The organism is Lysobacter sp. GQ73 (assembly GCF_059758755.1).
On record NZ_JCAXEE010000005.1, the window covers coordinates 286,544 to 337,093 of the forward strand.

General features: G+C 68.8%; 45 protein-coding genes (1 of these 45 running past the window's edge). 23 read left to right on the top strand and 22 right to left on the bottom strand.

Annotated features, from left to right (window positions below; translation table 11 throughout):
• From AC6CH2_RS16425 to AC6CH2_RS16445, 5 genes are all read left to right on the top strand, one after another.
• Nucleotides 1–89, top strand: partial view of a c-type cytochrome gene (locus AC6CH2_RS16425; protein WP_498270145.1) — the 3' portion only. Its footprint begins 796 nt before the window's first position; 89 of the gene's 885 nt are visible here — the last part of the coding sequence; its start codon lies off the left edge, out of view; its stop codon occupies nucleotides 87–89.
• Nucleotides 90–381: 292 nt separating this feature from the next.
• Entirely contained in the window at nucleotides 382–1,041 is a 660-nt protein-coding gene (locus AC6CH2_RS16430; RefSeq protein WP_498270146.1) for a thiol:disulfide interchange protein DsbA/DsbL, read from the top strand.
• A 197-nt stretch (nucleotides 1,042–1,238) separates the two neighbouring features.
• A complete protein-coding gene (locus tag AC6CH2_RS16435; RefSeq protein WP_498270147.1) occupies nucleotides 1,239–2,093 on the top strand; it encodes a thiol:disulfide interchange protein DsbA/DsbL in 855 nt (284 codons plus the stop codon).
• Between the two features lie 24 nt (nucleotides 2,094–2,117).
• A complete protein-coding gene (locus tag AC6CH2_RS16440) occupies nucleotides 2,118–2,882 on the top strand; it encodes an endonuclease/exonuclease/phosphatase family protein (RefSeq protein ID WP_498270148.1) in 765 nt (254 codons plus the stop codon).
• 964 nt (nucleotides 2,883–3,846) lie between these two features.
• Complete coding sequence (locus tag AC6CH2_RS16445) at nucleotides 3,847–4,026, top strand: hypothetical protein (RefSeq protein WP_498270149.1); 180 nt, start codon at nucleotides 3,847–3,849, stop codon at nucleotides 4,024–4,026.
• Nucleotides 4,027–4,293: 267 nt separating this feature from the next.
• On the opposite strand, the gene AC6CH2_RS16450 is transcribed toward AC6CH2_RS16445, so the two are convergent.
• Both AC6CH2_RS16450 and AC6CH2_RS16455 read right to left on the bottom strand, forming a co-directional pair.
• Entirely contained in the window at nucleotides 4,294–7,221 is a 2,928-nt protein-coding gene (locus AC6CH2_RS16450; protein ID WP_498270150.1) for a TonB-dependent receptor, read from the bottom strand.
• A gap of 316 nt (nucleotides 7,222–7,537) precedes the next feature.
• On the bottom strand, nucleotides 7,538–8,335 hold the full coding sequence (locus tag AC6CH2_RS16455; protein WP_498270151.1) for a sulfite exporter TauE/SafE family protein: 798 nt from the start codon (nucleotides 8,333–8,335) through the stop codon (nucleotides 7,538–7,540).
• Between the two features lie 305 nt (nucleotides 8,336–8,640).
• Here AC6CH2_RS16455 and AC6CH2_RS16460 point away from each other — a divergent pair, with 305 nt between their 5' ends.
• From AC6CH2_RS16460 to AC6CH2_RS16475, 4 genes are all read left to right on the top strand, one after another.
• Nucleotides 8,641–10,713 carry a lytic transglycosylase domain-containing protein gene (locus AC6CH2_RS16460; protein WP_498270178.1) on the top strand — a complete coding sequence of 691 codons (2,073 nt, stop codon included), beginning with the start codon at nucleotides 8,641–8,643 and terminating at the stop codon, nucleotides 10,711–10,713.
• A 10-nt stretch (nucleotides 10,714–10,723) separates the two neighbouring features.
• Nucleotides 10,724–11,635 carry a complex I NDUFA9 subunit family protein gene (locus AC6CH2_RS16465; RefSeq protein WP_498270152.1) on the top strand — a complete coding sequence of 304 codons (912 nt, stop codon included), beginning with the start codon at nucleotides 10,724–10,726 and terminating at the stop codon, nucleotides 11,633–11,635.
• 418 nt (nucleotides 11,636–12,053) lie between these two features.
• Nucleotides 12,054–12,431, top strand: a complete 378-nt coding sequence (locus tag AC6CH2_RS16470; RefSeq protein WP_435396229.1) for a PH domain-containing protein — start codon at nucleotides 12,054–12,056, stop codon at nucleotides 12,429–12,431.
• 137 nt (nucleotides 12,432–12,568) lie between these two features.
• Nucleotides 12,569–13,798 (top strand): multifunctional CCA addition/repair protein, encoded by a 1,230-nt coding sequence (locus tag AC6CH2_RS16475; RefSeq protein WP_435396230.1) that lies wholly within the window; start codon nucleotides 12,569–12,571, stop codon nucleotides 13,796–13,798.
• 292 nt (nucleotides 13,799–14,090) lie between these two features.
• On the opposite strand, the gene AC6CH2_RS16480 is transcribed toward AC6CH2_RS16475, so the two are convergent.
• From AC6CH2_RS16480 to AC6CH2_RS16490, 3 genes are all read right to left on the bottom strand, one after another.
• Nucleotides 14,091–16,589: a TonB-dependent receptor plug domain-containing protein gene (locus AC6CH2_RS16480; protein ID WP_498270153.1), complete on the bottom strand. Its 2,499-nt coding sequence runs from the start codon at nucleotides 16,587–16,589 to the stop codon at nucleotides 14,091–14,093.
• Between the two features lie 234 nt (nucleotides 16,590–16,823).
• Nucleotides 16,824–17,258: a VanZ family protein gene (locus AC6CH2_RS16485; RefSeq protein ID WP_498270154.1), complete on the bottom strand. Its 435-nt coding sequence runs from the start codon at nucleotides 17,256–17,258 to the stop codon at nucleotides 16,824–16,826.
• A complete protein-coding gene (locus AC6CH2_RS16490; RefSeq protein ID WP_498270155.1) occupies nucleotides 17,255–18,439 on the bottom strand; it encodes a class I SAM-dependent methyltransferase in 1,185 nt (394 codons plus the stop codon). The genes AC6CH2_RS16485 and AC6CH2_RS16490 overlap by 4 nt, the downstream gene beginning before the upstream one ends.
• Before the next feature lie 90 nt (nucleotides 18,440–18,529).
• Between AC6CH2_RS16490 and AC6CH2_RS16495 the strand changes: the two genes are divergently transcribed.
• Nucleotides 18,530–18,853 carry a hypothetical protein gene (locus tag AC6CH2_RS16495; RefSeq protein WP_498270156.1) on the top strand — a complete coding sequence of 108 codons (324 nt, stop codon included), beginning with the start codon at nucleotides 18,530–18,532 and terminating at the stop codon, nucleotides 18,851–18,853.
• Between the two features lie 19 nt (nucleotides 18,854–18,872).
• Here the strand turns inward: AC6CH2_RS16495 and AC6CH2_RS16500 are convergent, their stop codons facing one another.
• From AC6CH2_RS16500 to tsaD, 3 genes are all read right to left on the bottom strand, one after another.
• Nucleotides 18,873–19,697 carry a DUF6159 family protein gene (locus tag AC6CH2_RS16500; protein WP_498270157.1) on the bottom strand — a complete coding sequence of 275 codons (825 nt, stop codon included), beginning with the start codon at nucleotides 19,695–19,697 and terminating at the stop codon, nucleotides 18,873–18,875.
• Nucleotides 19,698–19,838: 141 nt separating this feature from the next.
• Nucleotides 19,839–20,189 (bottom strand): dihydroneopterin aldolase, encoded by a 351-nt coding sequence (gene folB / locus AC6CH2_RS16505; protein WP_498270158.1) that lies wholly within the window; start codon nucleotides 20,187–20,189, stop codon nucleotides 19,839–19,841.
• A 119-nt stretch (nucleotides 20,190–20,308) separates the two neighbouring features.
• Nucleotides 20,309–21,331 (bottom strand): tRNA (adenosine(37)-N6)-threonylcarbamoyltransferase complex transferase subunit TsaD, encoded by a 1,023-nt coding sequence (gene tsaD / locus AC6CH2_RS16510; protein WP_498270159.1) that lies wholly within the window; start codon nucleotides 21,329–21,331, stop codon nucleotides 20,309–20,311.
• A gap of 138 nt (nucleotides 21,332–21,469) precedes the next feature.
• Between tsaD and rpsU the strand changes: the two genes are divergently transcribed.
• From rpsU to dnaG, 5 genes are all read left to right on the top strand, one after another.
• On the top strand, nucleotides 21,470–21,685 hold the full coding sequence (rpsU, locus tag AC6CH2_RS16515) for a 30S ribosomal protein S21 (protein ID WP_056134345.1): 216 nt from the start codon (nucleotides 21,470–21,472) through the stop codon (nucleotides 21,683–21,685).
• 211 nt (nucleotides 21,686–21,896) lie between these two features.
• A complete protein-coding gene (locus tag AC6CH2_RS16520) occupies nucleotides 21,897–22,343 on the top strand; it encodes a GatB/YqeY domain-containing protein (protein ID WP_498270160.1) in 447 nt (148 codons plus the stop codon).
• Nucleotides 22,344–22,738: 395 nt separating this feature from the next.
• Entirely contained in the window at nucleotides 22,739–22,873 is a 135-nt protein-coding gene (locus tag AC6CH2_RS16525) for an SEC-C metal-binding domain-containing protein (protein WP_498270179.1), read from the top strand.
• A gap of 232 nt (nucleotides 22,874–23,105) precedes the next feature.
• Complete coding sequence (locus AC6CH2_RS16530; RefSeq protein ID WP_498270180.1) at nucleotides 23,106–23,993, top strand: YihY/virulence factor BrkB family protein; 888 nt, start codon at nucleotides 23,106–23,108, stop codon at nucleotides 23,991–23,993.
• Nucleotides 23,994–24,136: 143 nt separating this feature from the next.
• Complete coding sequence (gene dnaG / locus AC6CH2_RS16535; RefSeq protein ID WP_498270161.1) at nucleotides 24,137–25,885, top strand: DNA primase; 1,749 nt, start codon at nucleotides 24,137–24,139, stop codon at nucleotides 25,883–25,885.
• A 215-nt stretch (nucleotides 25,886–26,100) separates the two neighbouring features.
• Here the strand turns inward: dnaG and AC6CH2_RS16540 are convergent, their stop codons facing one another.
• Nucleotides 26,101–27,255, bottom strand: a complete 1,155-nt coding sequence (locus AC6CH2_RS16540; RefSeq protein ID WP_498270162.1) for a dipeptidase — start codon at nucleotides 27,253–27,255, stop codon at nucleotides 26,101–26,103.
• A gap of 210 nt (nucleotides 27,256–27,465) precedes the next feature.
• Between AC6CH2_RS16540 and AC6CH2_RS16545 the strand changes: the two genes are divergently transcribed.
• The 4 genes from AC6CH2_RS16545 (at nucleotide 27,466) to AC6CH2_RS16560 (ending at nucleotide 32,166) form a co-directional block, all read left to right on the top strand.
• Nucleotides 27,466–29,457, top strand: coding sequence for a S9 family peptidase (locus AC6CH2_RS16545; RefSeq protein WP_498270163.1), 1,992 nt, complete (start codon nucleotides 27,466–27,468; stop codon nucleotides 29,455–29,457).
• A 123-nt stretch (nucleotides 29,458–29,580) separates the two neighbouring features.
• Nucleotides 29,581–30,558, top strand: coding sequence for a DNA/RNA non-specific endonuclease (locus AC6CH2_RS16550; RefSeq protein ID WP_498270164.1), 978 nt, complete (start codon nucleotides 29,581–29,583; stop codon nucleotides 30,556–30,558).
• A 15-nt stretch (nucleotides 30,559–30,573) separates the two neighbouring features.
• Nucleotides 30,574–30,948: a hypothetical protein gene (locus tag AC6CH2_RS16555; RefSeq protein ID WP_435397275.1), complete on the top strand. Its 375-nt coding sequence runs from the start codon at nucleotides 30,574–30,576 to the stop codon at nucleotides 30,946–30,948.
• A gap of 219 nt (nucleotides 30,949–31,167) precedes the next feature.
• The gene (locus tag AC6CH2_RS16560; protein ID WP_498270165.1) at nucleotides 31,168–32,166 is read left to right on the top strand and encodes a bile acid:sodium symporter family protein; all 999 of its coding nucleotides are present in this window, start codon (nucleotides 31,168–31,170) and stop codon (nucleotides 32,164–32,166) included.
• Nucleotides 32,167–32,191: 25 nt separating this feature from the next.
• Here the strand turns inward: AC6CH2_RS16560 and AC6CH2_RS16565 are convergent, their stop codons facing one another.
• From AC6CH2_RS16565 to AC6CH2_RS16585, 5 genes are all read right to left on the bottom strand, one after another.
• Complete coding sequence (locus AC6CH2_RS16565; protein ID WP_498270166.1) at nucleotides 32,192–33,508, bottom strand: Xaa-Pro dipeptidase; 1,317 nt, start codon at nucleotides 33,506–33,508, stop codon at nucleotides 32,192–32,194.
• Nucleotides 33,509–33,552: 44 nt separating this feature from the next.
• Nucleotides 33,553–34,485: a heme o synthase gene (cyoE, locus tag AC6CH2_RS16570; RefSeq protein ID WP_498270167.1), complete on the bottom strand. Its 933-nt coding sequence runs from the start codon at nucleotides 34,483–34,485 to the stop codon at nucleotides 33,553–33,555.
• Entirely contained in the window at nucleotides 34,485–35,672 is a 1,188-nt protein-coding gene (locus AC6CH2_RS16575) for a COX15/CtaA family protein (protein ID WP_498270168.1), read from the bottom strand. The genes cyoE and AC6CH2_RS16575 overlap by 1 nt, the downstream gene beginning before the upstream one ends.
• Nucleotides 35,673–35,756: 84 nt before the next feature.
• Nucleotides 35,757–36,326, bottom strand: a complete 570-nt coding sequence (locus tag AC6CH2_RS16580; RefSeq protein ID WP_498270169.1) for a redox-active disulfide-containing membrane protein — start codon at nucleotides 36,324–36,326, stop codon at nucleotides 35,757–35,759.
• Nucleotides 36,323–37,048 carry an SURF1 family protein gene (locus tag AC6CH2_RS16585; RefSeq protein WP_498270170.1) on the bottom strand — a complete coding sequence of 242 codons (726 nt, stop codon included), beginning with the start codon at nucleotides 37,046–37,048 and terminating at the stop codon, nucleotides 36,323–36,325. Before AC6CH2_RS16585 ends, AC6CH2_RS16580 begins: the two co-directional genes overlap by 4 nt.
• Nucleotides 37,049–37,123: 75 nt before the next feature.
• Here AC6CH2_RS16585 and AC6CH2_RS16590 point away from each other — a divergent pair, with 75 nt between their 5' ends.
• Nucleotides 37,124–37,351 carry a twin transmembrane helix small protein gene (locus AC6CH2_RS16590; protein ID WP_435397089.1) on the top strand — a complete coding sequence of 76 codons (228 nt, stop codon included), beginning with the start codon at nucleotides 37,124–37,126 and terminating at the stop codon, nucleotides 37,349–37,351.
• Between the two features lie 206 nt (nucleotides 37,352–37,557).
• On the opposite strand, the gene AC6CH2_RS16595 is transcribed toward AC6CH2_RS16590, so the two are convergent.
• The 5 genes from AC6CH2_RS16595 to coxB form a co-directional block, all read right to left on the bottom strand.
• A complete protein-coding gene (locus AC6CH2_RS16595; protein WP_498270171.1) occupies nucleotides 37,558–38,436 on the bottom strand; it encodes a cytochrome c oxidase subunit 3 in 879 nt (292 codons plus the stop codon).
• A gap of 49 nt (nucleotides 38,437–38,485) precedes the next feature.
• Nucleotides 38,486–39,046 (bottom strand): cytochrome c oxidase assembly protein, encoded by a 561-nt coding sequence (locus AC6CH2_RS16600; RefSeq protein WP_498270181.1) that lies wholly within the window; start codon nucleotides 39,044–39,046, stop codon nucleotides 38,486–38,488.
• A 53-nt stretch (nucleotides 39,047–39,099) separates the two neighbouring features.
• Complete coding sequence (locus AC6CH2_RS16605; RefSeq protein ID WP_435397087.1) at nucleotides 39,100–39,231, bottom strand: hypothetical protein; 132 nt, start codon at nucleotides 39,229–39,231, stop codon at nucleotides 39,100–39,102.
• A gap of 86 nt (nucleotides 39,232–39,317) precedes the next feature.
• A complete protein-coding gene (gene ctaD / locus AC6CH2_RS16610; protein ID WP_435397086.1) occupies nucleotides 39,318–40,943 on the bottom strand; it encodes a cytochrome c oxidase subunit I in 1,626 nt (541 codons plus the stop codon).
• Between the two features lie 26 nt (nucleotides 40,944–40,969).
• On the bottom strand, nucleotides 40,970–41,926 hold the full coding sequence (coxB, locus tag AC6CH2_RS16615) for a cytochrome c oxidase subunit II (protein ID WP_435397085.1): 957 nt from the start codon (nucleotides 41,924–41,926) through the stop codon (nucleotides 40,970–40,972).
• 624 nt (nucleotides 41,927–42,550) lie between these two features.
• Here coxB and putA point away from each other — a divergent pair.
• Both putA and AC6CH2_RS16625 read left to right on the top strand, forming a co-directional pair.
• Nucleotides 42,551–45,727, top strand: coding sequence for a bifunctional proline dehydrogenase/L-glutamate gamma-semialdehyde dehydrogenase PutA (gene putA / locus AC6CH2_RS16620; RefSeq protein WP_498270182.1), 3,177 nt, complete (start codon nucleotides 42,551–42,553; stop codon nucleotides 45,725–45,727).
• Between the two features lie 349 nt (nucleotides 45,728–46,076).
• Nucleotides 46,077–46,538 (top strand): DUF3574 domain-containing protein, encoded by a 462-nt coding sequence (locus AC6CH2_RS16625; RefSeq protein WP_498270172.1) that lies wholly within the window; start codon nucleotides 46,077–46,079, stop codon nucleotides 46,536–46,538.
• A 167-nt stretch (nucleotides 46,539–46,705) separates the two neighbouring features.
• Here the strand turns inward: AC6CH2_RS16625 and AC6CH2_RS16630 are convergent, their stop codons facing one another.
• The 3 genes from AC6CH2_RS16630 to AC6CH2_RS16640 all read right to left on the bottom strand — a co-directional run bounded on the left by AC6CH2_RS16630 (nucleotide 46,706) and on the right by AC6CH2_RS16640 (nucleotide 49,425).
• Complete coding sequence (locus AC6CH2_RS16630; protein ID WP_057919360.1) at nucleotides 46,706–46,960, bottom strand: DUF2164 domain-containing protein; 255 nt, start codon at nucleotides 46,958–46,960, stop codon at nucleotides 46,706–46,708.
• A gap of 125 nt (nucleotides 46,961–47,085) precedes the next feature.
• Nucleotides 47,086–47,802: an MOSC domain-containing protein gene (locus AC6CH2_RS16635; RefSeq protein ID WP_498270173.1), complete on the bottom strand. Its 717-nt coding sequence runs from the start codon at nucleotides 47,800–47,802 to the stop codon at nucleotides 47,086–47,088.
• A gap of 243 nt (nucleotides 47,803–48,045) precedes the next feature.
• Complete coding sequence (locus AC6CH2_RS16640; protein ID WP_435397022.1) at nucleotides 48,046–49,425, bottom strand: OmpP1/FadL family transporter; 1,380 nt, start codon at nucleotides 49,423–49,425, stop codon at nucleotides 48,046–48,048.
• A 267-nt stretch (nucleotides 49,426–49,692) separates the two neighbouring features.
• On the opposite strand from AC6CH2_RS16640, the gene AC6CH2_RS16645 reads away from it, so the two are divergent.
• On the top strand, nucleotides 49,693–50,388 hold the full coding sequence (locus AC6CH2_RS16645; protein WP_498270174.1) for a rhomboid family intramembrane serine protease: 696 nt from the start codon (nucleotides 49,693–49,695) through the stop codon (nucleotides 50,386–50,388).
• Nucleotides 50,389–50,550 lie beyond the last annotated feature (162 nt).

Genomic DNA, 50,550 nt, shown 5'->3' on the forward strand with positions numbered 1-50,550 from the left:
CCGCTCCGGCGCCCGCCCCGGCCGCTCCGGCTCCGGCGGCGACGCCCGCCGCGCCGGCGGCCGCTCCGGCCCAGCCCACCCAAGGCTGAGCCGCGCGCCAGCGCCAACCCGTGAACGCCGGCCTGGCGACAGGCCGGCGTTTTTCGTTGCGGCGGCCGGCGCGCCCGCTCGGCGGGCTGCCGAAGCGGACCGGCGAAGCCCGGCCGCGCAGAAGGTGACCGCCGTCACCGCTTGCCGCGGCCGTGGAACTTCTGTCGCGCAGCGCAGTCCCATCGTTACTCCTGTTGCGACGCCGGCCGCTATTCTTGGTGCCGGCGTTTTTTATGCCCGGCTCCGCCCAGGGCCGACGCCCGCTCATTCCGCCACCGACGAGACTTTCCGATGAATCCACGCCTGGCCTCCCTGTTCCTGCTCGCAGTGCTTCCGTTCGCGGCGTTGGCCGCGCCCAAGACGGCCGCGCCCGCGGGCCCGGCGCCGGAAGCCGGCGTCGACTACGTCGAGATCGAAGGCGGCAAGCCGTTCGCCGCGGTCAAGGGCAAGGTCGAAGTCGTCGAAGTGTTCGGCTACACCTGCCCGCATTGCGCACATTTCGAGCCGCAGGTGGCCGCATGGCGCGCCAGGCAGCCGGCCGACGTCAACTTCGTGCCGCTGGCCGCGCCGTTCGGCGGCTACTGGAATCCGTATGCGCAGGCCTTCTACACCGCGCAATCGATGAAGCTGCTCGGCAAGACCCACGAGCCGATGTTCAAGGCCCTGCACGAGCAGCACCGCCTGCCGATCCAGAACGCCTCGACCGACGAGATCGCCGGCTTCTACGCCCAACACGGCGCCGACCGCGCGGCCTTCGCCGCGGCCATGACCGGCCCGGCCACCGCCAAGGCGATGGAGCGCGCCAAGGCCTTCATCATGGCCGCCGGCGTCGACGGCACGCCGTCGCTGGTGGTCGCGGGCAAGTACCGCGTGACCACCCAGAAGGGCTTCGACGACATGCTGCGCGTCGCCGACCATCTGGTCGCGCGCGAACGCGCCGGCAAGCGCTGACCCGGCGCGGGTGCGGCCGGCCCGGCTCGCTACGGCGCGGCCTTCGCACTCCGACTACGTCCTACACTCCCTCTTCCCTGCCGCGGCCGTTATCCTGAACGTCGCTCCCTGTCGGCATCGCGACCCGCACTGCAGCCCGGCGCCGATGCCCACACTCCTTTGATCGTATTGCGGAGATTTCCCTGATGAATTCGCGTATGGCTACGTTGTCCCGCTATCCGCTGGTGCTGAGCGCCCTGTTCGCGCTCGCCGCCTGCACCAAGACCGAAACCGCGGCCCCGGCCGACACCGCCGCGCCGGCCGCGACCGACGCGGCAACCGCCACCGCCCCGGCCGACGGCGCGCCCGCCGCTCCGGCCGCACCGGAAGCGACGACGATCCAGCCCGCCGCCGTGGCCACGCCGCCGGCCGGCCCGGCCCCGGTGGTCGGCACCGACTACGAGGAAATCCCGGCCGGCCAGCCTTACGAGCCGGTCGCCGGCAAGATCGAAGTCGCCGAGATCTTCAGCTACACCTGCCCGCACTGCGCCCAGTTCGAACCGCAGGTGCTCGATTGGCGCGCCAAGCAGACCGCCGACGTGAAGTTCACCCCGATCGCGGGTCCGTTCGGCGCCAATCCAATCCCGTTCGCGAAGGCGTTCTACACCGCGCAGACCCTGGGCCTGCTCGAGAAGTCGCACGAGGCGATGTTCCGCGCCGTGCACATCGACCAGTCGCTGCCCTACCAGAGCGTCACCGACCAGCAGTTCGGCGAGTTCTACGCCAAGTTCGGCGCCAAGCCGCAGGACTTCATCGGCACCATGAACAGCTTCGCGATCAACGCCAAGCTCAAGCGCGCCGAACAGTTCATGCAGCGCTCGGGCGTCAGCTCCAGCCCCTCGCTGGTGGTCAACGGCAAGTATCTGGTCAAGGGCAAGAGCTTCGAGGACATGCTGCGCATCACCGATCACCTGGTCGCGCGCGAGCGCGCCGCGGCCCAGGGCGCGGCGCCGGCCGGCGCAGCCGCACCGGCGCCGGCCGCGGCCGCTCCGGCTCCGGCGAGCAAGGGCTGATCGGGCCCGCGCCCGACGCTCCGTATGAATACACGCCGGCTGCGCCTGCTCAGCGCGAACATCCAGGCCGGTTCCAGCACGCGTCGCTACAGCGATTACGCGACGCGCAGCTGGTCGCACGTGCTGCCCGCCGGCAACAAGCGCGGCAGCCTCGACACCATCGCCCAGTTGGCAGGCGAGCACGACATCGTCGGCCTCAACGAAAGCGATCCGGGCAGCCTGCGCTCGGGCTTCACCAACCAGACCCACTACCTCGCCCAGCGCGCCGGCTTCGAATACTGGAGCCACCAGCCCAATCGCCGGGTCGCCAACGTCGCCTCCAGCGCCAACGGCCTGTTGAGCAAGCTGGAACCGCGCGAGGTCGTCGATCATCCCCTGCCCGGACGCATCTCCGGCCGCGGCGTGTTGGTCGCCCACTACGGCGACGACGACGACGGCCTGACCGTGGCGGTGGCGCATCTCTCGCTCGGCGCGGCCTCGCGCGCCTCGCAGTTGGCCTTCATCGCCGAACTGCTGCACGACCACCCGCACGCCGTGCTGATGGGCGACTTCAACTGCTCGGCCGACCGCCCCGAGATGCAGGCCCTGTTCCGCAACACCCGCCTGCAGCCCCCGTCGAGCGCCCTGCCGACCTTCCCGAGCTGGCGTCCGCAGCGCGCGATCGACCACATTCTGCTCGGCGACGGCCTCGGCTTCGCCGGCGCCCGCGCCGTGCCCGCCGCGTTGTCGGACCACTTGGCGCTGTCGCTGGAGCTCGACGTTCCGCATAGCGCGTTGCGTTCGGAATAAGCCGGCGCGTTGCCGGCCGGATCGCAACGGCGGCGGCGCCCGCGACGAATCCATCCCACGGGATGCGCTGATCACACCGATGCTTATGTCACCCATCGAGGCGGCGTGCCTTCGCAGGACAGGAGCGGCGCAGGCCGCGACATCGCCGCGACGTTTTGCGGCGCATGGATCAAGAAAGATCAGGACCCAGATCAAGTCCGACCAGCGCAGTGCAACGAAACTATCACCTGTAGCAGCGACGTGAGTCGCGACCGCGGGACACGCAGAGAAGGCAAGGCCGTCGTCGTTCGTCGAAGCGCGATGCGTTCGCCAGGGTAGGAGCGACGCAAGTCGCGACATCGTCGTAACGGTCTTGCGACGCCTCTTTCGCCTAATCGATCAACATCAAGATCAAACCCAAAGCTTCCGCCACTAAAGCGGCGGGTTACTTTCTTTTGTCTAAAGCAACAAAAGAAAGGTAACCAAAGAAGTGGCTTTGTTTTGAATCACAGGCCCGCGCGTTCGATGCATACGCGGTGATCTTTCATACGGGACCTCACTGTCCCGATGAAAAACGGCCCGCATCCCTGCCGGCCGCCCTCCGGGTCTTCTATGGCCTTCGCTAGTGCGATGCGACGCACAGCAACAGCCTAGATCCCCGCAGGGAATCCGCCCTCCCCCTGTAGGAGCGACGTAAGTCGCGACCAAGGGACGCGCCGAGGCAACAACGCCCACGCCATCCATCGAAGCGACATCCTTTTCGCCGGTGGTAGGAGCGCCGCAAGCCGCGACCGCGAATCTGCGGCTGGCGGCGCGGGCGATCGGGGTCACGTGGTCGCGGCTTGCGCCGCTCCTACCCAAGAGCAGACACGACGCGTCTGCCGTTGCCGTTGCCGTTGCCGTTGCCGTTGCCGTTGCCTAGATTTTGATTGCCGCTTTGCCGGCCAAATAAAGACCCGTAGGGCGGCCCGCAGGGATGCGGGCCGTGCGCAAGCAGGCCATGGATGGCCTGTCTGGAGCATCCCTGCGGCGGCTTCGATCGCGCGGGCTTGTGCCCTTGCAAGAAGAAGCACTTTTCTTTGGTGACTTTCTTTTGTTGCTTTGGACAAAAGAAAGTTACCCGCACCCTTTAGGGAGCGGAAGCTTTGCTGTTGATATTGCTTGACCGCCTCATGGCCGGTGACGGCGCGACAGGAGACGGCGCGGTCGGGGCTTGCGCCGCTCCTACCCTGGCGATAGAGACACCGCTTCGACGAATGATGACGGCCGCGTTACTTCTCTGCGTCCCACGGTCGCGGCTCACGCCGCTCCTACAGCGGACTTGCGAACGCTCGCTCAAAAACAAAACGGCCGGTGCAGGCACCGGCCGTTCTTGTTGCAAAGCGAGCGAGCCCCACCCCGCGACCGGCCTGCGCCGGTCGCGGTGCGTCGATCAGAAACGCAGGTCGGCGCGCAGGTAGAAGAAACGGCCGCCCGGGATGTCGTAGGTCGAGGCGTCGTAACCGTTGAGCGAGCACGACAGGCACACCGGCGGGTCCTTGTCGGCGACGTTGTTGACGCCGCCGGTGATCTGCAGGCCCTTCAGCCAGTCGATGTGATAGCCCACCTGCAGGTCGTGGTAGGTGATCGCATCGAGCTTGTTGTCGCCGGAGACCGGATCGTCGCAGTACGGCGAATCCAGCGCCGAGGCCTGGCAGATTTCGGTCATGTCGGAGATGTGGCGGATCGTCCACGACGCGGTCCAGGCGTTGCGCTTCCACGACAGGCTCGCGTTCGAGGTCCACTCCGGGATCGCGCTGTCGTTGACTTCCACGCCCGGACGGCGCGGCTGCACCTGGCCGGCGGCGCCGACGGCGTCGTACTGGGTCACGAAGGTGTTCTGCCAGCTGACCTTGAACTGGCCGAGCGAGGTCTCCGGCAGGGTCCAGAAGAAGTCCATGTCCCAGCCGGAGGTCTTGATCGAGCCCAGGTTGGTCAGCTTGTTCTCGAAGGAGTTGATGCCGCCGACGCTGGAACGGGTGATGCCGTTGCAGTAGGTCGGGTCGAGCGTCTGCACGCACAGGTTGAGCTGGGTCTGGGCGTCGATCGCCTGCACCGCGCCTTCCAGCGAATGGCGGTAGAAGGTCACCTCGAAGTCGAACTTGTCCGACCACGGCACGCCCGAGGCCCAGGCCGGGCTGTAGACGAAGCCCGCGGTGAAGCTGCGCGCGGTTTCCGGCTCGAGGTCCTCGTTGCCGCCGGTCTGCACCGAGATCTGGCTGTTGGCCTGGGTCGCACCGGCCGGCACGCCGAGGGCGGCGCAGTTGGCGCGGTTGCCGGTCGCCGGCGAGCCGGTGATCGAGATCAGGCAGGGATCGCTGAGCTGCAGGTCGGCGCGGCTGGCCGAACCGAACAGTTCGCCGATCGACGGCGCGCGGAAGCCTTCGGCGTAGGTGGTGCGCAGCAGGAATTCATCGGCGACCTGCCAGCGCAGGCCGTACTTCGGGGTGAACTGGCCGCCGAAGGTCGAATAATCCGAATAACGGCCGGCCAGGCTCAGGTCGAGGCTCTTGCCGAAGCTGCCTTCCTTGATCAGCGGCAGGTTGAGTTCGACGTAGGCTTCGTTGACGTCGTATTCGCCCTGGGTCGGCAGCGACTGAGTGCCGTTGTAGTAACCGGCCACGGTGATCGCGTCGGGCGAATAGAAGCCTTCGTACTTGCGGTATTCGTAACCGGCGGCGAACGACAGCGGGCCGGCCCAGGCTTCGAACAGGTCGCCCGACAGGTTGGCGGTGAAGGTCTGCAGCTTCTGTTCGCTGCGGTCGCGCACGATCGGGCTGATCCACTGCAGCATCGCCGGGGTGATCGTGCCGGGGCCGCCGAACAGGTTCAGCGGCACGCAGCCCGGGGTCGCGGCGCACACGGCCGGGTCGCCCACGGCGATGTTGATGTTGCGGATGTTGTAGCTGCCGCGGTTGGTCTGTTCGGCTTCGTTCTTGTTGCTGGCGAAGTTGACGTCCCAGAAGAAGGTGCGGTCGCCGGCGTCGAAGCTGCCTTCCACGCCCGCCGCGATGTACTTGGTGTCGACTTCCTGCTCGAAGATGCGCGGGCCGCCCTCGACCGGACGGCGGCCGATCAGCACCAGGTTCGGGTTGGCGCCCTCGGTGGTGAGATCGAAGCCGAACGGGTTGTAGGGGTTGAGGCGCGAGACGGTGATGTGCTCGGACCAGGGGTTGCCGGTGCCGGCGTCCAGGCCCAGGAACAGCGGTTCCGGCGCGGCCTGGTTGACCGACTCGCGACGGTTGTACAGCGCCTTGACGTAGGCCTGCACGTTGTCGTTGAAGTGGAAGCGGAACTGGCCGAACACGCCGGTGCGCTTGGACGGCGTCAGCAGCATGTTTTGTTCGGCGAAGTTGTAGCGGTTGGCGCCGGTGAAGCCGATGAAGTCCTGCGGGTAGCGCACGCCGTTCGGGAAGCTGCTGCCGTTGGGCGTGGTGATGTTGCAGAACGGGATCGACGGGGTGCTCGGATCGTCGTCGGTATCGGTCAGCGGGCAAGCGGAGCTGGGGGTCGCCGGAGTGATGATGAAACGGCCGTTCGGCGTCGCCGAGCTGCCGGTTTCCACGCCCAGGCCCGGCACCGGCACGCGCGAGAGTTCGCGGTCGCGCGAGAACACCGGGTCCTGGTCGACGTAGCTCAAGCCCAGGAACAGGTTGGAGCGGTCGGTGTTGTGGCCCCAGGCCGCGTCGAAGCCCTTGAGTTCGCCGTCGCCTTCGCCGTACTGGCCGTAGTTGAGGGTGATCTGGCCGCCGTCGAAATTGCGCCGGGTGATGATGTTGACCACGCCGGCGATCGCGTCGGAGCCGTACAGCGACGAGGCGCCGTCTTCGAGCACTTCGATGCGTTCGACGATGGCCAGCGGAATGGTGTTGAGGTCGGTCGCCGCGCCCACGCCGGAGGCCGAGGACTCGTTGACCCAGCGCATGCCGTCGACCAGGACGAGAACGCGCTTGGGCCCGAGGTGACGCAGGTCGACCTGGGCCGAGCCGGCGCCGACGCCGTCGCCGTTGGGCGAAAAGCCGAAGTTGCCGGAGGAGTTGAACTTGGTGTTGAGCGCCGAGCCGGCGCCGGTGAGCTCCTGGACCACGTCGCCGATCGAGGTCAGGCCGGTGCGCTCGATGTCGTCGCGGGTGAGGGTCTGGACCGGGACCTGGCTTTCGATCTCGGCCTTCTTGATGCGGGTGCCGGTGACCTGGACGGTGTCCAGCGTGGTGGCGTCTCGGGCAGGCGCGGCTTCCTGGGCGGCTGCGAGCCCCGGCAGGGCGACCAGCAGGGACAACTGAATGGCTTTCGCCAAGGCATGACGACGCGACACTTTCATCGACTCTCTCTCCCTCAAGAATGTGGCTGTAGCTCTGATGGCTATTGGCACGCCGTCCATCCGTGCGGACGGCACCGGGAGGTTGTAAACAATTCGTGAATCCGCCACAAGGCGCAAATAGGGACTACTTGCCAACTGGGTCCCACTTCTGATCGGGATCGGCCGCGGCTTGAGACGTACGTCGCTTATGGCCGCATCGGGTTGGCCCGTTCAGCCGACCGCTCGCGCGGCTCCCGGCGCGATAGGGGCGCGATAGTGGCGCGATAGTGGCGAGGTCGTCGGCGCTGGGACGACGCAGCGCGGCCGCGCTCGCGCTTCAGCCGCCCAGCAGCAGGCTGACCGCGACCAGGATCAGGAACGCGGCGAATACCCGCTTGAGGGTGTCGCCGTGCAGCTTGTGGGCGAGCCGGGTCCCGTAGGGCGCGGCGAACACCGAGGCGACCGCGACGCCGATCGCCGCCGGCAGGTAGACATAGCCGATGGCGTGTTCGGGCAAAGCCCCGGGCGGCGCATTGAAGGCGTAGCCGACCGCGCTGGCCAGGCCGATCGCCACCCCGCAGGCCGATGAAGTACCGACCGCGCGCACCGGGGCGACGCCGCGCCAGACCAACAGGGGCACGGTCATGCTGCCGCCGCCGATGCCGACCACCGCCGACACCGCGCCGATGCCGACGCCCGCGGCCGACATCGGCAAGCCCTGCGGCGGCGGCGCCCCGTCGGCGAGCGGCGCGCCGTTCTTGCCGAACAGCAACTGCGCCGCGGCGATCAGGCAATAGCCGGCGACGATCAGGCGCAGCCAGTCGCCGTCGATGCGCACCGCGACGAAACTGCCGAGCCAGCCGCCGAGCAGCAGCCCCGGCACCATCCAGCGCACGGTCGGCCACATCACGCTGCCGCGCTTGGCATGGGCGCGCGCCGAGGCGGTCGCGGTCAGCACGATGCTGGCGAGGGAACTGGCCAGCGCGGTGTGCATGGCCGCGTCCTGCGGGATGCCCATCAACGGGGCCAGCCAGGCCAGCGCGGCGACCAGTACCAGGCCGCCGCCGATGCCGAGCAAGCCGGCGAGCACGCCGGCCACGGCGCCCAATGCGAGAAAGACCAACCAGGCTGTCACCGTCGAATGCTCCGCGAGATCAGGTTCGAGCCTACATGGTCGCAACGCCGCGCCGCGACTGCCTGTCGCGATGCGGCGATTGGCGGCGGCACGACGACGCGACGACAGCGACGAGACTCATCGCCGCGGCTCCGGCGTGCACTGCGATCGCGACGCCGCTTCGCATCGCCTGCACGATCCTGAAGCCGCGATGGCGCCAGCGTCTTCGGGCCAACGCCACGCAAGCTGCGACGCGCTTCGCAGGCAGCGCATCGACAGCCGATGTTCACATAAGGCATTCATGCGTGCTGGGCTATAGTCCGGCGATGCTGCCACGCCCCTACACACTCGTCATCGCTGCGCTCGCCGCGGCCCTCGCCACCACCGCCTGCGCCCAGACCCCGGCCTCGGCGCCGTCCCAGGCCGCGGTCAAGCCGGCGCCGGTGGTCAACGCCTTGCCCGCGCCCGCGGTCGACCCCTTGCTGCCGCGCGTGCGCGCCGCGATCGAAGCGGCCGAACGCGGCCAGTTCGACAGCGGCCAGTACGCCGATCTCGCCCGGCATCCGCTGTACGGCTGGATCGAATACGCCAACCTGCGCCGCGGCATCGACACGGTCAACAACGGCCGGGCCCAGGATTTCCTCGCCCGCCGCGGCAAGGAGGCTTCCGGCGAGGCCTTCCGCGAAATCTGGCTGGCGGCGACCGCACGCCGCGAAGACTGGCCGAGCTTCCTCGCCGCCTGGACGCCCAAGAGCGCCACGGGCAAGGAACGCAGCGTCAGCCTGCGCTGCGCCGAATTGAACGCGCGCCAGGCGCTGGGCCGCACCGACGAAAGCTGGACCCGCGAAGCGCAGGCGATCTGGCGCAGCAGCGGCAAGTCCCTGCCCGACAGCTGCGACGGCCCGTTCGCGGTGCTCGCCGCCCAGGGCGGCTTGTCGCCGGAACTGCGCTGGGAGCGCATCGAGGCCGCCGCCGCCGAGTGGCAGCCGGCGGTGATGCGTTCGGCCGCGCGCGGCCTGCCGGCGGATCAACTCGCACTGGCCAACGATTACGCCGCGTTCCTGGACAACGTCAACGAACGCGCGCTCGGTTGGCCGAAGACCGAACGCAGCCGCAAGATCGCCTCCTACGGGCTGGCCAAGCTCGCCAAGGCCCAGCCGGCGAGCGCCGAACAACAGTTGCCGAAGTACGCCAACGCGCTCGGCTTCGGCGACGCCGAACGCGGCCGGGTGCTGTACCAGACCGCGCTGTGGTCGGTCGCGTCTTACGAAGCCGAATCGGCGCGCCGCCTCAACGCCGTGCCCGAGGTCGCCTACGACGAACGCCTGCACGAGTGGCGCGCGCGCGAAGCAATGGCGCGCTCCGACTGGGCCGGCGCACTGGCCGCGATCAAGAAGATGGGCGCCAAGCAACGCGCCGATTCGCGCTGGCAGTACTTCGAGGCCCGCCTCAGCGAGCGCGCCGGCGATCAGGCCAGCGCCGCGCGCCTGTATCGCGAAGCGGCGAAGAAGACCGATTTCCACGGCTTTCTGGCCGCCGACCGGCTCGGCGCGCCGTATGCGCTGTGTCCGGTGCAGCCGAACGACAGCGCCGCGGCCAAGGCCGCGGTCGCGCGCGACCCGGCCCTGCAGCGGGCGATGGGCCTGTTCCGGATCGAACGCGCCGGTTGGGCGGTGCGCGAATGGGACGACGCGCTGAGCCGCTACGACGACACCCAGCGCCGCATCGCGATCGAGGTGGCGCAGAGCTACAACTGGTTCGACCGCGCGGTGTTCTCGCTCAACAAAACTCCGCAGGAACAGCGCCTGTACTACCTGCGCTTTCCGCTGCACCACGGCGACACGATCCGTCGCGAGTCGGCCAGGAACGGCATCGACCCGGCCTGGGTCGCCGCCGAGATCCGCGCCGAGAGCATCTTCAACCCGACCGCGCGCTCGGGCGCCAACGCGATGGGCCTGATGCAGGTGCTGCCGGGCACCGGCGCGGCCGTCGCCAAGAGCCTGGGCCTGCCCTGGGGCGGCGCCGCGAGCCTGTACGACTCGGAGACCAACATCATCCTCGGCACCGCCTATTTGCGTCAGCTGCTCGACAAGTACGGCGGCCAACCCTACTTCGCCATGGCCGGCTACAACGCCGGCCCGGCGCCGCTGGCGCGCTGGCAGTCGCAGCGCCCGGGCATGGAGCCCGAATTCTGGATCGAGACCATCAGCTACAAGGAAACCCGCGAATACGTCGCGCGGGTGCTCGCCTTCAGCGTGATCTACGACTGGCGCCTCAACGGCGACGCGCACAACGTCAGCGACCGCATGCGCGGCATCGCCACCGGCAAGCGCAAGTCGTTCGCCTGCCCGGCCGCGACCGCCGCCGCGACCGGGCCGGTACCGGCCGAGCAGGAGTGAGTCCGTCGCCATGCCCCGTCGTCATGTTCTGATTCTCGGCGGTACCGGTTTCGTCGGCCGCCATCTCGTCGAACAGCTGCTGCGCGAGCACTACCGCATCACCGTGCTGAGCCGCGGCGTCGACCCGGCCAAGAAGAAGCGCTTGTCGCGCGAGGCCAGCATCATCGAAGGCGACGTCGGCAATCCGGATTTCCTGCGCGCGGTGCTCGACGACGTCGACGCGGTGGTCAACCTGGTCGGCATCCTCAACGAACGCGGTGACAGCGGCGCCGGCTTCGAGCACGTCTACGTCGAGCTGCTGGAGGCGTTGCTGGAGGCGATGCGCGACATGGGCGTGTCGCGCTTGCTGCAGATGAGCGCGCTCAACGCCGGTACCGGCCAGAGCCATTACCTGGAATCGCGCGGCCGCGCCGAGCAGCGCGTGCGCGCCTCCAAGCTCGCCTGGACCCTGCTGCGCCCCTCGGTCATCGCCGGCCCCGGCGACGGCCTGTTCTGCCGCTTCGACGAACTGCTGCGCTATGCGCCGCTGCTGCCGATGGGCCGCGCCAATGCGCGCTTCCAACCGGTCTGGATCGGCGATGTGACTCAGGCTTTCGTCAACGCGCTGGCCGACGACCGTCATATCCACCGCAGCTACAACCTGGTCGGACCGGAAGTGATGAGCTTGGCCGAGATCGTGCGCGCGACCGCGCGCGCGCGTCGACGCCTGCGCGCGGTGCTGCCGCTGCCCGAATCGCTCGGCAAGCTGCAGGCCGAGATCGGCGAATGGCTGCCCGGCAAACCGATCAGCCGCGACAACTGGCGCTCGCTGCAGACCGACTCGACCAGCATCGAGAACGGCCTGCTCAAACTCGGCATCGCCCCGACTCCGGTGCTGTCGCACCTGCCCGAAATCCTCGGACTGACCGCGCGCGCGGGCTGAGCCGCACGGCGGGTGCCGCACTGCACCCTGCGCTCCTCGCTCTTCGCCTATGTATTGCTTCGCCGCGATTTGCCGTCACGCGGTCGCGGCTCACGCCGCTCCTACAGGGAAACGACGCCGCGCTTTGGGGTAGGAGCGACGCAAGTCGCGACCGCAATCACCCAACCCGCGCCGCGATCTGCCAGCCCGCGGTCGCGGCTCACGCCGCTCCTGCAGGGAAACGACGCCGCGCTTTGGGGTAGGAGCGACGCAAGTCGCGACCGCGCCACCACCCGAGCCCGCGCCGCGATCCGCCAGCCCGCGCTCGCGGCTCGCGCCGCCGCCACCGTGAAACGCCGGCGTCGCCCGATCCCACTCATCGCCGCCAAACACCGCGCGCGCTAGGATGCTCGCCACTGCCCATCGCAAGGAGATCCCCATGGGTCTGCTCGACACCCTGCTCGGCCATGCCGGCGCCAAGTCCACCGAGAAAGTCGGCGAAGACTTTCGCCCCCTGCTCGCGCCCGGCGAAACCGTGCAGCGTGCGTTCGGCGAGGTCCGCGACCTGATCGTGTTCACCGATCGCCGCCTGATCCTGGTCGACAAGCAGGGCGTCACCGGGCGCAAGACCGAATTCCTCAGCCTGCCCTACCGCAGCATCGTGATGTTCTCGCTCGAGACCGCCGGCCATTTCGACCTGGAAGCCGAGCTGCGCCTGTGGGTGTCGGGCCAGGCCACGCCGATCATCCGCCATCTCGGCCGCAGCGCCGGGGCCGAGGACATCGTCGCCCTGCTCGCGCAGAATTCGCCGCGCTGAAGGGCCGGGACTCGGGACTCGGGACTCGGGACTCGGGACTGGTAAAGCAAGATTTCGCTTGCGCTGCCGGGTCGGCAGCTACGCTCTTTCGAGTCCCGAGTCTCGAGTCCCAAGTCCCGAACCCCGCGGAGACAAGCATGAAAACCTATCTCGTCGGCGGCGCGGTCCGCGACGCCCTGCTCGGCCTGCCGGCCGGTGATCGCGATTACGTGGTCGTCGGCGAAACGCCCGAGGCCATGCTGGCCGCAGGCTTCAAGGCGGTCGGCCGCGATTTCCCCGTGTTCCTGCATCCGAAGACCGGTGAGGAGTACGCGCTGGCGCGCACTGAGCGCAAATCCGGGCGCGGCTACCGCGGCTTCGTCGTCGATACCGACCCGTCGGTGACGCTCGAAGACGATCTGATCCGGCGCGACTTCACCATCAATGCGATCGCCCGCGCCGAGGACGGCAGCCTGGTCGATCCCTACGGCGGCGCGCGAGATCTCGAGGCCCGCGTGCTGCGCCATGTCGGTCCGGCTTTCGTCGAGGACCCGCTGCGGGTACTGCGCGCGGCGCGCTTCATGGCCCGCTTCGCCGAGCACGGCTTCACCGTCGCGCCGGAAACCATGGCCCTGATGCGGCAGATGGCCGAGTCCGGCGAGCTGTCGTCGCTGGTGGCCGAACGGGTCTGGCAGGAACTGCGGCGCGCACTGGGCTGCACCCGGCCGTCGGCGTTCGTGCGCACCCTGCACGACGCCGGCGCGCTCGCGGCGGTGCTGCCGGAAGTCGAGGCCCTGTACGGGGTGCCGCAGCGCGCCGAGTACCACCCCGAGGTCGACACCGGCATCCACACCGAGATGGTGCTCGACATGGCCGCGCAACTCGCACCCGGCGACGACCTGATCGGTTTCGCCGCGCTGACCCACGATCTCGGCAAGGCGCTGACGCCGGCCGAACTGCTGCCGCGCCACCATGGCCACGAGCACGGCGGCCTGGAGCCGCTGCAGGCGTTGTGCGAACGGCTCAAGGTGCCGACCGAGCACCGCCTGCTCGCCGAAGCGGTCTGCCGCGAGCACCTCAACGTGCACCGACTCGCCGAGATGCGCCCGCGCAGCGTCTACGAGCTGATCGCGCGGTGCGACGGTTTCCGCAACCCGAAGCGCATCGAACAGATGAGTCTGGTCTGCGAAGCCGACAAGCGCGGCCGCCTGGGCTTGCAGGACCAGCCCTATCCGTCGGGCGCGGCCTTGCGCGCCGCGCTGAAGGCGGCGATGCAGGTGCGCGCGAACGAGATCGCGCCCGGCCTGGCCGGCCCGGAAGTCGGCGAAGCGATGCGGCGCGCGCGGATCGAGGCGATCGCGACAGCGCGCAAGGCCGCGGCGGAGTAAGCGCTTGCTGCACGAACGAACGCCGGGCCGTCGGGCCCTGTAGGAGCGGCGTGAGCTGCGACAAGCCGCAGCGGCGATCGAAAGCATCGCATCCGAAGCCCGGACAGACGGCGGCTTTCCGATAGGTCGCACCACTTAGCCGGTGTTCGGCTTGAGCGCTCGCGTACACGGCTTCGCCTGTCGCGGCTCCAACCCAACGCCGCGTCGCATTGCGACGCAACGATCCGGCGCACCACGCAAAAAAGCCGCCGCGCGGATGCGCGGCGGCTTCGGTGCGACAACGCGGCCGATCTTAGAAGCGGTAATCGATGCGCGCGTAGTAGCTGCCGCCGTTCATGCCGAACGGCAGGGTTTCCCAACCGTACTTGAAGCCGAGCTGCGGGAACGGCGCACCGGTGACGGTGTCCCACTTGTCGGGATAGGTGTCGAAGATGTTGTTGCCGCCGACGGTCAGGCTGGTCTTGGCGTTGAACTTGTAGCGTACGGCCAGATCGCCGAGCCACTTGCCGCCCCAGCGCTGCTTGACGCCCGGGGTGAAGCCTTCGCCGGCCACCGAACCGTAGTAGTTCGCGCGCGCCGTCCATTCCCATTTGCCGATTTCGTACACCCCCTGCAGCACGTGGTGGGCGCGCGGCTGGCCGTCCTGGATCAGGGTCACCTGGGTATCGTCGAACAGCGCTTCCGGCGACAGGATCGTCGACTGCGAACGGCGCTCCTTGACCTCGGTCTTGTTGAAGTGGACCAGCGCGGTCAGGTTGAGCTTGGAGCCGCCGGCGAACTCGGTGTTGTGGCTGGCGACCACGTCCAGGCCGGTGGTGCGGGTGTCGATGGCGTTGGTGAAGAACAGCACCTGGCCGACCCCGATCGGATCGAGGATCGCGCGGATCGGGCAGTTGCCGTTGCCGGGGGCGCAGGGCTGGCCGTTGGTGCCGACGCTCTCGGGCTGGATGTTGCTCGAGAAAATGATGCGGTCGTCGATGTCGATGCGGAACACGTCCATCGTCAGCGAGAAGCGGTCGTTCGGCTTGAACACGAAGCCCAGCGACCCGCTCTTGGAGGTTTCTTCCTTGAGCGGCTCGATGCCGAAGGCGCGGGTCACCGCGCTGTCCTGGCGCGCGGTCAGGGTGTCGGTGAGCACGCCGGCGGCGTTGAGGTTGGTCGAGCGCTGGCTGTAGAACAGCTGCTGCACGCCGGGCGCGCGGAAGCCGGTCGAGACGGTGCCGCGCACCGCGAACTGTTCGGTCGCGTCGAAGCGCGCGGAGAGCTTGCCGGTGGTGGTGTTGCCGAAGTCGGAGTAATCCTCGTAGCGCACCGCGCCGCCGAGCAGGAACCGGTCGGTCAGGTTGGTTTCGGCGTCGAGGTAGATCGCGTAGTTGTGGCGGCCGTCGTCGACCGCTTCGTTCGGCGAGAAGCCCGGAAAACCCTGCATGCCCGGCTGGGCGGTGTCGCCGGTCTGGCCGACGATCGGGATCGCGCGGTTGTTGGTGCGGCCGTAGGTGTAGGTCACCGGCGCGCCGGGACGGATCTGGTAGTCGTCCTGGCGATATTCCACGCCGGTGCCGAGGTACAGCGGATTGTCGTTGAAGCCCTTCAGGGTGCCGCGGAAATCCAGGTTGAAGGTGGTCTGGTCGAACTGCAGGGTGCCGGTGTCGGCCTTGGTCGGCGACTCGGCGTAGATGCCGCCGCCCGGCTTGGGCTCGTACCACCAGCTGACGTTGACCGAGTTGCTCTCCTCGAAGCCGAACTTGCTGCGGCCGCGGTTGATCGAGATGTCCCAATCCCAGTTGTCGTTGATCGGCGCCTTGTAGCCGACCGCGAGCGAAGTGTCGTCGACGGTGGTCAGGATGTTCGGCAGGAAGCCGTTCGGGTACAGCGCCGGCACCGTGCGATTGTCGCCGGGGCTGCGGAAGAAGCCGGAGGAATCGCCTTCGCGCTTGGACAGGCCGCCGAACCAGTACAACTCGCCGTTGCCGACCGGCAGGCCGCCGTTGAACCAGAAATAGGCGTCGGTGGCGTCGGCGTCGCCTAGGCGCTGGGTCACCCGCGGCGGGCTGACGCGCGCGCTGTCGGGACCGGCGCGGTTGGTCTCGGCGCGGTCGCGGTATTCCAGCGACAAGTTGAGGTAGCCGCCGTCGCCGCCGAGCTTGACGCCGGTGTTGACCGAACCTTGGTAGTTGGCGCCGTCGCCGGCGTAGTACTTGCCGGCCTGGAACGAGAGCTGGGTTTCCTCGGTCTGCTTCTTGAGGATGATGTTGATGACGCCGGAAATCGCGTCCGAGCCGTACTGCGCCGCGGCACCGTCGCGCAGCACTTCGATGCGCTCGATCGCCGACAGCGGAATGGCGTTGATGTCGGTACCGGCCGAACCGCGGCCGATGGTCTGCTGCACGTTGACCAGCGCCTGCTGGTGGCGGCGCTTGCCGTTGACCAGCACCAACACCTGGTCGGGGCCGAGCGAGCGCAAGGTGGCCGGGCGCAGGATGTCGGTGCCGTCGCTGACGAAGGTGCGGGAGAAATTGAACGAGGGCTCCAGCATCTGCAGGATCTGGCCGATCTCGGTCGCGCCGGTGGCGTTCAACTCTTCCTTGCCGATCACGTCGACCGGTGCGGCGGTCTCTTCGGCGGCGCGGCCGCGCGCGCGCGAACCGGTCACCTGCACCGCGTCGAGGGTCGTCGCTTCGCGGCTGGCCGGAGCGGCGGGTTCCTGGGCGAAGGCGGAGGGGACGAAGGCGCTGGCGGCCACGGCGGCGGCTACGGCCAGCGCCAGACGGTTGCGGTGCACTGCGGACATGATCGGTTCCTTGCGAGGATGAGGTCAGGCTCCGGAGAGCCCGCGGCGAGCCTCACAAATATTTAACCTTTGCGCAAGCGGTCATGTGACTGTGCCGAATATGCCTTTGTGACCGTTCTCTACTAACCGATACAGCGGCAACCAGTTTTCGGCCAGGCGGCGGACCGGGGTGGCTTAACAGCGGCGGGCCGAAATCGCCGCCCGCCTGCGTCCTGGGCGCGGTGCCCCGCCCCCTCAGGCGCGCCGGCGCGCCAGCCGGCGGTCCAGTTTCTGCAGCCAGCGCGAAGCCGGGGTCAGCGAGACGAACAGGCCGGCGAACACGCCCAGGCTGTTGGCGGCGGCGTCGATGGCGTCGCCGGTGCGCGAATCGGTCAGGCCGGCCTGGGCGAACTCCAGCGCCACCCCGAGCGCGATCAGGCCCGCCGCGGCGATCGCCTGCGGGCGCAGCCGCGGGAACAGCATGGTCGCGTAGGCCGACAGCGCCGCGTACGCGGAAAAATGCTCGATCTTGTCGAACCCCGAGAACGGCGTCGGCGGCAGGTCGTGCGCGGGCAACAGGGTCGCGCCGGCGACCGCGGCGATCATCGCCAGGCCGAGCGCGCACCACAGCGCCGGCCGCTCGAACGCGCGCAACACCCCGCGCGCGCCGTACTCGTCGGCCCCGCTCACAAGCGGAAACTCAGATCGCCGGCCATGAAGGCCACGCCGAACTCGACACCCTTCTCGAAGCCCATGACCTGGAAACGCTCGCCCATCTCGCTCGGCAGGGTCAGGCGCTTGACCTCGTTGAGGCGGCGCTGCTTTTCGACCTCGTCCTCGATGCCTTCGATCCGCTGCAACACCCCGGCCAGACCGTTGCCGAGCAGGAAGCTGGCCTGCGAGCAGTAACCGGACAGATCGAAACCGGCGGCGACGCCGGCTTCGACCAGGGCGGTGAAATCGACCGAGGCGGTGAGGTCCTGCAGGCCCGGCCACAGCAAGGGGTCGCCGTGCATGCGATGGCGGTAGAACGCGCGCAGGGTGCCGTCGACGCGATCGGGCGCGTAGTACTCGGCGCGCGCATAACCGTAGTCGACGAACAGCATCGCGCCGTTGCGCAGGCCGCCGGCGACCGCCTGGATCCAGTACGGCAGTTGCGGCAACAACTCGGAGCGATAGCCGTCGGAGAGCGGACGTTCGAGGCGGCGTTCGGCGATGCGCACCGCCTGGGCGAGGAAATCGTCGGCGGGGCGCAGCTCGCGGGCGAAGCGGTCGCCGTCGATCGTCACGTACTCCTCGAACACTTCCTCGTCGCGGATCGCGAAACGCGGCGTCGGCAGGGCATCGATGACTTCGTTGGCGAACAGCACGCCGTCCCACTCGTCGCCGAACGGTCCGTCCGGCCATTCGAGCAGATCGAACAGCGGCGGCACCAGCCGCTCGCGCAGGCGTTCGCGCTGGCGATGGCGCAGCTCGGCGCTGGGTTCGAGGATCGCGTATCGGTCGGGCAAGGCATCCAGTTCGAGCAGGCGCTTGAGCGCGACTTCGGCGAACGCGCCGGTGCCGCCGCCGAGCTCGAGGAACCGCGCCGACGGCCCGATCTGCTGCAGCACCGGCGCCACCGCTTCGGCAACGCAGGCGGCGAAGACCGGCCCGATCTCCGGCGCGGTGACGAAATCGCCGCTGGGGCCGAACTTGCTCGCGCCGGCGCTGTAATACCCCAGGCCCGGCGCGTACAAGGCCAGTTCCATGAAACGCGAGAACGGTATCGCGCCGCCGTGGGCGAGGATCTGTTCGCGGATCAGGGCCGCCAGGCGCGCACTGTGGGCGAGCGCATCGGCATCGGGGGTCGGCAGATCGAAGGAATTCACGTCGGGGGCGGCGTCGCAGGCGCTTCGGAAACAGGCCGACAGGATACGGCCCCGGCGCAGCCGCGGCGAATCGCGACGGCCTGAGCGGGGTTGGCTGAATGCCGACGCGAGAGACGCCGCGCGCGCGCCGCGCGCATCCGGCGCCTGCTGGCCGAAGGCCGGCGCAGCGACGCGGTGATCACCGAGGTCCACGACACCGGCCTGGAGATCTACAACGAAATGCGCCTGCGCTTCGTCGCCCGCTTCACCGATCACACCGGCGTCGAGCGCTGGGTCACCAAGACCGGCCTGTTCGACCCGGTGCGCCTGCCGCGGGTCGGCGAGGCGGCCGTGGTCTGGTTCTACCCGGACCGCGCCGGCGACGAAGACCGGATCCTGGTCGGCTTTCCCGACGCAGACGAACCGGTCTTGTAAGCGGGATTCGGCGCGCGGCTCAGCGAGCGCGCGCTTCCAACTGCAGGCCTTCGAAACCGGCCGGCATTTCGCCGTCGACCGCATAGCGGTACAACGCCGCCGAGTACACGCCGCCGAGCGCGCTCTGGTACACCGCCAGGGCCAGCAACGCGAGCACGGTCACCGCGCCGAGCAGCACCGCCAGCGCCGAGGAAACCAAGCCCAGGACATAGGCCAGGCCGAAGCCGGCCACGCCGACCGCGAGCATCGCCGTGCCGGTGGCCAGGCCGATGCCGACCATGCCGGCCGCGCTCTCGCCCCAGGTGCGCTTGAACATGCCGACGCTGCGCTTGACCGCATCGATGGGGCCGACGTCTTCGGCGACCAGTACCGGCACCACCAGGAAGGTCGCCATCGTCCAGGCCGCGCCGAGCGCGCCACCGATCAAGCGCACGATGAAGTTGTTGTCGCGGTCCTTGAGCGCCTGCAGGATCATGCCGACGGTCGCGGCGATGGCGGCGTAACCGGCGATCGCCGGCAGGCGCGCGGCCGCGGCGCGGAAGCCGTCGCCGACGGTCGGGTCGCCGCCTTCCAGGCGGATCATCGCCGCGCTGACCAGGGCGCAGTTGCAGAAGATGATCACGAAGTACTGGCAGAAGTAGAAGGTGAAGGCGAACAGCGCGGCGCCGGGGCCGAAGCCGTCGGAGAAGATCTCCAGCGCCGTGGCCGGGATCAGGAACGTCGCCAGCACGATCAGCACGCACACCGCCGACACCACCGGAAACACCAGCAGTTCGCGATCCGAATTGAGTACCGAGGCGCTGGCCTTGGCGAGTTCCCAACTGCGGCTAAGTTTCTCGAACATCGCATGCCCCCATGAATGATCCCGGGGCATCCTCGAACCTGCGGCCGGAAATCGCAAGAGCGTACGCGCCGGCGGCGCGAAATCGATGTCGCGAAAGCGGAGTGGCGAAGCCGGGCGGCGCGGCGGGCGCGCCGCGACGGCTCAGCGGCTGCGTTCGATCATCACCCCGACCGCGCGCGCGTTGCGGATCGCGCTGGGCTTGCTGAGCTTGAGCCGGACCCGGCGCACGCCGAATTCGTCCAGCACGATCGCCGCGACGCGTTCGGCCAGGGTCTCGACCAGGCCGAACTCCGACTGCGCGACGTAGCCGACGATGCGGTCGCTGATCGCCTTGTAGTCGAGGGTGTCGCCGATCGCGTCGCTGGCCGCGGGCACGCGGTTGTCGAAGGCCATCTCGAGATCGAACACCAGCGGCTGGCGGATGCGCCGCTCCCAGTCGTAGATGCCGATCACGGCGTCGATTTCGAGGCCTTCGATGAAGACGTGGTCCATGGGGGCGGGGACTCGGGACGGGGGACTGGGGACTCGAAAAGCGCGGCCATGGTAGGCGGGATCGCACCGCCTTCGCGAGTCCCGAGTCCCGAGTCCCGAGTCCCGAGTCCCGAGAAAGGCTACACAGCCTGCAACAACGCCATGTCCCAGCGCGGGGTCACCTTCACCGCGGCGCTCTCGTGCTGGCCGGCCTGCAGCCGCAGGGCGCCGGCGTAGGCGATCATCGCGCCGTTGTCGGTGCAGAACGCCGGGCGCGGGAAGCACACGCGGCCGCTGCGCTGGTCAGCCATCGCCGCCAGCTTCGCGCGCAGGCGCCGGTTGGCGCCGACGCCGCCGGCGACCACCAGGGTGTTGCAGCCGGCCGCATCGAGGGCGCGCGCGCACTTGATCGCCAGGGTGTCGACCACCGCGTCCTCGAACGCGCGCGCGATGTCGGCGCGGGTCTGCTCGCTCTGGTCGCTGCCGCGCCAGGCCAGCAGGACCTGGGTCTTGAGGCCGCTGAAGCTGAAGTCCAGGCCGGGCCGGTCGGTCATCGGGCGGGCGAACTTGAACAGGCCCGGACGGCCGAGTTCGGCCTGCGCGGCCAGTTGCGGGCCGCCGGGATACGGCAGGCCCATCAGCTTGGCGGTCTTGTCGAAGGCCTCGCCGGCGGCGTCGTCCAGGGTCTCGCCGAGCAGGCGGTAACGGCCGATCGCGTCGACCGCGACCAATTGGGTGTGCCCGCCGGACACCAGCAGGGCCACGAACGGCGGCTGCGGGCGGCCGAGCGGGTCGTCCTCCATCAGCGGCGCCAGCAAGTGGCCTTCCATGTGGTGCACGCCGATCGCCGGCACGTCCAGGGCCCAGGCCAGCGCGCGCGCGACCCCGGCGCCGACCAGCAAGGCCCCGACCAGGCCGGGTCCGGCGGTATAGGCCACTCCGTCGAGCTCGCCGGCCTCCAGGCCGGACTCGGCCAGGGTCTGGCGGATCAGCGGCAGCAGCTTGCGCACGTGATCGCGGCTGGCCAGCTCGGGGACCACCCCGCCGTACTCGGCGTGCAGGGCGATCTGGCTGTACAGCGCATGGGCGCGCAGGCCGGTTTCGGTGTCGTAAACCGCCACGCCGGTCTCGTCGCAGCTGGTCTCGATGCCCAGGACTTTCATCGGCACCCTGCCTGGCACGCCGTTTTCTGGGAGAATGTCGGATTCATGGGTGCCTATGTTGCACCTTCCGCCGGAGCATCGCTATAATGCGCGGCTCTCCCGGTCTGCCCGGGCCGGTTCCCGTTAACGAGATTACGTATGCCCAGCGTCAAAGTCCGCGAAAACGAGCCTTTCGAGTTTGCCCTGCGTCGCTTCAAGCGCACCTGCGAGAAGGCCGGTGTACTGGCCGAGACCCGCAAGCGCGAGTTCTATGAGAAGCCGACCCAGGAGCGCAAGCGCAAGGCCGCCGCGGCGGTGAAGCGCCAGGCGCGCCGTTCGTCGCGCGACGTCACCAAGCGCCAGCGCTTGTACTGATCGTTCGTTCCGCGCGACCCGGCTTCGCCGCCGGCGCTCGTGGGGAACGACCATCAAGCCGGCCGCGCCTCGGGCGCCGCCGGCTTTTTGCGTTTCCAGCCGGCGCGTACCGGAACCGCATCACGCTGCCGCATCGGCGCTGCCGGGCCCTCGCGGCCGGCGCCGCGCCCGCCGGCGCCCCTCCCCCTTTCCGCACCCACAAGGTCAGATCATGAGCCTCAAGCAACGCCTCACCGACGACATGAAGGCCGCGATGAAGAGCGGCGACAAGCAGTCCCTCGGCGTGATCCGCCTGATCAATGCCGCGCTCAAGCAAAAAGAAGTCGACGAGCGCATCGAGCTCGACGATACCGCGGTGATCGCGATCCTCGACAAGATGATCAAGCAGCGCCGCGACTCGGTCAGCCAGTACGAAGCGGCCGCGCGCGAGGACCTGGCCTCGATCGAACGCGACGAGATCGTGGTGATCGAGCGTTACGTCCCGGCCAAGCTCGGCGAAGCCGAGATCCTGGTCGTGCTCGAGGAAGTCATCGCCGAAGTCGGCGCGGCCGCGCCGTCCGACCTGGGCAAGTTGATGGGCCCGCTGAAGGCCAGGCTCGGCGGCAAGGCCGACATGGGCCTGGTCTCGGCGCTGGCGAAGAAGCGCCTGGCGGGCTGAGTTCGCGCCCGATGGGCGAGGGCCCGGCTTCGGGCCGGCCCTCGCCCTGCCCCTCTTCCGCGCGCGGGAGACGGGACTGGCCGGCCTGCCCGGCGGCTTCAAACCTCGCGTACCGGCGGCCTCTGCCGCTTCGCTCGAGGCTGCTGCGCTCGAACCACGCTCAAGCCCCTCGCTCTCGCCTGCGGGAAGAGGGGTGGCTGGGGCTGCCCGCCACGCAACCCGCCCGCAAGGGCCGCACACCCGGAGGTGCACCATGAAGCGTCAACACACCAATACCGGCTGCTTTCGAGCCGAGCCGCGATACCACGCGTAAGCGCCGCAAGGGCTTCCCGTCCGAAACCCGGGTCAAGCGCGGCCGGCGCCTGGTCCACGGCGACAAGGAACTGGTCGAGAAGCTGGGCCGCAACGACCCGTGCCCCTGCGGCTCCATGCGGAGGTTCAAGGAACTGTTGCCTGCGCGAGGGCCGCTACGAAGGTTCCGAACGCGATCACTACTTCAGGGATTGATCGCCGCCGATAGCGGCGGATGACCGCCGATCGCGGCCGTTGTCGTCGGCTGCACACGAACGGCCGGGCCTTACGCCCGGCCGTTTCGTTGCCTCGCGCCTGCACAGCGCGCCCACGCCTCGCTAACCTGGGGCCCCGGATACTGACATCGGCGATCCGTCCGCCGTCATCGCGAGCCGCATGTCCCCGACCCCGCCCGAACGTTCCTCCAGCGAGCGCCCGCCCGACCGCGATGCGGCCGCCGATCAAGGCCCGATGCAGCGCATCCACGCCCTGCAGGCGCGTCTGGAACAAAGCTGGGTGGCCAAGTTCGCCCGGCGCTTCATCGACTACGACATCCTCGCCCTGGCCGCCGCCCTGTCGTTCTACACCCTGCTGTCGCTGGCGCCGTTGGTGCTGATGCTGCTGTGGCTGACCACCGCGCTGTATCCCTCGGCGCAGGAAGAATTCTTCCACCAGATCGGCCTGCTGGTCGGCGACCAAGTCGAGAACACTGCCCGGCTGATCGTAGCCAACGCCGAAAACCGCCCCAGTACCGGCTCGCTGGCGGCGTTGATGGGCACCCTGGCGCTGCTGGTCGGCGCCTCGGTGGTGTTCGGCCAGTTGCAGGCCGCGCTCAACCGGGTGTTCCGCAGCGACGCCAAGCGCCTGGGCGGGATCGCCGCCTGGCTGCGCAAGCGCCTGCTCTCGTTCGGCATGGTCATCAGCGTCGGTTTCCTGCTGGTGGTGTCCATGGCGGTGCAGGCGGCGCTGCAATTGCTGATCGCCTATGTGCCCGACCTGCTCCCGGTGGTCGCCGCGATCGTCTCATTCGCGCTGTACACCCTGGTGTTCGCGGCGATGTACCGCTGGCTGCCGGACCGTCCGGTCAGCCGGCGCCGGGCGCTGTTCGGCGGCGCGCTGACCGCCGGGCTGTTCATGCTCGGGCGCAGCGCGATCGGCCTCTACCTCGGCCAGGCCAGCCTCGGCACCGCCTACGGCCCGGCCGGCGGCCTGGTGATCATGCTGGTGTGGATGTACTACTGCGCGGTGGTGTTCCTGCTCGGGGCGCTGATCACCGCCATGCTCGACGAACGCGCCCGCGTGCGCCGGCGCCTGGCCGACGAATGCGCGATCGCCGGGGTCGACCTCCCGGCCTCGTAGCGACGACACAGGGCGCCGCCGACGCCCCTGCGAGGCCGAGCGGCCACGACCCGAACCGTCGCGCGCTGGCCGCGCATGGCATCCTAGACGCCTTCCGGTCAGACCACGACGAGCAACGCCGCCCCCTCGCGGGCGCCCTACGCATGGCCCGCATTCCCGACGGTTTCATCGACGACCTCCTGGCGCGCACCGACATCGTCGAGGTGATCGGTACGCGCGTGCCGTTGAAACGCCAGGGCAAGGAATACTCGGCGCGCTGCCCGTTCCACGACGAGCGCTCGCCCTCGTTCACGGTCTCGCCGACCAAGCAGTTCTATCACTGCTTCGGCTGCGGCGCGCACGGCACCGCGATCAGCTTCCTGATGAACTACGACCGCCTCGAATTCCTCGACGCGGTCGAAGAGCTCGCCAAGCGGGTCGGCGTCGAAGTGCCGCGCGACACCCGCGCGCGCAACGAAGACTCCGACACCCAGGACTTGTTCAGCACGGTCGAGGCCGCGTCGCGCTTCTTCCAGAAACAATACGCCCACAGCGGCAAGGCCCAGGGCTATCTCGACAGCCGCGGGGTCAGCGCCGACATACGCGAGCGCTTCGGCATCGGCTACGCGCCCGACGGCTTCAACGCGCTGCGCGATGCGCTCGGCACCGACGAGCGGCGCATGCGCCTGCTCGAACGCGCCGGACTGTTTTCCAAGAACGACAGCGGCCGCGTCTACGACAAGTTCCGCGACCGGGTGATGTTCCCGATCCACGACCGGCGCGGGCGCACCATCGCCTTCGGCGGCCGCGTGCTCGACAAGGAAGACGGGCCGAAATACCTCAACTCGCCGGAGACGCCGCTGTTCCACAAGGGCCGCGAACTGTACGGCCTGTGGCAGGTGCGCCAGACCCACAACAAGATCCCGCGCCTGATCGTGGTCGAAGGCTACATGGACGTGATCGCGCTGTTCCAGCACGGCGTCGACACCGCGGTGGCGACGCTCGGCACGGCGACCACGCCCGACCACGCCGAGCTGCTGTTCCGCAACGCCGCCGACGTGTATTTCTGTTTCGACGGCGACCGCGCCGGCCGCGGCGCGGCCTGGAAGGCGGTCGAGTCGGTGCTGCCGCGCATGAAGGACGGGCGCCAGGCCTTCTTCCTGTTCCTGCCCGACGGCGAGGACCCGGATTCGCTGGTGCGACAGGAAGGCGCCGAGGGCTTCGACCGGCGCCTGCGCGAGGCCACGCCGCTGTCGCAGTTCCTGTTCGATTCGCTCGCCGCCGACGTCAATCTCAACACCCTCGAAGGCAAGGGCCGCTTGGCCGAACGCGCCAAGCCGCTGCTCGCGCAGATTCCCGACGGCGCCTTCGGCGATCTGATGAAGCAGCGCCTGACCGAACTGACCGGGGTCGGCGCGCGCGCTTCGAGCCCCGACACCCACGTACCGACGCAGCGCGCGCACGGCGGCGGCGGGCGCCATGCGCCGACGCCGAAGCGCAGCCTGGTGCGCAGCGCGATCTCGGTGTTGCTGCAAAAGCCCTCGCTGGCCGCCGCGCTGACCCCGCCCTACCGCTTCGCCGAACTGCGCCAGCCCGGCATCGACCTGCTCGTCGAGATCGTCGACCTGGTCCAGCAACGCCCGGAAATCAGCACCGGTGCGCTGCTCGAACAGTTCGCCGGCCACGAGCAGGCCGGCGCCCTGCAGAAGCTCGCCAGCCACAGCCTGCCCGGCGACGACGACACCTTGCAACGCGAGTTTCTCGACGCGGTCGCCCAGCTCGACAAGCAGACCATCGAACAGCGCCTGGCCGAGCTGCAGCACCAGCACCGCGAAGTCGGCCTGAGCAGCGAGGAAAAACGCGAGCTGCTGTCGCTGCAGCAGGCCCGGTTGGCGAAAGCGCCGGGGCCCTGAGCACCGCTCCGCTTGCAGGAGCGACGTGAGTCGCGACCAACCGAAGAGGTGAACGTCAGCGCCCTATCCGAGGTCCGAATAAACCGTGCCGACACGCAAAAGCCAGCCGATTGTCCTGGCTTCGGTCGCAGCGCTTTCGATCGCCTCTACGGTCGGTCGCGGCTCACGCCGCTCCTACAGCGGCAACGGCTCAGCATCGCAAACGCGCCGAAGCCTCATCCCCACACCTCCGCCATCGCCCGGGCGAAGTTGCCGCCGAGGATCTTGCCGATGCGCGCATCGGAATGTCCGCGCGCCGACAACAATGCGGCCAGGGTCTCGAAGCGGTCGACCGTGTTGAGGTCGGGCACGAACAGATACACCTCCTCGCTTTCGCCGGCCGCCGAGATGCCGAGCCGGCGCCGCTCCTGGATCGCCTCGCGGTGTTGCCGCTTGTATTTCTCGCTCAGCCGCACCGGCGAGACGAGGTTGTCGGTGCCGATGCCGACGTGGTCTTCGCCGCAGACCCGCAGGGCGTGTTCGAGGTGGCGGACGACGTCGGCGGCGGTGGTCTGGCCGCTTTCGCGCAGGAACGGCATCAGGTAGATGCCGACCACGCCGCCGCCGTCTGCGACCGCGCGCAGCTCGGCATCGGTCTTGTTGCGCGGGCGATCGACCAGCGCGGCGCAGCCGGTGTGGCTGATCAGCACCGGCGCCTTCGAGGCGGCGATCGCCTCGGTCGCGGTGCGGCGCCCGCTGTGGGCCAGATCGACCAGGATGCGGCGCTCGTTGAGGCGTTCGATCAGGCGATGGCCGAAGCGGCTCAGGCCGGCGTTGCCGGGTTCCAGGCAACCGTCGCCGACCAGGTTGCGCAGGTTGTAGGTCAGCTGCACGGTGCGCACGCCGAGCCGGTGGAAGTCGTCGACGCGCTCGAGCTTCTCGCCGATCGGCGCGCTGTCCTGGAACTGATAGACCACGCCGAGTTTCTTCTCGCGCCGCGCGGTCGCCAGGTCGGCGCCGCTGCGCACGGGCATGAACACCTGCGGATGGGCGAGGATCTCGTTCTCCCAAAAACCGATACTGCGCACCGTCTCCTCGTAGGCGCCTTCGTACTGCGCGACCGGGCCGACCGTGGTCTGGATGACGCGCAGGCCGCTGCGGCGCGCGTCGTCGATCAGGCGCGCCGACAGGGCCGCGCCCGGCGCGCCGTCGTCGCCGGCGATGAAGCCGCAACCGTCGATCACCATCGCGTCCGCGTACGGCGGCCAACGCGGCGCCGGGCTGTCCGCCCGGACATCGTCGGCCGAGCTAGCCCCGGCCGAGCCGGCGCCGGCCCAGGCAATGGCGAGCGCGCCGGCGCCGCCAATCAGAAACGTCCTTCTGTCGATCATCGAATCCTCCCTGGAATGAACCCTCGCGCGCGGCTGCGGCGATTCGTGCGCTCGGTCACGCGCTGTCGCGGCACTCTAAGGCAAACGCGCCAGCGCCCGAGCCGTGACTTTCGGGACGGATCGCGCCGCGGCGGGCGCGCTAAGCTCGGGAGGGGTACGCCAGAATTCCGCGGCCGCGGAGCGCCCGCACCCTTCCCGGGGAGAACGCCGATGTCGCTGCGCCATGCCTTGTCCGTCGCTGCGCTGGCCGTGGCCTGCGTCGTCTCCCTGCCGGCCCACGCGGCAGACCCCGTCGTGCGCGAGCACCACGGCAACCGCGTCAGCGAAAACCTGCCGGCGATCGCGCCGGCCCTGCTCGAACGCCTCGAGCGCTACCAGAACACACGCGGCGCCAGCCTCGGCGGCTGGACCGCCGACGGCTGCCTGCTGATCGCCACGCGCTTCGCCGAGACCCAGCAGGCGCACCGCGTCTGCGAGCCCATGGGCATGCGCGAGCAACTGACCTTCCAGCGCGAGCCGCTCAACGGCCTGGTGGCGGCGCCGAAACCGCTCGACGGCTTCGTATTCGGCAAGGACGTCGGCGGCAACGAGTTCTGGCAGTTGCACTGGTTCGACCTGGCCAGCCGCGAGACCCGCCTGCTCACCGACGGCAAGGCGCGCAACCAGGACCCGCGCTTCTCGCACGACGGCAGGCAACTGGCCTACAGCAGCACCGTGCGCAACGGCCGCGACACCGACGTATGGGTGATGGACCTCGCCACCGGCAAGGCGCGCGCGGTGGTGACCGAGGGCGGCACCTGGAGCGCTTCGGATTTCTCGCCGGACGGCAAACAACTGCTGGTGAGCAAGTACGTCTCGGCCAGCGAAACCTATCCGGGCCTGGTCGAGCTGGACAGCGGCAAGCTGCAGCTGTTCCCGGTCGACGGCGGCAAGGCGGCGATCAGCGATTTCCGCTTCTCCAGGGACGGCAAGGCGGTCTACTACGTCTCCAACGAAATCCTCGACGGCAAGCCGCAGGAGTTCGCTACCCTGCGCCGGCACGAGCCGGCGAGCGGCAAGTTCGAGGTGCTCAGCGCCGGCATTCCCTGGGACGTCGGCGACCTCAGCCTGTCCGAGGACGGCCGCCACCTGCTGTTCGTCAGCAACGAGGACGGCATCGGCAAGCTGCACCTGCTGTCGCTGCCCGGGCATAAAGAAATCGAGCTGCCGGCGCTGCCGGTCGGGGTGATCGGCGGCGCCGAGTTCTCGCCCGACGGCCGGCGCATCGCCGTGTCGATCAACACCGCCACCTCGCCGAGCGACGTGTACGTGATCGAGTTGGGCGCGAAACGGCTGGTGCGCTGGACCCGCAGCGAGGTCGGCGGCCTCGACTCCAGCCGCTTCGTGGCGCCGAGCCTGATCCGTTATCCGACCTTCGACCGCGTCGACGGCCGGCCGCGCACGATCCCGGCGTTTTACTACCGGCCGGCGAAGATTCCCGCCGGCGCCAAGCTGCCGGTGGTGATCCAGATCCACGGCGGCCCGGAAGCGCAGGCGCAGCCGAGCTTCAACGCCAACGCCCAATTCCTGGCCAACGAGCTCGGCGTGGCGACGCTGGTGCCGAACGTGCGCGGCTCGGCCGGCTACGGCCGCACTTACCTCGGCCTGGACAACGCCGAGAAGCGCGAGGACTCGGTCAAGGACATCGGCGCGCTGCTCGACTGGATCGCGGCCCAGCCCGAACTCGATGCGCAGCGCGTCGGCGTGTACGGCGGCAGCTACGGCGGCTACATGGTGCTGGCCTCGCTGATGCACTACAGCGACCGCATCCGCGCCGGCGTCGACGTGGTCGGCATCTCCGACTTCAGCACCTTCCTGACCAACACCGAGTCGTATCGCCGGGATCTGCGCCGCGCCGAATACGGCGACGAGCGCGTGCCCGAGATGAAGGCGGTGTTCGAGCGCATCTCGCCGCTCAGGAACGCCGGCAAGATCCGCGCGCCGCTGTTCGTCGCCCAGGGCCGCAACGATCCGCGCGTGCCCTATACCGAGGCCGAGCAGATCGTGAAGGCGGTGCGCGGCAACGGCGTGCCGGTGTGGTTCCTGATGTTCGACGACGAAGGCCACGGCTTCCACAAGAAGGCCAACACCGACTACTTCGGCGCGGCGATGATGACCTTCTGGCAGCAGCACCTGATCGGCGGCGGCCCGCACGCGAAGTGACCCAACGCGCCCGTTCGCGGGCACGAAGTCTTTGAACTGTCACGTTTTCCTGGGGTTTCCCCCAATGGGCGGATCGGCACATTCTGGCTAGATTCCAGGCTGACGCGCAGCCAGGCCCGCCCGATGACCGACCCGATCAGCCCGAACGTCCACCTCGACCGCTCCTCGCCGGGCATCGAACCGTTCGCCGCATCGACCGCGCAGCGCTTGGGCAGCGCCGAGCCGGCGCAGGCGCGCGCGACCGTCGATGCATTGACCGCACCGCAACTGCAGGGGCTGCGCGCGGAAGTCGAAGCGATGCCGGTGGCCGAGCGCGAGGGCCTCGCCAACGAACTTGCCGGCACGCTCGACGCGCCGCAACTGCGCAAGCTGGAGACCGCGTTCGGGCGCGATGCCATCGCCGCCGCGGTCGAACGCCGCAGCGGCCCCGCGGTGCGCGAGGCCTATGCCGAAGGCGCCGATAATGAAGGAATCGATAGCGAAGGCGTGGGCAACGGCCTCGCCGAGGCCGCCGACGGGCTGATCGGCCGGCTCAAGGACTGGCTCGGCCTCGACGCCGGCACGCGCGGCGAGACCGAGGAAATTTCGGCGACGGTCGTCAACCCGGACACCGGCGAGGTCAACGACGCGCGCTGGACCGTCGACGACGAAGGCCGCCCGATCCACGCCGAAGGCACCCTGCGCACCGTGTTCAGCGGGATCGAGCGCAGCGACGAGGAGACCGAAGCCCAGCGCACCGCCGCCGGCCGCGGCGTCGACGGCGACCAGGGCGGGCACGTGTTCGGCCACCGCTTCGTCACCGACCAGGGCCTGAAGAACCTGTTCCCGCAGAACGGCAACTTCAACATGGGCGCCTACAAGACCCTCGAGAACGAGTGGGCGGCCTGGGTCGACCAGGGCATGGAGGTGCGCATCGACATCGACCTGACCCCGCGCGAGGCCGACCGACCGGACCGTGTTCGCATTTCCTACGACGTGATCGATCCCGCCGACGGCGACAGGGTTTACGATCAGCGCGTCACCTTCGAGAACCGCGCCGGCCAGAGCTACGATCGGGTCGAGACCGGGCAGATGGACGACCTGATCGAAGCCGCTTCCTAACGCTCAAGGCAGGACATGAACAGAGACGAATTGCTCGGCGAGATCGCACGCCTGATCGTGGTCGACCCCAAGGCCAGCGAGCGGCCCTGGGACGGATATGCGCTGATCGCCTGGTACGGCGACGGCATCAGCCGCCTCAACGGCTTCCGCTACGACAAAGGCCAGCCGGGCGAACCGCTGACGCCGTCGGGTGTGGAGATCGAGAACCGCCTCGAACAACTGCGCAAGGTCACCCAGGTCGCCGGCAAGGCGCCATGGCGGGTCTGCATCGTGCGCATCCACCGCGCCGACGCCGAAGTCGCGATCGACTTCGAGTACGAAGACCCGGGCCGCTGGTACGTGACCCCCGACAGCTCGGCCGAGATCGCCGAGCGCGTGCGGCCTTGCTGAGAGGTTGAGCGAACCCGCGCCGCTCCGGGTAGGAGCGGCGCAAGCCGCGACCCACCGCAAAGGTGTACGTCAGCGCTCGCGGTCGAGGCCCGGAAAAACGGCGCTCAACGACCGAAGCAAGCGCAGCCGCCGGGCTTCGGCGATTGCGCGATGGACCGCCCGGCCGCTGCCGGCCAGAATGCGGAGTCTGCCGCACCTGCCCGGCGAGGCGAGCACCGGATGAGTTGGCTCCAGCGACTGCGCGTCGACAGCTTCACCCTGGCCCTGCTGGCGGCGGTCGCGCTGGCCTGGTGGTTCCCGCTCGGCGGCGCGCCGGCCGCGGCCCTCGACCGCTTCACCGACCTCGCCATCGCCGCGCTGTTTTTCCTGCACGGCGCGCGGCTGTCGCGCGAGGCGATTCTCGCCGGCGCCCTGCATTGGCGCCTGCACCTGCTGATCTTCGCCAGCACCTTCGTTCTGTTTCCGTTGCTCGGCCTGGCGCTGAAACCCTTGTCCGGGCGCCTGCTGACCCCGGAGCTGTATCTCGGCCTGCTGTTCCTGTGCACCCTGCCCTCGACCGTGCAGTCCTCGATCGCCTTCACCTCGATGGCCGGCGGCAACGTGCCCGCGGCGGTGTGCAGCGCCTCCGCTTCGAGCCTGCTCGGCGTATTCCTGACGCCGCTGCTGATGAGCGCGCTGGCCGGCGCACAGGGCGCGATGGCGCATCCGGCCGAGGCCATCGGCAAGATCGTGCTGCAGTTGCTGCTGCCCTTCGTCGCCGGCCATCTGCTGCGGCGCTGGATCGGCGGCTGGGTCGAGCGCCGGCGCGCGCTGTTGCGCTACACCGACCAGGGCACGGTGCTGCTGGTGGTCTACACCGCCTTCGCCGCCTCGGTCGCCACCGGGCTGTGGCAGAGCACGCCCGTGCAGGCGTTGTACGTCGTGTTCGCGGTCTGCGCGGCGCTGCTCGCGGTGGCGATGTTCGCCACGACCTTCGCCGCGCGCCGCCTGGGGTTTTCGCGCGAGGACGAAATCGCGATCGTGTTCTGCGGCTCCAAGAAAAGCCTGGCCACCGGCGTGCCGATGGCCAAGATCCTGTTCGCGAGCAGCGCGCTCGGCGCGATCGTGCTGCCGGTGATGGTGTTCCACCAGATCCAGCTGATCGTCTGCGCCCAGCTCGCGCGCCGCTATGCGCGCCGGGCGCTGCCGGCGCAACCGGCCGAGGACGTCGCCGACTGAGTCCGGCCGCGCGCGGCCGAACGGCTCAACGCGCGTCCTTGACCACCTCGCCGCCCTTGATCACCACCGGCACCGATTCGAGCAGGGCGACGTTCTGGGTCGGGTCGCCGGCGACTGCGATGATGTCGCCCCAGCGGCCTTTCTCGATCAGGCCGACGTCCTGGCGGCCCAGCGCTTCGGCCGCGTTCGCGGTGGCCGCCTGGATCGCCTGCGCCGCGCTCATGCCGTAGCGTTGCATCACCGCGAACTGGCGGCCGTTGTGGCCGTGCGGATAGACCCCGGTGTCGGTGCCGTAGACCATCCTGACCCCGGCTTGGTGGGCGCGGCGGAAATTCTCGCGCTGGATGTCGGCGACTTCCCGGTCCTTGCGCAGGTTGTCTTCGAGCACGCCGTTCTTCTTGCCCTCGGCCTGGGTGTACTCGGTGTTGTAGATGTCCATCGACAGCCAGGTGCCGTGCTGCTTGGCCAGGCGGATGCCTTCCTCGTCGATCAGGCTGGCGTGCTCGATGGTGTCGATGCCGGCACGGATCGCGTCCTTGATCCCGCTGCTGCCGTGCGCATGCGCGGCGACCTTGAGCCCCCAGCGATGCGCCTCGTCGGCCACCACCTTCATCTCCTCCAGGCTCAGCTGCTGCTGGCCGGGTTCGGTGTTGCGCGAGAACACCCCGCCGGTGGCGCAGATCTTGATCACCTGTGCGCCGTACTTGCGCAGCTCTCGCACGTGCTGGCGCGCCTGCTCGGGCGAGTCGGCGTTGTAAGGGCTGCGCTGCTGCATCGACGGCGGGAAGAACGTCGAGTCGCAATGGCCGCCGGTGGCGCCGAAACCGTAGGCGGCCGAGACGATGCGCGGGCCGCGCAGCTTGCCCTCGTCGATCGCCTGGCGCAGGCCGACATCGTTCCAGGCATCGGCGCCGAGATTGCGCACCGTGGTGAAACCGGCGGCCAGGGTGTCCTGCGCGTGCTTGACCGCGAGCACCGACCAGAAGCGGTCGTTGAACTGCAGTCCGGTATAGCCGCCGTAGGTCGGGTCGGCGTCGAGGTGGGTGTGCATGTCGATCAGGCCCGGCAGCAGGGTCATGCCGGGCAGGTCGAGGCGTCGCGCGCCGGCCGGCGCCGCGTCGCCGGCGCGGCCGACCTCGGCGATGCGGCCGTCGCGGATCAGCACCTGCGGGTGGTCGGTCAGCCGCCCGCTGCGCGCATCGAACAGCCTGGCCGCGGTGACCACCAGCTCGCGCGGCGGTGCGGCGCCCTGCGCCTGCGCGGCGGGCTCCTGTGCCTGCGCGGCGGCGAGGGCCGACAGCGGCAGCAGCGCCGCGACGGAACGGACGATCCGGTGCTTCATCGACGGTGGTCCCCTAGTGACTGGCGCCGGCGCGGCGCGGACGATCAATGCATTCGCTGCAGTTCGAGCAAGGGCGCCGACTGCATCGACGAGGGCAGCCAGTGGTCGATCAGCAGGAATGCGAACAACACCATCAGGTAGACGATCGAGTAGTTGAAAACCCGCATCGCGTACAGTTCGTCGGGCGGGTTCATCAGCTTCCAGGCGTGGTACAGGAACACCGCGTCCAGCACCAACACCCCGAACAGATAGAAGTAACCGCTCATGCCGAATACGCACGGCAGCACCGACACCACCGTCAGCAGGATCGTGTAGAACAGGATCTGCCAGCGGGTGTACTCGACGCCGTGGGTGACCGGCAGCATCGGCACCATCGCCCGCGCGTAGTCGGCGCGGCGGAAGATCGCCAGCGCCCAGAAATGCGGCGGCGTCCACACGAAGATGATCAGCACCAGCAGCAGCGCATGGGCCCAGTCCCACTCGCCCTGCATGCCGGTGACCGCGGCCCAGCCGAGCAGCGGCGGCGCCGCGCCGGCGATGCCGCCGATGACGATGTTCTGCGGGGTGGCGCGCTTGAGGAACACCGTATAGACCACCGCGTAGCCGATCAGCGAGGCGAAGGTCAGCCACGCGGTCAGCGCGTTGACCCACACCACCAGGATGGTCATCGACAACGCCGCCAGGATCAGCGCGAACACCAGCGCCTGGGTCGGTGAGACCTGCCCGGCGACGATCGGCCGCCACGAGGTGCGCGCCATCTTGGCGTCGATGCGCGAGTCCAGCAATTGGTTGATGGTCGCCGCCGACGCCGCGGCCAGCCAGATGCCGAAGAAGCCGAGCACCGATTCGCGCAGCGGCGGCCAGCCCGGCACGGCCAGGAACATGCCGACGAAGGCGGTGAACACGATCAGCGCGACGACGCGCGGCTTGGTCAGGTCCCAGTACTGCTTGGCGGTCGGGCGCTTGGCGGTGTTCATCAGACCTCCGGCGTGCGCAGGCGGGCGAGCAGCGAGACCAGCGCGAACAGCAGCAGTGCGGCGCCGGCGTTGTGCGCGACCGCGACCGCGAGCGGCAGGCCGAGCTTGACGTTGGCGATGCCCAGGCCGACCTGGGCCAGGGTCAGGACGCCGAGCAGGCTCGCCCAGCCGCGCATGCCGGGCGTGCGCAGCAGCTTCACCGTCAGGCCCAGCAGATAGACGAACACCACGCCGGCCATGATGCGGTGAGCCAGCTGGATCGCGATGCGCGCCTCGCCGTCGAGGATCCCGCCTTCGTAGTCCACGCCGATGCCGCGCCACAGCACGAAGGCCTCGCCGAAGTCGTGGCGCGGCCACCACTGGCCGACGCAGGTCGGAAAATCGTTGCCGCAGGCCAGCGCGGCGTAGTTGGCGCTGGTCCAGCCGCCGAGCGCGATCTGCACGCCGAGCACGGCGACGCCGAGCATCAGCAGCCGCCGCACGCTCGACGCGTCGGCCAGGCGGATCGGCTGGCCGATCGCGCGCCATGCGGTCCACACCAACAGCGAGAAGGTCAGCAGGCCGCCGAGCAGATGACCCATGACCACCACCGGCTTGAGCAGCCAGGTGACCGTCCACATGCCCAACAGGGCCTGGAAGATGATCACCGCCAGGGTCAGCGCCGACACCCGCGACAGATCGGTATTGCTCCAGCGCAGCGCGGCGGCCAGCAGGATCGCCTCGCCGACGATCGCCAATGCCGAAGCCGCGACATGCTGGCCTTTCATGTACAGCGGTATCGCGACGGCCACGAGCGCGGCCGCGACGATCACCTGCGGCACGCCGTAGGCGCGCTTGCGCGCCGACACCAGCGCCAGGATCAGCACCAGCACGCCGAGCAGGCCGGCGATCATGCGGTGGAACTGCTCGCGCCAGGCCTTGTGCACCTCGACCGGACGGATCGCGGTGGCGACGTGGTCGGTGATTTCGTGGGCGCTGGTCGGCCAGGCCGCGCGGCCGTAGCAGGTCGGCCAGTCCGGGCAGCTCAGGCCGGCGTTGGACAGGCGCACGAAGGCGCCGAACACGATCACGCACAGCGCCAGAGCGACCGCCAGCCAGGCGATGCGATGGAAATTCTTCGACAGGCCGGTCTTGCTCAGGCCGTTGGTGAACGGATCGGAGGATCCGGGCTTGTGGGTTGCGCTCATTCGAAAACTCGTTCCTGCAAACTCTGGGTGCCGGATCGGCGCCCGACTACCGGCCGCTGCCGCGACCGGCTCGTGCCGCGCCGCTCACATCAGTTTCAGCAGCTTGGCCAGGTCGGCGCGCAGCCCGCCCGGATCGGTGCCGGGAGCGTAACGCAGAATCACGAAGCCGTTCGGGTCGATCACGTACAGCGGCAGGCCGGCCGGGTCGTTCAGTCGCGGCAGTTGCGCGCGCAGCTCCGGCGAGAGGCCGAGCACGCGCAGGCTGGGCGGGCGCTTGGCCCCGGCCGGCGGCTCGCCGAGCCAGAGCAGCTCGACCTGGTCGGCATCCTTGCCGAACAGCTGCCAGACCGTATCGAGCTGCTGCGACAACTCGACGCAGGCCGCGGCGCAATCCGGCGCCGGCGCGACCACGATGCGCCAGATCCGCGCCGGCGGGTTCCAGGCGTAGACGCGGCCGTCGGCCAGGCGCGGCCGCAGCGCGCGCAGGTCGGGCTTGGGCTCGAGCAGCTCGCCGTGCTGGCGGCTCGCCGCCGGATGGTGATCGGTGAAGCGCATGATCCCGGCGATCAACATCGGCACGAAAAAGAACGCCGCGATCAGCACCAGCACCAGGCGGTTGCGATTGCGCTGCGAGGAAGGGTCGGGTGTGGTCATGGTTGTCGACGCCGAGGGCGGAACGTGAGGATCAGGGCGGTGACCAGCACCGCCAGGGCGAGCGCGAACCACTGCAGCGAGTAACCGCGGTGCTTGTCCGGCGGCAAGGTGTTGGCGAGCAGTTCCAGGTCGCGCTCGTAGCCGAGTTCGAGCGCCGGATCGAGGCGCAACACGCGCGGCGCAAGCGGCACCGACAGGCCGGTGGCTTCGGCGATCGCCTTCGGCTCGACCCGGGTCAACAGCCAGGCCTCGCCTTCGCGGCCCAGGCCCGGGCCCAGCGCGAGGCCGGTCGACGGCGGCGGCGCGAGCAGCCCGCGCAAGCCGAGTTCGCCGTCCGGCCGGGCGATGGCCGGCAGCTTGCGATCGCCGCCGAGCGGCAACCAGCCCAGGTCGACCAGCAAGGGCCCGCCCTGCACCGGCACGAAGATGCGATAGACGCGCACGCCGGCACGTCCGTTGCGCTGCTGGTTGTCGAGGAGCAGCGCGCCGCGCTCGTCGAACCGGCCTTGCCCCACCGCCCAGTCGTAGTCGCGCACGCGCGCCGGGTCGCCGGCCGCAGCCAGCGGCCGCGGCACGCGCGCGCCCAGGACCGCGGCGGCGGCATCGAGCATGGCCTGCTTCTCGACCGCGCGCCGGGCCTGCCACAGCCCCAGGTTGGCGAACAGCGCGATCGCGGCGAGCGCGAGCGTCCAGCCGAACAGCAGGGTGCCGCGGCGGCTCACCCCATCCTCCCGGCGGGCTGCGATAATCCACCGATCGCAGCCGCGCGCGTCCGGCGCGCACTTGAGGAGCCCGCGGTGAACGAGTCGCTGAAGATCCTGCTGGTGGTCGGCTTCCTGATCGTCATCCTCTGGAACCTGGGTGCAGGCCTGTACTACATGCTGGTGGACAAAGGCGGGAGCAAGCGCACGGTCAATGCGCTGACCCGCCGCATCGCGCTGTCCATCGCGCTGATCGCCATCATCCTGTTCGCGATGTGGATGGGCTGGATCGAACCGCACGGGGTCGGCTCCAACCCGAATTGATCCTGTCGGGCAAGCACGCCCGAAGTGCCTGGATTCCCGCCTTCGCGGGAACGACGTCCCGACAAGTTACAGGTAGGCCCGTCTTGCCGGCGTCGGTATCGGCATCCGGCCGCGGCCGCGCGGGGGCCACGCCCACCCTCGGCTCAAAAAACGAAAGGCCGGCAGCGCCGGCCTCTCGTCGTGCTTTGCCGCTCCTGCGCTCGCGCTTACAGCACGTACACGAACAGGAACAGGCCGAGCCAGACCACGTCGACGAAGTGCCAGTACCAGGCCACCGCCTCGAACGCGAAATGGTTGTCCTTGTCGAAATGGCCCTTGAGGCAACGGAACCAGATGATCGCCAGCATGATCGTGCCCAGGGTCACGTGCAGGCCGTGGAAACCGGTGAGCATGAAGAAAGTCGAGCCGTAGATGCCCGAACCCAGGGTCAGGTTGAGCTCGGTGTAGGCGTGGATGTATTCCTCGGCCTGGAAGAACAGGAACACGCAGCCCAGCAGCACGGTCAGGCCCAGCCAGAACAGCAGCGACTTGCGGTGGCCGCCCTTGAGCGCGTGGTGCGCGGCGGTGACCGTGGAGCCCGAGGTCAGCAGGATCAGGGTGTTGAGCAGCGGCAGGCCCCAGGCCGGGATGGTCTGGAACGCGCCGCCGACTTCGGCCGGGCCGGCGCTCGGCCAGGCGGCGCTGAACTGCGGCCACAGCAGGCTGTTGGTCATCACGCCGTCGCCTTCGCCGCCGAGCCACGGCAAGGCCAGGGTGCGGGCGTAGAACAGCGCGCCGAAGAACGCGGCGAAGAACATCACCTCGGAGAAGATGAACCAGATCATCCCCATCCGGAACGAGACGTCGACCTGCTTGTTGTAGTTGCCGCGCACCGATTCGCGGATGACGTCGCCGAACCAGCCGAACAGCACGCCGACCATCATCGCCAGGCCGACGAAGAACACCGGCTTGCCCCAGCTGACTTCGTTGAGCCAGCTGGCGACGCCGATCATGGTCGTGAACAGGCCGATCGAGCCGAGGAACGGCCAGCGGCTGCTGTGCGGCACGTAGTAGATGTTGGCGTCTGGCGTGTGAGCGTGGGCCATGGCGGCGTTCCAGTGATAAGTGGTGCTGGTTTGAATGGTGCTGAGCCGCTTACGGCGCCGACAGCGGCGAGGAGGCGGTCTTGGACACCGTTCCTTGCTGCAGGCGCGCCGTGAGCACGTCGTTCTTGGAGAAAGTGTAGGACAGTGTGATCGTCTTGATCTCGGCCGGCAGGTTCGGGTCGACGATGAAACGCACCGGCATGTCGCGCGACTCGCCCGCCTGCAGGGTCTGGGCGGTGAAGCAGAAGCATTCGGTCTTGTTGAAATAGCCCGAGGCCCGCGCCGGCGCGACCGACGGCGAGGCGCTGCCGACGATGGCGCGGTCGGTGGTGTTGCGGGCGTAATAAGTGGTCTCGTACTGCTCGCCCGGACGCACCTGCATGCTGAACTGCTGCGGCTTGAAGTCCCAGGGCAGCTTGGAATTGACGCTGCCGTCGAACTGCACCGTGACCAGTCGGTCGGCGACCGGCGCGGTGGCCGCCTTCGCCTCGACCACGCCGCGTTCCAGGCGGATGCCGAACACCTTCTCGCAGGCGATCCGGTACATCGGCACGAGGGCGAAGGTGAAACCGAACGCGCCCAGTGCCACCAGCACCATCAGCCGGATCATCTTCGGGCTCGCCTGGCGGCGGACCTCGGCGTTGGCCTTGGCGTCGTCGGCGCTCACTTGGACAGCACCCCACTGAGGATGAAGGCGACGTACACCGCCACCGCGGCCAGCCCAAACCACAACGCCGTACGGCGCGCGGCCGAACGGCGATGGGCGAGGTCGTGCTGGTCGTGGGGCTGGGTCATCTTGAGTCGCCTGGGCCGGGCAGCGCGCTATCGGATCGAAGCGGTCGCTGCCGGAGCCGGTCGCGGGGTCCTGTGTCCTGTCGGGTTCAGTGGGTGATGTCGCCGTGGGCCAGATCGCCGTCGCGGATCACCGGCGGCGTACCGAAGGTGTGGTGCGGAGCCGGGCTCGGCACGGTCCATTCCAGACCGCGCGCGCCTTCCCAGGCCCGCGCCTCGGCCTTGGCGCCGACCTTCTGCGAACGCAGCAGGATGAAGGCCATCATGAACGGCGTGACGAACATGCCGAACGCGCCGATCGAGCTGATCAGGTTCCAGTCCGCGAACACCACGTTGTAGTCCGGGATGCGGCGCGGCATGCCGGCCAGGCCCAGGAAGTGCTGCGGGAAGAACAGCAGGTTGACGAAGATCATCGTCCACCAGAAATGGAACTTGGCCATCGGCTCGCTGTACATCCGGCCGGTCCACTTGGGCCACCAGAAGTACACCGCGGCGATGATCGAGAACAGCGCGCCGGTCACCAGCACGTAGTGGAAGTGCGCGACCACGAAATAAGTGTCGTGGTACTGGAAGTCGGCCGGCACGATCGCGAGCATCAGGCCGGAGAAACCGCCGATGGTGAACAGGATCACGAACGCGATCGCCCACAGCATCGGCGCCTCGAACGAGATCGAACCGCGCCACATGGTGGTGACCCAGTTGAACACCTTCACGCCGGTCGGCACCGCGATCAGCATCGTCGCGAACATGAAGTAGATCTCGCCACCGAGCGGCATGCCGACGGTGAACATGTGGTGGGCCCACACGATGAACGAGAGGAAGGCGATCGAGGCGGTCGCGTACACCATGGCCTGGTAGCCGAACAGCGGCTTGCGGCTGAAGGTCGGGATGATCTCCGACACCACGCCGAACGCCGGCAGGATCATGATGTAGACCTCGGGGTGACCGAAGAACCAGAAGATGTGCTGGAACATCACCGGGTCGCCGCCGCCGGCCGCGTTGAAGAACGAGGTGGCGAAGAACTTGTCGGTCAGCAGCATCGTCACCGCGCCGGCCAGGACCGGCATCACCGCGATCAGCAGGAAGGCGGTGATCAGCCAGGTCCAGCAGAAGATCGGCATCTTCAACAGGTCCACGCCCGGGGCGCGCATGTTGAGGATGGTGGCGATGACGTTGATCGCGCCCATGATCGAGCTGATGCCCATCATGTGGATGGCGAAGATCGCGAAAGCGACGTTGCTGCCGCCCTGCAGCGACAGCGGCGGGTACAGCGTCCAGCCGCCGGCCGGCGCGCCGCCCGGCAGGAACAGGGTCATCAGCAGCAGGGTGAAGGCGAAGGGCAGGATCCAGAACGACCAGTTGTTCATGCGCGGCAGCGCCATGTCCGGCGCGCCGATCTGCAGCGGGATCATCCAGTTGGCCAGGCCGACGAAGGCCGGCATCACGCCGCCGAAGATCATCACCAGCGCGTGCATGGTGGTCATCTGGTTGAAGAACATCGGCTCGACGAACTGCAAGCCCGGCTGCGACAGCTCGGCGCGGATCACCACCGACATGGCCGCGCCGATGATGAACATCACGAAGCTGAAGATCAGATACAGCGTGCCGATGTCCTTGTGGTTGGTCGAGAAGAACCAACGCTCGATGAAGCCCTGCTTGTGGGCGTGATCATCGTGGTGATCGTGATGATCGGCGACGGGGTGCGTGGCTGCCATGGCCTACCTCTGAAGAATGCTGACGATCAACCGGCGATCGCGGCGGGCGAAGCCGCGGCGGTCGTGGTGTCGGTGTTCGGGGCTGCGGCGGAAGCCGGAGCGGCATCGGCCGGAGCGGCCGCAGGTGCAGCGGCCGGAGCCGCCGGCGCGGCGGCGGGCGCCGGCGCGTTCTTGGCCTTCTGCCCGGCCAGCCACTGCTGGTACTCGGCCTTGGGCAGCGCGCGCACGACGATCGGCATGAAGCCGTGGTCCTTGCCGCACAGCTCGGCGCACTGGCCGCGGTAGACGCCCGGCTCCTTAATTTCGGTCCAGGCTTCGTTGACGATGCCCGGGATCGCGTCCTGCTTCCAGCCCAGCGCCGGCACCCACCAAGCGTGGATGACGTCGTTGGCGGTGATCACGAAGCGGATCTTGGTATCGGTCGGCAGCACCAGGACGTTGTCGACGTCGAGCAGGTAATGCTCGTGCTCGGCCTTGGTGACGAGCTTGCCGGCCTGGCGCAGCTGGTCGCTCTTGCGGTCCAGGCGGCTGGTGAAGGAGACGTCCTCGCCGAGGTAGTCGTACTTCCACATCCACTGGAAGCCGGTGACCTTGACCGTCATCGCCGCGTTGCGGGTGTCGTACATCGCGATCAGCTTGCTGGTGGCCGGGAAGGCCATCAGCACCAGCAGCGCCACCGGCACCACGGTCCAGATGATCTCGAGCTTGGTGCTGTGGGTGAAGTCCTTGTCGGGCACGGCGCCCTTGGACTTGCGGAATTTGAACATGGCCACGGCCATGGCGCCGAAGACCAGGATGCCGATCACCACGCAGACCCACAGCGCGAACATGTGCGCCGAGTAGGCGTTCATCGACTGGGCGGTCACGCCCTTGCCCATATTCAGCTGCCACGGCTTGGGATCGGCCGCCTGAGCAAACGCAAGGACAGGCAACGCCGATGCGGCGACGCCCGCTGCCCACTGCTTGAAACGACCGGCTTTCATCAGTTCGAGCCCCGAAAAATCAGTGTGGTTTTCGTTTTCGTGCTCCGCGGGCTGCCCCTCCCGCCCCGTCCGCGCCGGTGTCCTGGGCGAGGGGCTATGCGGAAGGTGGTGGCTGGCGAGCCCTGTCGAGGGCCCATCACGCCGGCATCGGCGCTACGGATAACCGAGAAATGGTAGCGGCCGCCCCGTCCTGCGGCAACCCGGAGGCGCTTGCCCCAACCGGTCCGGAAACCGCCCGCGCCCCGCAGCGACAGGCTTTGCGCGCCAGTTCGGCGCCTGTCGACGGTGTCGGCGACGGCCGATCGCGAGCGTGACGGATGCAAGTTACGGTGGTCCGGCGCGCGCAACGCGCGGATCGGGGCGCCGGAAGCGTCGCAGCCGCAGGTCCGCGCCGCCTCCGGGCCGATCGCGGCCACCGCTTGGCCGCGGTTGCGACGGGGCGCTCGCGCCGGAGCCCCGCGAACCGATCCGGTACAGGCCGCGACCGATAGAAAGCTCTAAAATGCCGGACTTCCCACCCCAGTGCCGGGTCCGATGTCCATCAACGTCTCTTCCACCGTCGCCCACGACGGTCCGCCGGCGCGCTCGAGCGCCGCGCTCTCCGACGCGCCGCCTTCGGGCGCCATGATCAGCCCCGAGCTGCCCGCGCCGCCGACGGGGCCGCGCGCGGCCCTGACCGCCGGCTGGGTCCGCGACGAAGCCGAACACGTCCGCCATCTGCTCGAACTGGCGCGACTGCCGGCCGCCGACCGCGACGCCGCCCAGGCCACCGCCGCCGAGCTGGTCCAGCGGGTGCGCGCCCGCGCCCAGGACCAGGGCGCGATCGAAGCCTTCATGCGCCAGTACGACCTCGGCAGCGAGGAAGGCGTGCTGCTGATGTGCGTGGCCGAAGCGCTGCTGCGCATTCCGGACCAGGACACCGCCGACAAGCTGATCCGCGACAAGCTCGGCGAAGCCGACTGGAAGCGCCATCTGGGCCAGTCCGATTCGGTGCTGGTCAACGCCTCGACCTGGGGCCTGATGCTGACCGGCAAGCTGGTCGACCTCAACGACGACACCAAGCGCGACGTCCACAACGCCTTCAAGCGCCTGGTCGGCCGGGTCGGCGAGCCGGTGATCCGCCTGGCGGTGCGCCAGGCGATGCGGATCATGGGCCACCAGTTCGTCATGGGCCGGACCATCGGCGAGGCGCTGTCGCGCTCGAAGAAGGGCGACAACGCCCACTACCGCTACTCCTTCGACATGCTCGGCGAAGGCGCGCTGACCACCAAGGACGCCCTGCGCTACCTGCAGGCCTACCGCGACGCCATCCATGCGATCGGAAAGAGCGCGCAGTCGGGCGCCAAGTCCGCCGACCCGGACGCCGTGTTCGGCGCGCCGTCGATCTCGGTCAAGCTGTCGGCGCTGCATCCGCGCTACGAGCACGCCAAGCGCGCGCGGGTGTTCGCCGAGCTGACCCCGCGGGTGCTCGAACTGGCGCAGCTGGCGCGCAGTTACGGCATCGGCTTCACCATCGACGCCGAGGAAGCCGACCGCCTGGAGATGTCGCTCGACGTCATCGCCGCGGCCTATGCCGACCCCTCGCTCGACGGCTGGGAAGGCTACGGCCTGGCGATCCAGGCCTACCAGAAGCGCGCGCCGGAGGCGATCGACTTCATCGCCGAGCTGGCCCGCAAGACCGGCCGCCGCATTCCGGTGCGCCTGGTCAAGGGCGCCTACTGGGACAGCGAGGTCAAGCGCGCCCAGGTCGACGGGCAACCCGGCTACCCGGTGTTCACGCGCAAGCCGAACACCGACGTGTCCTACCTGGCCAACGCACGCCGCATGCTCGAAGCCGGCGACGCGATCTACCCGATGTTCGCCACCCACAACGCCCAGACCATCGCGACGATCCACCAGCGCGCCAAGGCGATGGGCCGCGAGCGCCATTTCGAGTTCCAGAAGCTGCACGGCATGGGCGACGACCTCTACGCCGAGGTCATTCCCGCGCATCGGCTCGACGTGCCCTGCCGGGTCTACGCGCCGGTCGGTTCGCACGAAGACCTGCTGCCCTACCTGGTGCGCCGCCTGCTCGAGAACGGCGCCAACTCCAGCTTCGTCAACCGCATCACCGACGAAAGCATCGCGATCGACGAGTTGATCCAGGACCCGGTCGAGACCGTTTCCGCGTTCGACAGCATCCCTCACCCGCGCATTCCGCTTCCGGCCGATCTGTATCGCAGTTTCGGCAACGACAGGACCAATTCCATGGGCGTCAATCTCGCCAACGACCAGCACTTGCAGACCCTCGCCGCCGAAGTCAACGCCGCCGTCGGCGACTGGCGCGCCGCGCCGCTGGTGCCGGGCGCGACCGTGACCGGTCCGAACATCGCCGTGACCAACCCGGCCGACCGCCGCGAGACCGTCGGCCAGTGGCAGGCCGCCGACAGCGCCACCGTCGAGCGCGCATTGAACAACGCGGTCGCCGCGCAGGAAGCCTGGAACGCGACCCCGGCCGCCAGCCGCGCCGCGATCCTCGAACACGCCGCCGACCTGCTCGAGCAGCGCATGCCGCAATACATCGCGCTGTGCACCAAGGAAGCCGGCAAGACCATCCCCGACGGCATCGCCGAAGTGCGCGAAGCGGTCGACTTCCTGCGCTACTACGGCCAGCAGGCGCGCAAGCTGTTCGCGCCGGAAGCGCTGCCGGGCCCGACCGGCGAGTCCAACACCCTGCACCTGTCCGGGCGTGGCGTGTTCGTCTGCATCAGCCCGTGGAACTTCCCTCTGGCGATCTTCGCCGGCCAGATTTCCGCCGCGCTCGCCGCCGGCAACAGCGTCATCGCCAAGCCGGCCGAGCAGACCAACCTGATCGGCTACTACGCGGTCAAGCTGCTGCACGAAGCCGGCGTGCCGGAAGCGGTGCTGCAGTTCCTGCCCGGCGACGGCGCCACCGTCGGCGCGGCGCTGACCCGCGACCCGCGCGTCGCCGGCGTCGCCTTCACCGGCTCGACCGACACCGCACGCGCCATCAACCGCGCACTGGCCGCGCGCGACGCCGCCATCGGCGTGCTGATCGCCGAGACCGGCGGCCAGAACGCGCTGATCGCCGACTCGTCCTCGCTGCCGGAGCAACTGGTCAAGGACGCGATCGGCTCGGCCTTCACCTCGGCCGGCCAGCGCTGCTCGGCCGCGCGCGTGCTGTTCGTGCAGGAAGACATCGCCGACAAGGTCACCACCATGCTCGCCGGCGCGATGGCCGAACTCAAGGTCGGCAACCCCGGCCTGCTGTCGACCGACGTCGGCCCGGTGATCGACGAGGACGCGCTGAAGATGCTCGTCGAGCACGCCGCGCGCATGGACCGGGAAGCGGTCAAGATCGCCGAAGTCCCGGTCGACGCCGACAGCGCCCACGGCAGCTTCTTCGCCCCGCGCGCCTACGCCCTGAAGTCGCTCGACCAGTTGCACAAGGAAGTGTTCGGCCCGGTGCTGCACGTGATCCGCTGGAAGGCCGACCAGCTCGACGCGGTGATCGATGCGATCAACGCGACCGGTTACGGCCTGACCCTCGGCATCCACTCGCGCATCGACGAGACCATCGAGCGCATCAGCGCGCGGGTCAAGGTCGGCAACTGCTATGTCAACCGCAACCAGATCGGCGCGGTCGTCGGCGTGCAGCCCTTCGGCGGCCAGAACCTGTCCGGCACCGGCCCGAAGGCCGGCGGCCCGCACTACCTGCCGCGCTTCACCACCGAGAAGACCATCACCGTCAATACCACCGCGGCCGGCGGCAACGCCTCGCTGCTGACCTTGGGCGATTGATCGCGATGGCTTGATCCCTGGCCGCGCCGAGGCGCGGTCCATCGAGCCAGACAACCGACACGGCGCGGCCTCAGGGTCGCGCCGTGTCCGTTTGGAGAGTTCGTCTTCCACTGCAGGAGCGGCGTAAGCCGCGACACCCGATGCGGCGATCGGGGCGCAGCGCGGCCGTTCGCTCTGCTTCGAGATCGAGTCCGCTTGGCCGGGCTTCGGGCGCTATGCTGACGTACGACTCTTCGGTTGATCGCGGCTCGCGCCGCTCTGCGACACCCATCGCATAACCGCATGCCCGTGCCCGCGCCGCGGCCGACGCCGAGTGCAAGATGGGCGCATTCGCCAGGGAGAGACGCCGATGTCCTGCAGACCTTTGTTGTCGGCCGCCTTGCTATGCACCCTGACCGCCTGCGCTTCGCTCGCTCCCCTGCCGGTCAAACCCGGCGACCCCAGCGCCTGCGGCGAACGCCGGCTCGACCGGGTGCTGTTCGGCATGAACAGTCCGTCCGGCCCGGTCAGCGACAGCCAATGGCAGGCCTTCCTCGCCGAGGTGGTGACGCCGCGCTTTCCCGACGGCTTGACCATCTACCAGGCGCAAGGCCAATGGCGCGGCGCCAGCGGCGAGACCGAGCGCGAAGACTCGCGCGCGATCGACCTTATCCACGCCGACACCGCGACCGGCCGCCAGCGCGTGGTCGAGATCGCCGACGAATACAAACGTCGCTTCCAGCAGGAAGCGGTGCTGGTGATCAGCCTGCCGGCGCGAGCCTGCTTCGCTCGCGACGAATTCGGCGCACCGCCCGCATCGCGGGCGAGCTGAGTCGCAGGCCCGGGCCGGCACTGCAGGCGCGCGACGGTGCATCGCCCACTGGAGGGCGCGCGCTCGCCGGGCCAGGGTCGACTGGGCTCGTCTGCCCCGCGCTCACCTCGCCGCCATCGCTCACGCTTCCGAAACCGCACGGCCTACCCACCCCGCCACGCGTCGCCTCAACGCTTGAAGTCGGTCGGCTGTTCGAGCTGATAGAAGGCGTCGCCGATGTCCTCGAACTTGGCCGACAGCAATGCGTGGGCGTCGAGCACGCCGCGGTTGTAGAAATAGGCGCCGATCTCGTCGGCGATGAAATCGAGCATGAATTCGGCATCGAAACGGCCGATCGACTGCTTCAGCTCCTCGCTGAAGTAGCGCTGCAGCTTGGCGACGATCAGCGCCTTTTCTTCGTTGGAAAACTTGATCTCGCTCATGCCTTGCGGCTCCTGGTGCTCGAGGGATGGATACGGCGCCGTGTCGCGCCGGCGGTCGAAGTAAAGCCCGAACGAGTCGCAAAGGCTGCGCCGCGCCCAGTCCGGCTTCACCACGCCGAAGCCGTTTACGGCACCGCCGGCCCGTCGATGCGCGAGCTCCAGTCCTCCACCGTGCCGCGCGCGAGCCGCGCATCGACCAGCTTGCGCCAGGACGGCACCAGCGGCAGCGCCAGCGCGGCCTGCAATTCCTCGCGATCCAGGGTGCGCGTGTACAGCATCGTGGCGATGCGTTGCAGGCTCCATTGCGCCCACGGCCGTTCGACCAGATCCAACACGTCGCCGGCCTCGACTTCGCCGGCTTCGAGCACGCGGTAATACCAGCCGGTGCGGCCGCTGGCCTGTACCCGTCGCGCCATGTCGGCTACCGCGAAACGATCGTTGAGCTTCCAGCACGGCTGGCGCGCCTGACTGACTTCCAGCAACGCCTTGCCGCAACGAAAACGGTCGCCGAGGCAGACCGCGGCTTCGGTCAGTCCTGCGCTGCTGAAGTTTTCGCCGAACGCCCCGGGGCGCTCGAGCAGCGCGTGCGGACCGAGTTCGTCGCGCCAGGCGCGGTAGTGATCGAAGGGGTAGTGATGCACGGCCTTGTCGGGACCGCCATGGACCCGACGGTCGCCCTGCTCGTCGCCTTCCAGCCCCATCTCCCCGATACGCACCGGCCCCGCGAGCGCGGTCTTGGCGATGGCGCTCATGCTGCCGGGCCGCGTATAGGGCTGCGCGCGCCCGCACAACAGCGCAGCGACGACGATGCGGCAGGAATCGGAAGAGACGTCGGCACTCAAGGAGTCGTCCTGTGCCGCGGCCTGCGGCGGGCTGGAGGCGCGGCGGAGGCCGCAAACCGCCGCATGGCTCTGTGCCGGCGGCATGTGCAGGGATTTTCGCATAGGCGCCCGGCTCGGGCATGCGCGACTCGACCGCTCGCCGAACCGAGGGGCGAAAACGCGGGCGAACATCGCCGGCGAATGCCTCGGATAAAAAAAGCCCCGCCGAAGCGGGGCTTTAGGTTTACTGCGATGCCGCGTCGATCAGAACTTGTACTGAGCGGCCAGACCGAACAGGTCGGCGTGGCCCTTGTACGAACCCTGCAGGGTCGAACCGCTGCTGGAGACCGTGTTGATGGTCGGGCTGTCGATGGTGATGCGGGTATAGGCCGCATCGACGCTCAGGTGCTCGCTGGCGGCCCAGGTCAGGCCGATCGAGTACAGGTTGCGATCGTTGTCGGGCAGGCGCGGGGTGCGCGCATGATCGTTGGTCGGGGTTTCGTCGATCGCGATGCCGCCACGCAGGGTGAAGGTATCGCTGAGGTCGTACTCGGCGCCGAGCGCGTACATCATCGTGTCTTCCCAACCGAAGGCTTCGCTGGTGACCGGCGTGCCGTTGGAACGGACGATGTCGACCGACTGCAGCGAATGCCAATCGGTGGCCTGGATGTCGGCCATCATGCGGAACTGGTCGGTGAACTCGTACTGCAGGCTCAGCGTGTCGACGCTCGGCGTGGTCAGCTTGGCGCCGCCCGGACCGCTGTTGTACTGGGTGATGCCGCGCGCGGCGAACAGCGCGGAGACATTGCCCGGCTTGGTGAAGTCGATCGTGCCTTCCAGCTCGTGATCGATTTCCGAACGGTGCGAGTAGCCGATCGAGAACTTGTCGGTCGGGCGGAAGTGGAAGCCCAGCAGCCAGCCGATGCCGTAGTCGTCGCCCTTGACCTTGGCGAAACCGTCGTTCTTCTGCGGACCGAACGGCGCGGCAACCGGGTTCGGGGTCACGCAGGCGGCGACGCTGACGCGGCAGATCGCCGAGCCGAAGTCGACGGCGTTGGTCAGGGTGGCTTCGGCGCGTTCGTAGATCAGGCCGGCGCCGACCGAGAAACGGTCGGTCAGGGCGACCGCGGCCGAGAAGGTCAGGTCGATGGTCTTCACTTCGGACTCGACGGCGTTGTAGCGGCCGACCCAGTCCTTGTCGTATTCGGTCTTCAGGCCGAACGGCGCGCTGAGGCTGGCGCCGAGGGTCAGCTTCTCGAACGAACCGGTCAGCGGCACCACCAGCGACAGCGCCGGAACCGGCGTCGCGTCGCCCGGGTCGCCGCCGTTGCCGCCGGTGAGCGGACGCGCCAGCGGGCTGCCGGCTGCGGCCGAACCGCCGCCGGTGAACTTGGCGGTCAGGTCGATGATGGTGATGTCGCTGCGGATCGTGGTGGAGTCCACGTTGACCATCGCCGCGGGGTTGTTCGACACCACGGCGGCGTCGTTCTTGGCCACGCCGCTGCCGGCGAAGCTGCGGCCCTGGTTGCGGATGCTGTTTTCGCGGATCTGGAAGCCGGTCGCACCGGCCGAACCGACACTGATGACGCCGGCGATGCCGAGCGCGAGTGCGGTCAGGCGGGAGATGCGTTGTGAGGGTTGCATGCGTGTAGTCTCCGTTGGAGTATTTTTTTCGTCTAACACGGCCGTATGCACGGTGCCGCGGGTTAGGCCCGGTTCCGCCGGAAACCCCTCCCGACGTACGACGCCGTATGCACTATAGCGCGGCTATTAACCGAACGCTAACAATACGCCCAAGACCGCAAACCCGTACCGTACCGATGTCGCAAAGCCATGCCCCACGGACGTTTCCGCCTTCCGGCCGGCTCCCGGAAGCCGGCCTCGCCGTGCCCGGCGGGCGGGACTGAGGCCGTGTTCGTCGCCATTCCCTCGCGCGAGCGGACCCGGCTGCGCTGGGCCACCCCCTTGCTGTTCGCCCTGCTCTGGCTGTGCTTCATCGTCTCGGCGGTGGTGCTGCCGGCCCCGGAGCAGCGCCGGCTCATGCTTGAATGGGGGGCGCTGTCGGGCGGCCTGTCGAGCCCGCTGGCCTGGCTGGAGGCGATCCGCGACGGCAGCGCGCTGCGGCTGTTCAGCGCGCTGTTCCTGCACGCCGACTGGGCCCACCTGCTCGGCAACCTGGTGTTCCTGCTGATCTTCGGGCTGCCGGCCGAGCGCGCCATGGGCCCTTGGCGGCTGTTGGCGCTGTTCCTGTTCGGCGGCGCGGTGGCCAACCTGGCCGCGGTGATCGCGATCGGTACCCCGGACCGGCTGATCATCGGCGCCAGCGGCGCGGTCTCGGCCCTGATCGGCGCCTACCTGGCCCTGTTCCCGAACGCCAAGCTCGGAGTGGTGGTGCCGCTGGGCCTGTTCCTGCAGTTCGTCAAAGTCCCGGCGCCGTTGCTGATCGGGGTCTGGGCACTGCTCCAGGTGGTCTTCACCTTCATCGGCCCGGCCTTCGGCGCGGTAGCGTGGTCGGCGCACCTCGCCGGCTTCGCCTTCGGCGGCGCGTTCGCCCTGATCGCGCGCGCCGGTATCGCACGGCGGCTGCGGCGCAAGCGCGGCTACTGATCAAGAGCCGGGACTCGAACGCGCGGCCTGTGGTCAGCGATCCGGCTTGAGAACAGCAACGACGACCCAATATTTTCGGGTTAGCCCCGAATCTAACCACCCGAGTCCCGAGTCCCGAGTCCCGAGTCCCGAGTCCCGAGTCCCGAGTCCCGAGTCCCGAGT

What these genes read in the sequence shown, in the direction of transcription:
- AC6CH2_RS16430 (WP_498270146.1), top strand. Translation starts at nt 382, where the DNA reads ATGAATCCACGCCTGGCCTCCCTGTTCCTGCTCGCAGTGCTTCCGTTC.
- AC6CH2_RS16435 (WP_498270147.1), top strand. Translation starts at nt 1,239, where the DNA reads ATGGCTACGTTGTCCCGCTATCCGCTGGTGCTGAGCGCCCTGTTCGCG.
- AC6CH2_RS16440 (WP_498270148.1), top strand. Translation starts at nt 2,118, where the DNA reads ATGAATACACGCCGGCTGCGCCTGCTCAGCGCGAACATCCAGGCCGGT.
- AC6CH2_RS16450 (WP_498270150.1), bottom strand. Translation starts at nt 7,221, where the DNA reads ATGAAAGTGTCGCGTCGTCATGCCTTGGCGAAAGCCATTCAGTTGTCC.
- AC6CH2_RS16460 (WP_498270178.1), top strand. Translation starts at nt 8,641, where the DNA reads ATGCTGCCACGCCCCTACACACTCGTCATCGCTGCGCTCGCCGCGGCC.
- AC6CH2_RS16465 (WP_498270152.1), top strand. Translation starts at nt 10,724, where the DNA reads ATGCCCCGTCGTCATGTTCTGATTCTCGGCGGTACCGGTTTCGTCGGC.
- AC6CH2_RS16470 (WP_435396229.1), top strand. Translation starts at nt 12,054, where the DNA reads ATGGGTCTGCTCGACACCCTGCTCGGCCATGCCGGCGCCAAGTCCACC.
- AC6CH2_RS16475 (WP_435396230.1), top strand. Translation starts at nt 12,569, where the DNA reads ATGAAAACCTATCTCGTCGGCGGCGCGGTCCGCGACGCCCTGCTCGGC.
- AC6CH2_RS16480 (WP_498270153.1), bottom strand. Translation starts at nt 16,589, where the DNA reads ATGTCCGCAGTGCACCGCAACCGTCTGGCGCTGGCCGTAGCCGCCGCC.
- AC6CH2_RS16500 (WP_498270157.1), bottom strand. Translation starts at nt 19,697, where the DNA reads ATGTTCGAGAAACTTAGCCGCAGTTGGGAACTCGCCAAGGCCAGCGCC.
- folB (WP_498270158.1), bottom strand. Translation starts at nt 20,189, where the DNA reads ATGGACCACGTCTTCATCGAAGGCCTCGAAATCGACGCCGTGATCGGC.
- tsaD (WP_498270159.1), bottom strand. Translation starts at nt 21,331, where the DNA reads ATGAAAGTCCTGGGCATCGAGACCAGCTGCGACGAGACCGGCGTGGCG.
- rpsU (WP_056134345.1), top strand. Translation starts at nt 21,470, where the DNA reads ATGCCCAGCGTCAAAGTCCGCGAAAACGAGCCTTTCGAGTTTGCCCTG.
- AC6CH2_RS16520 (WP_498270160.1), top strand. Translation starts at nt 21,897, where the DNA reads ATGAGCCTCAAGCAACGCCTCACCGACGACATGAAGGCCGCGATGAAG.
- AC6CH2_RS16530 (WP_498270180.1), top strand. Translation starts at nt 23,106, where the DNA reads ATGCAGCGCATCCACGCCCTGCAGGCGCGTCTGGAACAAAGCTGGGTG.
- dnaG (WP_498270161.1), top strand. Translation starts at nt 24,137, where the DNA reads ATGGCCCGCATTCCCGACGGTTTCATCGACGACCTCCTGGCGCGCACC.
- AC6CH2_RS16540 (WP_498270162.1), bottom strand. Translation starts at nt 27,255, where the DNA reads ATGATCGACAGAAGGACGTTTCTGATTGGCGGCGCCGGCGCGCTCGCC.
- AC6CH2_RS16545 (WP_498270163.1), top strand. Translation starts at nt 27,466, where the DNA reads ATGTCGCTGCGCCATGCCTTGTCCGTCGCTGCGCTGGCCGTGGCCTGC.
- AC6CH2_RS16550 (WP_498270164.1), top strand. Translation starts at nt 29,581, where the DNA reads ATGACCGACCCGATCAGCCCGAACGTCCACCTCGACCGCTCCTCGCCG.
- AC6CH2_RS16555 (WP_435397275.1), top strand. Translation starts at nt 30,574, where the DNA reads ATGAACAGAGACGAATTGCTCGGCGAGATCGCACGCCTGATCGTGGTC.
- AC6CH2_RS16560 (WP_498270165.1), top strand. Translation starts at nt 31,168, where the DNA reads ATGAGTTGGCTCCAGCGACTGCGCGTCGACAGCTTCACCCTGGCCCTG.
- AC6CH2_RS16565 (WP_498270166.1), bottom strand. Translation starts at nt 33,508, where the DNA reads ATGAAGCACCGGATCGTCCGTTCCGTCGCGGCGCTGCTGCCGCTGTCG.
- cyoE (WP_498270167.1), bottom strand. Translation starts at nt 34,485, where the DNA reads ATGAACACCGCCAAGCGCCCGACCGCCAAGCAGTACTGGGACCTGACC.
- AC6CH2_RS16575 (WP_498270168.1), bottom strand. Translation starts at nt 35,672, where the DNA reads ATGAGCGCAACCCACAAGCCCGGATCCTCCGATCCGTTCACCAACGGC.
- AC6CH2_RS16580 (WP_498270169.1), bottom strand. Translation starts at nt 36,326, where the DNA reads ATGACCACACCCGACCCTTCCTCGCAGCGCAATCGCAACCGCCTGGTG.
- AC6CH2_RS16595 (WP_498270171.1), bottom strand. Translation starts at nt 38,436, where the DNA reads ATGGCCCACGCTCACACGCCAGACGCCAACATCTACTACGTGCCGCAC.
- AC6CH2_RS16600 (WP_498270181.1), bottom strand. Translation starts at nt 39,046, where the DNA reads ATGATCCGGCTGATGGTGCTGGTGGCACTGGGCGCGTTCGGTTTCACC.
- AC6CH2_RS16605 (WP_435397087.1), bottom strand. Translation starts at nt 39,231, where the DNA reads ATGACCCAGCCCCACGACCAGCACGACCTCGCCCATCGCCGTTCGGCC.
- ctaD (WP_435397086.1), bottom strand. Translation starts at nt 40,943, where the DNA reads ATGGCAGCCACGCACCCCGTCGCCGATCATCACGATCACCACGATGAT.
- coxB (WP_435397085.1), bottom strand. Translation starts at nt 41,926, where the DNA reads ATGAAAGCCGGTCGTTTCAAGCAGTGGGCAGCGGGCGTCGCCGCATCG.
- putA (WP_498270182.1), top strand. Translation starts at nt 42,551, where the DNA reads ATGATCAGCCCCGAGCTGCCCGCGCCGCCGACGGGGCCGCGCGCGGCC.
- AC6CH2_RS16625 (WP_498270172.1), top strand. Translation starts at nt 46,077, where the DNA reads ATGTCCTGCAGACCTTTGTTGTCGGCCGCCTTGCTATGCACCCTGACC.
- AC6CH2_RS16630 (WP_057919360.1), bottom strand. Translation starts at nt 46,960, where the DNA reads ATGAGCGAGATCAAGTTTTCCAACGAAGAAAAGGCGCTGATCGTCGCC.
- AC6CH2_RS16640 (WP_435397022.1), bottom strand. Translation starts at nt 49,425, where the DNA reads ATGCAACCCTCACAACGCATCTCCCGCCTGACCGCACTCGCGCTCGGC.